The organism is Paenibacillus sp. Soil787 (assembly GCF_001429545.1).
Classification (GTDB): Bacteria; Bacillota; Bacilli; order Paenibacillales; family NBRC-103111; genus Paenibacillus_E.
Map to the genome: position 1 here is coordinate 1 of NZ_LMSP01000002.1, position 57,671 is coordinate 57,671.

53 protein-coding genes and 3 pseudogenes (1 of these 56 running past the window's edge) are annotated in these 57,671 nt (G+C 43.9%); 44 read left to right on the forward strand and 12 right to left on the reverse strand.

Annotation, left to right across the window (positions count from 1 at the left end):
• Nucleotides 1-810: 810 nt before the first annotated feature.
• Nucleotides 811-1,530: a hypothetical protein gene (locus ASG93_RS04625; protein ID WP_056829339.1), complete on the reverse strand. Its 720-nt coding sequence runs from the start codon at nucleotides 1,528-1,530 to the stop codon at nucleotides 811-813.
• 166 nt (nucleotides 1,531-1,696) lie between these two features.
• On the opposite strand from ASG93_RS04625, the gene ASG93_RS04630 reads away from it, so the two are divergent.
• Nucleotides 1,697-2,143 carry a GNAT family N-acetyltransferase gene (locus ASG93_RS04630; protein WP_056829340.1) on the forward strand — a complete coding sequence of 149 codons (447 nt, stop codon included), beginning with the start codon at nucleotides 1,697-1,699 and terminating at the stop codon, nucleotides 2,141-2,143.
• A gap of 42 nt (nucleotides 2,144-2,185) precedes the next feature.
• Here ASG93_RS04630 and ASG93_RS04635 read toward each other — a convergent pair whose 3' ends face one another.
• Nucleotides 2,186-2,554 carry a hypothetical protein gene (locus tag ASG93_RS04635; protein ID WP_056829343.1) on the reverse strand — a complete coding sequence of 123 codons (369 nt, stop codon included), beginning with the start codon at nucleotides 2,552-2,554 and terminating at the stop codon, nucleotides 2,186-2,188.
• Between the two features lie 191 nt (nucleotides 2,555-2,745).
• Between ASG93_RS04635 and zwf the strand changes: the two genes are divergently transcribed.
• From zwf to ASG93_RS04660, 5 genes are all read left to right on the forward strand, one after another.
• Nucleotides 2,746-4,281: a glucose-6-phosphate dehydrogenase gene (gene zwf, locus ASG93_RS04640; RefSeq protein ID WP_056829345.1), complete on the forward strand. Its 1,536-nt coding sequence runs from the start codon at nucleotides 2,746-2,748 to the stop codon at nucleotides 4,279-4,281.
• 174 nt (nucleotides 4,282-4,455) lie between these two features.
• Nucleotides 4,456-5,526, forward strand: a complete 1,071-nt coding sequence (locus tag ASG93_RS04645; RefSeq protein WP_056829348.1) for a metallophosphoesterase family protein — start codon at nucleotides 4,456-4,458, stop codon at nucleotides 5,524-5,526.
• Between the two features lie 194 nt (nucleotides 5,527-5,720).
• Nucleotides 5,721-7,304 carry a peptide chain release factor 3 gene (locus ASG93_RS04650; protein ID WP_056829350.1) on the forward strand — a complete coding sequence of 528 codons (1,584 nt, stop codon included), beginning with the start codon at nucleotides 5,721-5,723 and terminating at the stop codon, nucleotides 7,302-7,304.
• A 153-nt stretch (nucleotides 7,305-7,457) separates the two neighbouring features.
• A complete protein-coding gene (locus ASG93_RS04655; RefSeq protein ID WP_056829352.1) occupies nucleotides 7,458-8,624 on the forward strand; it encodes a glycosyltransferase family 4 protein in 1,167 nt (388 codons plus the stop codon).
• Nucleotides 8,587-9,375 carry a YheC/YheD family protein gene (locus tag ASG93_RS04660; RefSeq protein WP_056829360.1) on the forward strand — a complete coding sequence of 263 codons (789 nt, stop codon included), beginning with the start codon at nucleotides 8,587-8,589 and terminating at the stop codon, nucleotides 9,373-9,375. The genes ASG93_RS04655 and ASG93_RS04660 overlap by 38 nt, the downstream gene beginning before the upstream one ends.
• On the opposite strand, the gene ASG93_RS04665 is transcribed toward ASG93_RS04660, so the two are convergent.
• On the reverse strand, nucleotides 9,370-10,734 hold the full coding sequence (locus ASG93_RS04665) for a putative bifunctional diguanylate cyclase/phosphodiesterase (protein WP_056829362.1): 1,365 nt from the start codon (nucleotides 10,732-10,734) through the stop codon (nucleotides 9,370-9,372). The genes ASG93_RS04660 and ASG93_RS04665 overlap by 6 nt on opposite strands.
• 262 nt (nucleotides 10,735-10,996) lie before the next feature.
• Between ASG93_RS04665 and ASG93_RS04670 the strand changes: the two genes are divergently transcribed.
• The 5 genes from ASG93_RS04670 to ASG93_RS04690 all read left to right on the forward strand — a co-directional run bounded on the left by ASG93_RS04670 (nucleotide 10,997) and on the right by ASG93_RS04690 (nucleotide 15,830).
• The gene (locus ASG93_RS04670) at nucleotides 10,997-12,031 is read left to right on the forward strand and encodes a LacI family DNA-binding transcriptional regulator (RefSeq protein WP_056829364.1); all 1,035 of its coding nucleotides are present in this window, start codon (nucleotides 10,997-10,999) and stop codon (nucleotides 12,029-12,031) included.
• A gap of 72 nt (nucleotides 12,032-12,103) precedes the next feature.
• A complete protein-coding gene (locus ASG93_RS04675; protein ID WP_056829366.1) occupies nucleotides 12,104-13,264 on the forward strand; it encodes a Gfo/Idh/MocA family protein in 1,161 nt (386 codons plus the stop codon).
• 31 nt (nucleotides 13,265-13,295) lie between these two features.
• The gene (locus ASG93_RS04680) at nucleotides 13,296-13,925 is read left to right on the forward strand and encodes a ThuA domain-containing protein (protein ID WP_056829368.1); all 630 of its coding nucleotides are present in this window, start codon (nucleotides 13,296-13,298) and stop codon (nucleotides 13,923-13,925) included.
• 20 nt (nucleotides 13,926-13,945) lie between these two features.
• Nucleotides 13,946-15,040: a Gfo/Idh/MocA family protein gene (locus tag ASG93_RS04685; RefSeq protein WP_056829370.1), complete on the forward strand. Its 1,095-nt coding sequence runs from the start codon at nucleotides 13,946-13,948 to the stop codon at nucleotides 15,038-15,040.
• A 319-nt stretch (nucleotides 15,041-15,359) separates the two neighbouring features.
• A complete protein-coding gene (locus ASG93_RS04690) occupies nucleotides 15,360-15,830 on the forward strand; it encodes a hypothetical protein (RefSeq protein ID WP_056829372.1) in 471 nt (156 codons plus the stop codon).
• Nucleotides 15,831-15,881: 51 nt separating this feature from the next.
• On the opposite strand, the gene ASG93_RS04695 is transcribed toward ASG93_RS04690, so the two are convergent.
• From ASG93_RS04695 to ASG93_RS04705, 3 genes are all read right to left on the reverse strand, one after another.
• The gene (locus ASG93_RS04695; protein ID WP_235550740.1) at nucleotides 15,882-16,232 is read right to left on the reverse strand and encodes a carbohydrate ABC transporter permease; all 351 of its coding nucleotides are present in this window, start codon (nucleotides 16,230-16,232) and stop codon (nucleotides 15,882-15,884) included.
• Nucleotides 16,207-16,617 carry a carbohydrate ABC transporter permease gene (locus tag ASG93_RS33830; RefSeq protein ID WP_162262822.1) on the reverse strand — a complete coding sequence of 137 codons (411 nt, stop codon included), beginning with the start codon at nucleotides 16,615-16,617 and terminating at the stop codon, nucleotides 16,207-16,209. Before ASG93_RS33830 ends, ASG93_RS04695 begins: the two co-directional genes overlap by 26 nt.
• A 125-nt stretch (nucleotides 16,618-16,742) precedes the next feature.
• The gene (locus ASG93_RS04705) at nucleotides 16,743-17,657 is read right to left on the reverse strand and encodes a helix-turn-helix domain-containing protein (protein ID WP_056829376.1); all 915 of its coding nucleotides are present in this window, start codon (nucleotides 17,655-17,657) and stop codon (nucleotides 16,743-16,745) included.
• A 125-nt stretch (nucleotides 17,658-17,782) separates the two neighbouring features.
• Between ASG93_RS04705 and ASG93_RS04710 the strand changes: the two are divergent.
• From ASG93_RS04710 to ASG93_RS04730, 5 genes and pseudogenes are all read left to right on the forward strand, one after another.
• Nucleotides 17,783-19,022 (forward strand): annotated as a pseudogene (locus tag ASG93_RS04710) (glycoside hydrolase family 30 protein).
• Nucleotides 19,019-21,022 carry a beta-galactosidase gene (locus tag ASG93_RS04715; RefSeq protein ID WP_056829378.1) on the forward strand — a complete coding sequence of 668 codons (2,004 nt, stop codon included), beginning with the start codon at nucleotides 19,019-19,021 and terminating at the stop codon, nucleotides 21,020-21,022. Before ASG93_RS04710 ends, ASG93_RS04715 begins: the two are co-directional and overlap by 4 nt.
• A 410-nt stretch (nucleotides 21,023-21,432) precedes the next feature.
• A complete protein-coding gene (locus ASG93_RS04720; RefSeq protein ID WP_056829380.1) occupies nucleotides 21,433-21,882 on the forward strand; it encodes a glycoside hydrolase family 3 N-terminal domain-containing protein in 450 nt (149 codons plus the stop codon).
• A 95-nt stretch (nucleotides 21,883-21,977) separates the two neighbouring features.
• Complete coding sequence (locus ASG93_RS04725) at nucleotides 21,978-22,343, forward strand: hypothetical protein (RefSeq protein ID WP_056829382.1); 366 nt, start codon at nucleotides 21,978-21,980, stop codon at nucleotides 22,341-22,343.
• A gap of 473 nt (nucleotides 22,344-22,816) precedes the next feature.
• Nucleotides 22,817-23,536: an MtnX-like HAD-IB family phosphatase gene (locus ASG93_RS04730; protein ID WP_056829383.1), complete on the forward strand. Its 720-nt coding sequence runs from the start codon at nucleotides 22,817-22,819 to the stop codon at nucleotides 23,534-23,536.
• 62 nt (nucleotides 23,537-23,598) lie between these two features.
• Here ASG93_RS04730 and sspI read toward each other — a convergent pair whose 3' ends face one another.
• Nucleotides 23,599-23,802: a small acid-soluble spore protein SspI gene (gene sspI / locus ASG93_RS04735; RefSeq protein WP_056829385.1), complete on the reverse strand. Its 204-nt coding sequence runs from the start codon at nucleotides 23,800-23,802 to the stop codon at nucleotides 23,599-23,601.
• Between the two features lie 121 nt (nucleotides 23,803-23,923).
• Here sspI and ASG93_RS04740 point away from each other — a divergent pair, with 121 nt between their 5' ends.
• From ASG93_RS04740 to ASG93_RS04765, 6 genes and pseudogenes are all read left to right on the forward strand, one after another.
• Nucleotides 23,924-24,628 (forward strand): potassium channel family protein, encoded by a 705-nt coding sequence (locus ASG93_RS04740; protein WP_162262823.1) that lies wholly within the window; start codon nucleotides 23,924-23,926, stop codon nucleotides 24,626-24,628.
• Nucleotides 24,629-24,638: 10 nt separating this feature from the next.
• Nucleotides 24,639-25,436, forward strand: a complete 798-nt coding sequence (locus tag ASG93_RS04745; RefSeq protein WP_056829389.1) for a TrmH family RNA methyltransferase — start codon at nucleotides 24,639-24,641, stop codon at nucleotides 25,434-25,436.
• A gap of 360 nt (nucleotides 25,437-25,796) precedes the next feature.
• Nucleotides 25,797-26,352, forward strand: a pseudogene (locus ASG93_RS04750) (NAD(P)H-dependent oxidoreductase).
• 22 nt (nucleotides 26,353-26,374) lie between these two features.
• Nucleotides 26,375-27,220: an oxidoreductase gene (locus ASG93_RS04755; RefSeq protein WP_056829391.1), complete on the forward strand. Its 846-nt coding sequence runs from the start codon at nucleotides 26,375-26,377 to the stop codon at nucleotides 27,218-27,220.
• A gap of 240 nt (nucleotides 27,221-27,460) precedes the next feature.
• Nucleotides 27,461-28,465: an SDR family NAD(P)-dependent oxidoreductase gene (locus ASG93_RS04760; RefSeq protein ID WP_056829393.1), complete on the forward strand. Its 1,005-nt coding sequence runs from the start codon at nucleotides 27,461-27,463 to the stop codon at nucleotides 28,463-28,465.
• A 121-nt stretch (nucleotides 28,466-28,586) separates the two neighbouring features.
• The gene (locus ASG93_RS04765) at nucleotides 28,587-29,498 is read left to right on the forward strand and encodes a helix-turn-helix domain-containing protein (RefSeq protein ID WP_235550741.1); all 912 of its coding nucleotides are present in this window, start codon (nucleotides 28,587-28,589) and stop codon (nucleotides 29,496-29,498) included.
• Between the two features lie 86 nt (nucleotides 29,499-29,584).
• On the opposite strand, the gene ASG93_RS04770 is transcribed toward ASG93_RS04765, so the two are convergent.
• The 4 genes from ASG93_RS04770 to ASG93_RS04785 form a co-directional block, all read right to left on the reverse strand.
• Complete coding sequence (locus ASG93_RS04770) at nucleotides 29,585-29,788, reverse strand: hypothetical protein (RefSeq protein ID WP_056829395.1); 204 nt, start codon at nucleotides 29,786-29,788, stop codon at nucleotides 29,585-29,587.
• Nucleotides 29,785-30,879, reverse strand: a complete 1,095-nt coding sequence (locus tag ASG93_RS04775; RefSeq protein WP_056829397.1) for a GerAB/ArcD/ProY family transporter — start codon at nucleotides 30,877-30,879, stop codon at nucleotides 29,785-29,787. Before ASG93_RS04775 ends, ASG93_RS04770 begins: the two co-directional genes overlap by 4 nt.
• A 3-nt stretch (nucleotides 30,880-30,882) precedes the next feature.
• Nucleotides 30,883-31,959 (reverse strand): Ger(x)C family spore germination C-terminal domain-containing protein, encoded by a 1,077-nt coding sequence (locus ASG93_RS04780; RefSeq protein WP_056829399.1) that lies wholly within the window; start codon nucleotides 31,957-31,959, stop codon nucleotides 30,883-30,885.
• A gap of 72 nt (nucleotides 31,960-32,031) precedes the next feature.
• Nucleotides 32,032-33,474, reverse strand: a complete 1,443-nt coding sequence (locus ASG93_RS04785; protein ID WP_082614703.1) for a spore germination protein — start codon at nucleotides 33,472-33,474, stop codon at nucleotides 32,032-32,034.
• A gap of 251 nt (nucleotides 33,475-33,725) precedes the next feature.
• On the opposite strand from ASG93_RS04785, the gene ASG93_RS04790 reads away from it, so the two are divergent.
• The 10 genes and pseudogenes from ASG93_RS04790 (at nucleotide 33,726) to ASG93_RS04830 (ending at nucleotide 47,688) form a co-directional block, all read left to right on the forward strand.
• The gene (locus ASG93_RS04790; protein ID WP_056829401.1) at nucleotides 33,726-35,552 is read left to right on the forward strand and encodes a sensor histidine kinase; all 1,827 of its coding nucleotides are present in this window, start codon (nucleotides 33,726-33,728) and stop codon (nucleotides 35,550-35,552) included.
• A 22-nt stretch (nucleotides 35,553-35,574) separates the two neighbouring features.
• Entirely contained in the window at nucleotides 35,575-37,203 is a 1,629-nt protein-coding gene (locus ASG93_RS04795) for a response regulator (RefSeq protein WP_056829403.1), read from the forward strand.
• A 128-nt stretch (nucleotides 37,204-37,331) separates the two neighbouring features.
• On the forward strand, nucleotides 37,332-38,705 hold the full coding sequence (locus ASG93_RS04800) for an extracellular solute-binding protein (RefSeq protein WP_056829405.1): 1,374 nt from the start codon (nucleotides 37,332-37,334) through the stop codon (nucleotides 38,703-38,705).
• A 67-nt stretch (nucleotides 38,706-38,772) separates the two neighbouring features.
• Nucleotides 38,773-39,681, forward strand: coding sequence for a carbohydrate ABC transporter permease (locus tag ASG93_RS04805; protein WP_056829407.1), 909 nt, complete (start codon nucleotides 38,773-38,775; stop codon nucleotides 39,679-39,681).
• Nucleotides 39,682-39,700: 19 nt separating this feature from the next.
• Complete coding sequence (locus ASG93_RS04810; RefSeq protein WP_056829408.1) at nucleotides 39,701-41,026, forward strand: carbohydrate ABC transporter permease; 1,326 nt, start codon at nucleotides 39,701-39,703, stop codon at nucleotides 41,024-41,026.
• A gap of 78 nt (nucleotides 41,027-41,104) precedes the next feature.
• Nucleotides 41,105-42,208, forward strand: a complete 1,104-nt coding sequence (locus ASG93_RS04815; protein ID WP_056829410.1) for a peptidyl-prolyl cis-trans isomerase — start codon at nucleotides 41,105-41,107, stop codon at nucleotides 42,206-42,208.
• A 134-nt stretch (nucleotides 42,209-42,342) separates the two neighbouring features.
• On the forward strand, nucleotides 42,343-44,790 hold the full coding sequence (locus tag ASG93_RS04820; protein WP_056829411.1) for a right-handed parallel beta-helix repeat-containing protein: 2,448 nt from the start codon (nucleotides 42,343-42,345) through the stop codon (nucleotides 44,788-44,790).
• 70 nt (nucleotides 44,791-44,860) lie between these two features.
• Nucleotides 44,861-45,670, forward strand: a pseudogene (locus ASG93_RS36155) (glycoside hydrolase family 43 protein); the annotation flags it as partial.
• A gap of 42 nt (nucleotides 45,671-45,712) precedes the next feature.
• Nucleotides 45,713-46,717: a family 43 glycosylhydrolase gene (locus ASG93_RS35840; RefSeq protein ID WP_056829936.1), complete on the forward strand. Its 1,005-nt coding sequence runs from the start codon at nucleotides 45,713-45,715 to the stop codon at nucleotides 46,715-46,717.
• Between the two features lie 140 nt (nucleotides 46,718-46,857).
• Nucleotides 46,858-47,688 (forward strand): DNA ligase, encoded by an 831-nt coding sequence (locus tag ASG93_RS04830; protein WP_056829938.1) that lies wholly within the window; start codon nucleotides 46,858-46,860, stop codon nucleotides 47,686-47,688.
• A gap of 77 nt (nucleotides 47,689-47,765) precedes the next feature.
• Here the strand turns inward: ASG93_RS04830 and ASG93_RS04835 are convergent, their stop codons facing one another.
• The gene (locus tag ASG93_RS04835; RefSeq protein WP_056829412.1) at nucleotides 47,766-47,987 is read right to left on the reverse strand and encodes an alpha/beta-type small acid-soluble spore protein; all 222 of its coding nucleotides are present in this window, start codon (nucleotides 47,985-47,987) and stop codon (nucleotides 47,766-47,768) included.
• Nucleotides 47,988-48,307: 320 nt separating this feature from the next.
• On the opposite strand from ASG93_RS04835, the gene ASG93_RS04840 reads away from it, so the two are divergent.
• From ASG93_RS04840 to ASG93_RS04895, 12 genes are all read left to right on the forward strand, one after another.
• Nucleotides 48,308-49,015 (forward strand): metal ABC transporter ATP-binding protein, encoded by a 708-nt coding sequence (locus ASG93_RS04840; protein ID WP_056829414.1) that lies wholly within the window; start codon nucleotides 48,308-48,310, stop codon nucleotides 49,013-49,015.
• Nucleotides 48,961-49,848 carry a metal ABC transporter permease gene (locus tag ASG93_RS04845; RefSeq protein WP_056829416.1) on the forward strand — a complete coding sequence of 296 codons (888 nt, stop codon included), beginning with the start codon at nucleotides 48,961-48,963 and terminating at the stop codon, nucleotides 49,846-49,848. Before ASG93_RS04840 ends, ASG93_RS04845 begins: the two co-directional genes overlap by 55 nt.
• A gap of 12 nt (nucleotides 49,849-49,860) precedes the next feature.
• Nucleotides 49,861-50,805 (forward strand): metal ABC transporter substrate-binding protein, encoded by a 945-nt coding sequence (locus ASG93_RS04850; RefSeq protein ID WP_056829418.1) that lies wholly within the window; start codon nucleotides 49,861-49,863, stop codon nucleotides 50,803-50,805.
• 92 nt (nucleotides 50,806-50,897) lie between these two features.
• Complete coding sequence (locus tag ASG93_RS04855; protein WP_056829420.1) at nucleotides 50,898-52,124, forward strand: GTP-binding protein; 1,227 nt, start codon at nucleotides 50,898-50,900, stop codon at nucleotides 52,122-52,124.
• 34 nt (nucleotides 52,125-52,158) lie between these two features.
• Nucleotides 52,159-52,308 carry a 50S ribosomal protein L33 gene (gene rpmG / locus ASG93_RS04860; RefSeq protein ID WP_029195131.1) on the forward strand — a complete coding sequence of 50 codons (150 nt, stop codon included), beginning with the start codon at nucleotides 52,159-52,161 and terminating at the stop codon, nucleotides 52,306-52,308.
• Between the two features lie 61 nt (nucleotides 52,309-52,369).
• Nucleotides 52,370-52,834: a hypothetical protein gene (locus ASG93_RS04865; RefSeq protein ID WP_056829422.1), complete on the forward strand. Its 465-nt coding sequence runs from the start codon at nucleotides 52,370-52,372 to the stop codon at nucleotides 52,832-52,834.
• 137 nt (nucleotides 52,835-52,971) lie between these two features.
• On the forward strand, nucleotides 52,972-53,811 hold the full coding sequence (locus ASG93_RS04870; RefSeq protein WP_056829425.1) for a hypothetical protein: 840 nt from the start codon (nucleotides 52,972-52,974) through the stop codon (nucleotides 53,809-53,811).
• A gap of 338 nt (nucleotides 53,812-54,149) precedes the next feature.
• Nucleotides 54,150-55,040 carry a LysR family transcriptional regulator gene (locus ASG93_RS04875; RefSeq protein WP_056829427.1) on the forward strand — a complete coding sequence of 297 codons (891 nt, stop codon included), beginning with the start codon at nucleotides 54,150-54,152 and terminating at the stop codon, nucleotides 55,038-55,040.
• 148 nt (nucleotides 55,041-55,188) lie between these two features.
• Nucleotides 55,189-56,055, forward strand: coding sequence for a transporter substrate-binding domain-containing protein (locus tag ASG93_RS04880; protein WP_056829429.1), 867 nt, complete (start codon nucleotides 55,189-55,191; stop codon nucleotides 56,053-56,055).
• A 44-nt stretch (nucleotides 56,056-56,099) separates the two neighbouring features.
• Nucleotides 56,100-56,882, forward strand: a complete 783-nt coding sequence (locus tag ASG93_RS04885; protein ID WP_056829432.1) for an amino acid ABC transporter permease — start codon at nucleotides 56,100-56,102, stop codon at nucleotides 56,880-56,882.
• Complete coding sequence (locus tag ASG93_RS04890) at nucleotides 56,879-57,589, forward strand: amino acid ABC transporter permease (RefSeq protein WP_056829434.1); 711 nt, start codon at nucleotides 56,879-56,881, stop codon at nucleotides 57,587-57,589. The genes ASG93_RS04885 and ASG93_RS04890 overlap by 4 nt, the downstream gene beginning before the upstream one ends.
• Nucleotides 57,586-57,671: the 5' end (the start) of an amino acid ABC transporter ATP-binding protein gene (locus tag ASG93_RS04895; RefSeq protein ID WP_056829436.1), read on the forward strand. It continues 667 nt past the right edge of the window; 86 of the gene's 753 nt are visible here — the first part of the coding sequence; the start codon lies at nucleotides 57,586-57,588; its stop codon lies off the right edge, out of view. Before ASG93_RS04890 ends, ASG93_RS04895 begins: the two co-directional genes overlap by 4 nt.

Below are 57,671 nucleotides of genomic sequence, written 5' to 3' on the forward strand. Positions count from 1 at the left end.
AAGTAAAGATCTATCTTTAGATTCTTTTCCTCCTTGTTCCGTGGAATACGGTCTGAATTTTGCCATGCCTCGCACTTCCTTTACACGTTCATTTATCCATTACTTAAAAATTTCGTGACAGCATGGGTGAACTCCTGTTTTCGTCGGACAGACTCCTAGCGCACAAAAATTGTGCGCAAGGTCGTCGGATCGGACGCGAACGGACGCTAGCGTACAAAAATTGTGCGCAAGGTCGTCGGATCCGTCGCGACCGGACGCTAGCGCACAAAAATTGTGCGCAAGGTCGTCAGATCGGTCGCCACCGGGCGCTAGCTCACAAGGTAGTGTTTCTTTCAAAAAATCCTATTGTAATTTTGCTTAACTTTAAGTAAATTATCCATTTATCAGGTCGTGAAGTACACGCCGCATGCTCCGAAAATTCATTTCCGGAGCATGCGGCTATTTTTTTTGCGCTCTGGCGAAGCACGCGCCAGCGAAAGCCTCTGAGAAGTCGGAAACGGCCTTCTCAGCCCTCAACCCAGACCTCTCAGACACAGTCGACCACTTCGGCTCGTGGAACTCTCGTTGAAAGCGCGTTTTTCGCGCTTATATGTTTGAGGTTGCATGCTTAAGCGCGTTTTGCGCTTATTTGTTCGAGGTTGCATGATTAAGGGCGTTTTCCGCGCTTATGTAGTACGGACGCCGCCTAGTTAGATAAGCACAGAAATTGAGATTACGTACTACTCTCTACTTAGAGAAAAGACCGGTATGCTAAAAAAAATGACCTGAGCATCAGCCAGATCATTTTCAAAAGTCTATGTTATTTTCTGCTCACATCTGAATATCAAGCAGCAATCCACTCATCGGAACAGGCAGATAAGCCTGCAGTTGGGAGCGATATTGGCCGTAGGGCTTGAGCTGTGAACGAGACATTTGGAACAACGACTCCGAAGGTAATTGCTGCAATTGCCCAATCGAATTCGAAAGCGAGGAGGCGAAGTTTGTAATGCTGCCAAGACTTTTTAATGTGGTGTTAGAATGGTTCTTAATCTGATCTTGAAGTTCATCTTCTTGGAGTTGTAAGCTTCCGTCATCCAGCTTTGTTATCCCGATTTCTTTCAGAGAATAGGGCTTAGCGGCTTGCTCTAGTCCTATAAGAAGCGAGCGATTCAAATACTCGGGAGAATCTCGCAAACTGCCCTGAAATTCATTATATGTATCTACGAATTGACGTATAGGCTCAATGATGGATTCGCTATCGGCTTCTGACAAAAGAGGTGTTGCCATGTACGCAGTAGAAGGAAGTCGAGAATCTACCAAGGATTGAGCTGATTTTTTAACATTCTGTGCCGATTGAACAAATTCGGCTACGCCTTTCGCGGCAGACTGAGCGTGTTGTTTGTAGGCTAGTTCTGCAAAAGGCATGTCAAGAGGACGTCGAATGGTACTTGATTTACCGCCGGCAATACCGCTTACCGCGCTTACCCGGTAGTAGTCTTTATGCGTTTGATAGCTGTTCAAAGCTGTGATTGGGGGATACGCATAAATCATGGAGATCACCTCATTTTCGCTTAATTATAGTATAGCATTCGTAGGAACTGGGGTAAATTGGTACTTGTTTTTTTAGAACAGTAAAAAAGCTGCCAATTCAAGCGGAGTCATTTGCGGTCTTGCCAACATAAGATAGCATTATTGCTTCTTGTGGAGGCGGTGCCAAGTGATACGCAAACGATTGGCTTCCATTGACGATCGAGCTATCCATCGATTAGTCGTTGAACAGTTAGTACCCTTTTCTAGATTGTATGACACAGGTAGTTCCGTAACATTTTCGGAAATACGTAAGAGATTGGATCAGAATAAAACGTTTGTTACGGCAAGAGGAGATAAACAGCCGTTCGGATTCATCTCGATGATTCGCAAATCGAGTGTGTTATTCATTGATATGTTAGCCGTCGATTCTCGTGAGCAAGGGAGAGGTTGGGGGAATGAGCTTATGAAGGTCGCCGAAGAGTATGGGAAAAGCGAACGCTGTGTGACGGCTGAGCTTTTTGTTGATGAAAGCAACCCTAAAGCGCTTCAATTTTACCTACGCAAAGGTTACGAGATCCATTCGTTTATTCCCGAGCTAAGCTGCTATAAAATGAGTAAGAAATTGAGAAGATAAGACAAAGGGCTGCAGATGATGGTGTCATCCACAGCCCCTTCGTCATTCGCTGAACATAGCTGCAATGTTTTCCAGTTGAATATCGATCGGGCCTTGATAGCCAGGGGCCATGCCGCCGAAGAGAGGAAAGCCAAAGGGGGAATAACCCTCATCTGCTGTGCCTGAGAACGAAGTTTGATCTAGTGGCTTTGCTTGATTCGGTTTAATTGCTTTTGATTTGGAATTGGTTTTTTTGGTTTTCTTCGTAGTCGTGCTGAGCTTCGAATTGGCATCATCGTTCAGGATCAGCTTATTTTTTTCAATACGACTTAATACGCCATAGATTTCGGGGCCGTCGTTTAAAAAAATAAGAACATGCTTTCCGTATAAGCTTCGACAGGTTTTATCAGTGATCGGATAAATAGGCTGCATTGTCTCTTAGCACCTCCGTATTATTGTGTACTTTCAGCCTATTCATTGCCGGGCGGATCGGTATAGACGAATGTCTAGATTCCCATAAGAAAAAGTTATGAGAGAAAGTTCTCAGAAAAGTTGAATAGCTTGACTATTTTAGGTATGCTAAGCATATTAACTAATCCTAATAGAGAAAGAATGATGCATAGATGAGTGGAGCTGTGTTTTATATTTTCGGAGCAACGGGCGATTTGGCGAAAAGAAAGCTGTTTCCTGCTTTTTATAGCCTCTATCGTGAAGGAAAGTTAGGAGAAAATTTTGCTGTAGTTGGTTTGGCTAGAAGACCTCGCACGAATGAACAATTTCGTGATGATGTCAAGCATTCGATTGAGGATTTTGCCCGTTATAAAGTGACGGATGAGGCCGAATGGGATCGATTTGCACAGCGTTTTGAATACATGTCACTGGATATCAATAATGTCGCTGGCTTCCATGAACTTAATGTACTGACTGCCAAACTGGATGAGAAATATCAGACCGATGGGAACCGTTTGTTCTACTTGGCTCTGGCTCCAGAGCTTTTCGGTAATGTATCGTACAACTTAAGTGAAGGCGGATTGCTCAAAACCAAAGGCTGGCATCGTCTCGTAATTGAGAAGCCATTCGGTTACGATCTGCCATCGGCTGAGCGCTTGAATGGACAACTTCGTCAAGTATTTGAAGAGCAAGATATTTATCGCATTGATCACTACTTAGGTAAAGAAATGGTTCAAAATATTGAGTTCGTTCGTTTCGCGAATGCTTTCTTTGAACCACTTTGGAATAACAAATACATAGCTAACATTCAGATTACGTTAAGTGAAACTGTTGGTGTTGAAGAGCGCGGCGGTTATTATGATCACTCTGGCGCCCTTCGCGACATGGGTCAGAACCATATGCTGCAAATGCTGATGATGATGGCCATGGAACCGCCAAGCCGTCTGCATCCGGAAGATATCCGCGATGAGAAGGTGAAGGTCCTGCGTTCCCTCCGCTTATTCGAGTCCGGCGAAGATGTTCGTGCGAATGTGGTCCGTGGTCAATATTCGAACGGCTCTTCCAAAGGAAAAGCGCTGCCTGCTTATCGTGAAGAAGATTCGGTGAATCCGCAATCAACAACAGAGACTTATTTTGCAGCCAGAGTTCACGTAGATAATTTCCGCTGGGCAGGTGTACCTTTTTACATTCGTACGGGTAAAAGGCTGCCAGTCAAAACAACAGAAGTGGTTGTAGAATTTAAGAACATTCCGAATAATGTGTATTTGGCCAAAAAGCATGAGTTAGAACCGAATTTGCTTGTTTTCCGTGTGAATCCGATGGAAGGCATCTATCTGAAAATGAATGCGAAGCAGCCGGGCTCGGAAGGCGTCATCGTTCCAGTAGCGATGGATTTCTGCCAAAGCTGCCAGATCGGTATCAATACGCCGGAAGCTTACGAGCGCTTGCTGTATGATGCAACGCGTGGAGATTCCACATACTTTACCCGTTGGGATGAAGTGGCGCTTGCATGGTCCTATGTGGATCGTATTGCGGCAGCATGGAGTGAGAAGACGGAAGATTTGAAACACTATCCAGCCGGATCTTGGGGGCCAGAAGAAGCAACGAAGCTCCTAAGCGATGACGGCTTCAAGTGGTGGCCGATTAACGGTCAAAATGAAGGTGAAGTTGATTGGGAAGCCGTTCAAAAAACAACGGTTTTAACATAGTTGATTTAAGTACGCATCAACCTTGACAAACGCGCTCGTTATGGACGGCGTAAGCCGTTTATCCTTGAGGTAACAAGCTTAACATCCAACTGGCGACTCTGCCTGTTGGATTTTTTTTGTGGTATAATAAATATTACGGAGTAAATCTTACTATTCGTTACTTGAGGTGCGTATATGTCACGAAGAGCTTTTATCAGGTGGCTGCTGGCAATAGGGGCTGCACTTGTAGGATTAAGTGCCATTTTTAGTCAAATGGTTAAGAAAAAGTTTATTCCGGATACTCAGCCCTCCCTATCCTCTGTGAAACCTGAGCTTCCCCAATCCGTGGCACAATCTTCGGCAGAACCCTTGCCGGCAGGTCCCCTCATGTCCTATTTTATATTAAGCGATCTTCACATCAGTATAGGTGATGCACTTACGGGTAAGAAATTAAGGCAAGCGCTTGATGATATTACGCATTTCGACGGTCCTGTTGATGCCATCATGTTGACAGGCGATCTGACGGACACAGGAACGGAACAAGATTATAAGGAGCTGCGTACCATTGTAAGTGAATATAAACTTCCACCTGTCCATGCGAACATGGGAAATCACGATTATTACTCGATCTGGATTAATAAAGCGAATATCTGGGATCAAGCAGCCGTGCCGAACGGTAAAAGTGACGCGATGAGCCGAGAGTCGTTCAAGAAATTTTTTGGCTACAAGCAACTTTATAATGATTTTACGACCAAGGGTCACTCCATCTTGCTGCTTTCACAAGAAGCCTACGTGCAAGAGAAGCCTGAGGTCGGTGAGGGAGCTTGGTATTCCGATGAGCAATTGGAATGGTTCAAAGAACGGGTGAAAAGCCTTTACAAACCTGGGAGACCACTGTTCGTGATGACGCATCAGCCGCTGCCGCCGAGTGGCACAGATGGGGGATCACATCAATTAATGCGCGCTATCAAGTTCCGCGAGACGTTAAAGCCTTATAAGAATGTGTTCGTGTTCTGCGGGCATCGCCATCAAGATTTCCAGAATGGGACACCGCATTATGTCAAGGAGTCTTTCCATTATTTCCACAATGCTTCGGTTGGGAGAACGCTTAACCGCGCCTACCAGCAAGAAGCCAAGAATAAAGCACAGGGCATTTATGTGCAAGTATTTGCGGATAAGGTCGTCGTGCGCGGCCGAGAGTTTAGCAATCGAACTTTCCTGGATGAAGCGAATTGGAGTATTGATTTGCAGAAAGTTCAAGCCTGATTCGTAGCAAGCTATTAAATGCGTGTTTAAAAAGCTCGCTTTCAGAACCGAGAAGGTTGGACGAAGTCCGGAGAAGGAGGAACGGAGCGTAGAGATTTGCTACGTGAGTACCGGACTTCCCGGTTTCGTTCAAGATCAAAGTGAGCTTTTTAAACTACCTCTATATGTAAAAGAAGAAGGGAATAATCTAACAAATGACAACGCAACTCACTAAACAACTCGCAACAGAAGTCGCTAAGCGACGTACGTTCGCGATTATTTCTCACCCGGATGCGGGTAAAACAACATTGACCGAGAAACTGCTGTTATTCGGAGGCGCGATTCGCTTAGCCGGAACAGTCAAAGGGCGTAAGGCTAGCAAACATGCGACATCCGACTGGATGGAAATTGAGAAGCAGCGTGGAATTTCGGTAACGTCCAGCGTTATGCAGTTCGATTACGAAGGGCATCGCGTGAACATTCTGGATACTCCTGGTCACCAAGACTTTAGTGAGGATACGTACCGAACACTTACTGCCGCGGATAGCGCGGTGATGTTGATTGACGTAGCCAAAGGGGTCGAGATGCAGACGAAGAAGCTATTCCAGGTGTGCAGAATGCGCGGAATACCGATCTTCACGTTTATTAACAAAATGGACCGCGAGGGCCGCGACCCGTTTGAACTCTTAGAAGAATTAGAAGAAGTGCTCGGTATTCGTTCGTATCCAATGAACTGGCCGATTGGATCGGGTAAACAGTTCTGTGGCGTTTACGATCGCGGGAAATCGCAATTAGAGCTGTATCAAGGTGAAGATCATAAAGAAATTCAAGTGCGCAAAGTGGATGGTGTTGATGATCCATTAGTGAAGCAAATTGCTGGTGAATTCCTGCACAAACAATTAAGCCAGGACATTGAGCTGCTCGATGTAGCCGGTGATCCGTTTGATATGGAGAAAGTGTTGCAAGGCGAGCTTACACCTGTTTTCTTCGGCAGTGCCGTGAACAACTTCGGTGTGCAGACGTTTCTTGAGAACTTCCTGCAGCTTGCTCCAGCACCAGAGCCGCGCAACAGCACAGTAGGTATCATTGAGCCTACCAAAGAGAAATTCTCAGGGTATGTATTCAAAATTCAAGCGAATATGAATCCAGCTCACCGCGACCGTGTGGCTTTCCTTCGTATCGTGTCCGGAAAATTTGAGCGTGGCATGTCCGTGAAACATGTTCGACTGGGCAAAGACATTAAATTAGCTCAGCCGCAGCAATTTCTGGCGCAAGACCGTGACATCGTCGAAGAGGCATTCCCAGGTGATATCATTGGCTTGTTTGATCCCGGCATTTTCCGCATCGGCGATTCCCTTAGTGAAGGGGAAGTGGTCGTCTTCGACGAGCTTCCGACCTTCTCACCTGAGCTGTTCAGCAAAGTTTCGATCAAGAATGCATTGAAACAAAAGCAGTTCCTTAAAGGGATTGATCAATTGACCGAAGAAGGTATGATTCAAGTATTCACCACGATTGGTTTCGAGGATATGATTCTCGGCGTGGTTGGTCAACTGCAATTCGAAGTGCTTGAGCATCGGATGAAATCCGAATATGGCGTTGACATTTTATTACAGCGTCAGAACTATCAGTTTGCTCGTTGGATTATAGATGAGAAGCTGGATCCAAGCAAATTCCGCATTAACTCACAGCTGGTCAAAGATAAAAAAGGGAATTACGTAGGCTTGTTCGAGAGCGAGTATGCGCTGCGATCTTCGATCGAGAAAAACCCGACTGCTAAATTTTTAACTAGCGCTCCATAAGTGTTGTAACTGAAGAAGAGGCTGCCTCCGGATCTTAATCTGGGGAACAGCCTCTTCTTTCAATTTTGTCGCCAACGGACAGTTTGCTTCATACAATAGGTACGGGTTAATAAGTAGTCTTATAAACCAGTCCTAAGGAAGTGAAGTAGAGACGTGCACCTCTTAATCATAGCTCCTGAACAAATTCCAGTACCGCCAATTCTAGGTGGTTCCGTCGAAATATGCATTCATTCTATTGCACGCGAACTTGCCAAAATGCATAAAGTTACCATTATTTCGAGGCAGCATTCTAGGTACAGCCGTATTTCGCGTCAGGGTCGACTTACGATTATTAGGGTACCTACCGGAAGCTCTCGTACGTACTTGAAGGAAGTGCTTAAGGCAACCAAGGGAAAGAAATTCGATTGGATTCAAGTCGATAACCGACCTCAATTTGCTGCTGTCATCAAACGCCATTTTCCGAAAACACCAGTATCACTATTCTTACATTCCTTAACGTTCGTGAGGCCGCCGTATGCTTCTATTCGCAGATGCTCCAAACATTTGAATAAAGTGGATTGGATTGTAGCTAACAGCGGCTCACTTGCAAAGGAGTTAACGAGACTGTATCCGAAACAGCGAAATAAGCTTCACAAGATTTACCTCGGGACCGATGTGGCTAGATTTCGCCCTAAATCGGAGAAAGCGAGGAGACGTTTAAGAAGAAAGTACCGGGTTAGCGGTAACGATTTTCAAATCCTGTATGTCGGCCGACTTATCCAGCGTAAAGGCATTCCTCAATTGATTCGCGCTGTTCATCTAGCTAGAAAATCCATCCCTCGGATGAAGCTTTTGATTGCTGGGGGCGAACAAGGTAAAGGCTTCAAGGCACGGCTTAAAAGGAAGGCTAATAAGCTTGGAGTGCCGACAAAGTTTCTAGGCAATATTCCGCATCGAAAGATACATGAAGTATATGGACTCGCGAATTGCTTCGTTTGTCCTTCACAGAAGCATGAGGCATTTGGATTGGTGAATGTGGAAGCAATGGCTTCTGGACTTCCGGTTATCGCTTCGAATATAGGGGGAATTAAAGAGGTCATTCAGCATGAACATAACGGGGTTCTGATCCAAGAATTTCGAGATCCTAGCGCATTCGCACGGAGTATTGTGGCGGTGGCCGAACGGAAAGAATGGGCAGAGGGTTTAGCCAAACAGGCGCGGAGCGATGTCAAAAAGCAATTCAGCTGGCAGGCCACAGCACAATCTTTGGCCGATTTCTATAGACTGAAGCTGGAGGCAAAACATGAAAAAGACGTCAAAGAAACCGGTTCGTCTTCGTAGGTCTAGGTACGTCACTAGCAAAATTGGCAAAACGAAAGCGATTGAATCTAAGCAAGAACTGCGTAAATATGTGCCAATTACCAAACGGATGAATAAAGAGACGCTAAGGGAAATGCTAAACCAATATAAGATGGTGTATATTAAACCGAATGTAGGGATGTTTGGAAACGGTGTTATACGTGTGGAACAGGCGGAGGAGGGGGCAGAAAAGCCTTATTCGTATCAGTCAGGGGTTCGATTAAGACAGTTTAAAACATTTGATGAGATGTATGCATCCCTCAGTAAAAAGACGAAAAAACGGAATTATTTAGTACAAAAAGGGATTCATCTGCTTAAATATAAAGGAAACCGGTTCGATCTACGTGTCATGGTTCAACAAACGCCACTTCAGAAGTGGGAGACGACGGGGGTTATAGGCAGAGTGGCTCATCCGAAAAAAGTGGTTACTAACTTCCACAATGGTGGAACATTGAAGCCAGTGGAGACGCTGCTCCACAAATATTTACCTGCAAGTAAGCGGAAGGATTATGTCAAGAAGCTGCACATTCTGGGGACGCGGGTTGCAAAGGCGATTAACTCGCGCTATAAAGGGGTTAAGGAGATCGGTGTCGATGTGGCCTTGGACGATAAGCTGCATCCATGGATTCTCGAGGTCAATACGAGTCCTGATCCCTATATTTTTCGGAGATTGAGTGATAAACGTATATTTGCCAAAATGAGACGTTATGCCAGAGCTTACAACCGGTTATGAAATCATAACCGGTCTGTTGTTATTCCTATGAAAAGTTTGCTCAATTTCGATAGCGGATACAGGAGGACTTAATAAATAGCCTTGAATCGTCGTACAGGTTGTTTCTTTTAATATTTCAAGTTGGCTCCATTCTTCTACGCCTTCTGCAACCACTTGAACCTCAAGAGCATGGCCGAGATGGATAATGGCATTGGTAATGGCCCAATCATCTTTATTGCTATGTATATTTTTCACGAAAGAACGGTCAATTTTCAGACAATGGATAGGGAATTGTTTCAAGTAATTAAGTGATGAGTAGCCAATTCCGAAGTCATCGATCGAGATCGAAATTCCTTTCGTACATAACTTATCTAGTACCGCGACGGTTGTATCCATATTTTGCATAATAGAGCTTTCGGTAATTTCAAATTCCAGAAAAGCAGGATCAATACCGGTTTGCTCAATAATCTGAATGGCCTTATCGGAAAAGGACTCATCTTGAAATTGACAAGGGGAGATATTTACAGCAATTTGATAGTTTAAAATGCCGGCCTCCAGCCATCTCGCTTTTTGGAGACAGGCCTCACGGAGCACCCATTCACCGAGCTGCAAAATCAAACCGGACTCTTCAGCAAGCGGAATAAACTCGTTAGGAGCAATTAAGCCGAGCTTCGGGTGATTCCAGCGCACCAACGCTTCTAAACAAATAATGTTTCCGGTGGAGAGTTCAAGACGTGGTTGATAGTATAGGATCAGTTGATTCTCAAGTATAGCCTTCCGCAGCTCAGTTTCCATCTGAATTTGATTGGAGAAACGCTGCACGTGCGATGAATGATAGCTGACAAGCTTGTTCTTACCTGTACGTTTAGCGGTTAGGAGAGCTTGATCCGCTTGATGCATGGCTTGTTCAATTGTAGCTAGTGATATATCCACAACACTTATACCCATACTTGCTGTAATAAAACATTCTTGATCCATTACGATGAAAGATGTAACGAAAACGTGCTGGACGCTTTGAATGATTTGGGAAAGCTGATCTTGGGTATTTGCATGTATAAGGAGAACAAATTCATCATCTCCTGATTGAACAACAAGGTCACAGCCATGTACGTTCCGCAGACGATGGGCCACTTCTTCCAAAAGGTGATCGCCAGACGTGTATCCAAGCGAGAAATTAACTTGACGAAACCGGTCAATATCGAGGACGAGAAGGGTGCGTAATGGAGCTGTGAGCTTATCGTGATATCGACTTCCAATAGCTTGCTTCAACAATGCTTGAAGCTGCTGTCGTTGGTAAATGCGAGTGATTATTTTCTTACTCTTACGAGTACTTAATGTTGTCGATGCGGCGAAGTGAAAAAGGCGCCAGACTGCTTTCATTGCTATCACTCATTCCTACATCATAGTTGTCCACTGTACCCCTTATCATAAGTCGAAAGGCGAACAGTAGACAAGATTATAAATTAGATGTTTTTACAAATAATAGCAAAATATTTGTTTAACTTTATGTAAAATTGATGAAAATGTCGAATATTGTTGAATAAAATTTTAATTATTTTGTATTGACATGAATGGCTTTTGAATGAGAAAATGTACGCGTGTACATTGTTAGTTTAATGGATGAATTATTGGAGGCTTATGCATGGTGACGAGAAAAGAGGTTGCTGAACTAGCAGGGGTTTCAGAGGCAACCGTATCCCGTGTATTCAATGGGCTAGGCCCCATGAAGCCTGCTACGAAAGAGCGTGTACTTGAATCTGCTAAACAGCTCAACTATCATCCAAATGCGATTGCGCAAAGCTTCGCTCGGAGGCGCAGTGGTAATCTTGGCGTTGTGCTGCCCTATATGCCCAAAGTGCATCTCTTCTCTGCCTTTTATTTCGCAGAAATATTAAGCGGCATAGGGGAACAAGTAAGGGAGCAGGGGTACGATATGCTGCTATCGCTCTTAACACCGGATGAAAGTTTGGATTATACCCGACTTTATCGCTCGCAGAAGGTGGATGCTTGTGTCATCCTGGGTTCAAGGGATACTCCGCAGCAGCGGGAATCGTTAATGCAGCTGCAGGCGCAGGGACTGCCATTTTGCTTGGTCAATCAAAGCTTCGAGGGGTTATCCTTTCATGAAGTGGATGCGGATCATGTAGAGGGCAGTTATAGGGCTGTTCGGCATTTACAGGAAGAGGGCTATCGGAAGATTGCTTTTCTGAACGGTTCGCCGCAGTACTCTAACTCTGGCGATAGACTACAGGGCTATAGGAAAGCAATGAGTGAAGCTGGTTTAGAAGTTCCGCCTGAGCTGCTGCTTGAAGGGAATTACAGCCGTAAAAGCGGTTATGAAGCTGCATCAAGGGTATGGGAACATCGGGATCAAGTGGAAGCGGTATTTGCGGCCAATGATCGTATGGCGATCGGTTTGATGCAAGGGCTCCGTGAGCGAGGCTGGATCGCTGGACGTGATTTCGCCATAGTTGGCTGTGATGATTCGGATGCTGCTAAGCTCAGCGATCCACCGCTAAGCAGCATCAATGTGCCTTTCTATGAGATGGGCAAAGAAGCAGCACGCAGTGTGCTGGCAGGTTTGCTGCATGGGGAAGGCACGAAGGATATACGAATCAAATTGCCAACCCGGTTGGTTGTGCGACAATCATCGAGAGCAGTCATCATAAATGAATAGGGATGAAAGAACCCAAATGAATACTAACGAAGGTAGTTTTGCTAAGGCATCACTCTAGGGAGGCGCACTTTTATGAAATCTTTCAATATCGGTATGGTTGGCTATAAGTTTATGGGCAAAGCACATAGTCATGCTTATAAGGATTTGCATATGTTTTTCCCGCAGACAGCGGTACCGAAGATGAAGCTCATCTGCGGTCGGGATGAAAGCGGTGTCAGCAGCGCAGCCGAACAATTCGGCTGGGACGGGTATGTCACCGACTGGCGCGAGCTGGTCACGCATCCCGATATCGACGTTGTCGATATCAATGCGCCCAGCGACGCGCACAAGGAAATCGCGCTTGCTGCGGCGAAGGCCGGCAAGCATCTGTTCTGTGAGAAGCCGCTGGCGCTGACCCTTGCGGATGCAAGGGAAATGCTGGAGGCGGCTGAAACAGCCGGGGTGAAGCACATGGTGGGCTTCAACTACAGGTTTGCTCCTGCGGTGCAGCTCGCAAAGAAGCTGGTCGAGAGCGGCCGCCTCGGCCAGATTTATCACTTCCGCGCCTGGTTCCTGCAGGACTGGATCGTAGATCCAACGTTCCCGCTGGTGTGGCGTCTCCAGAAGGAGATTGCCGGCTCTGGGTCGCACGGCGACTTGGGCGCGCATCTGATCGATCTGGCGCACTTCTTAGTCGGTGACATGACGGAGGTTATCGGCATGAGTGAGACGTTCGTCAAGGAGCGTCCGCTGCCGACCTCGATGACGGGTCTTAGCGCCAAAGGCAGCAAGGATGCACCGCATGGACCGGTTACGGTCGATGATGCGACGCTGTTCATGGCACGCTTCGCGAACGGGGCGCTAGGCAGCTTCGAGGCCACTCGATTTGCGCCAGGGCACCGGTGCACGAATTCTTTTGAAATTAATGGAAGTAAAGGCAGTGTGAAGTTTGATTTTGAGCGTTTGAATGAATTGCAGGTATATTTTACAAGTGATGATGAGGATGTACAGGGCTTTAGACGTGTTCTGGCGACGGATCCGTCGCATGCTTATATGGATGCGTGGTGGCCTGCGGGACACACGATTGGTTACGAGCACACATTTGTCCACGAAGTCGTTGAGCTGATGAATGCACTTTCGGAAGACCGTCAGCCGGTCCCGAATTTCGTAGATGGCGTGAAGTGTCAAGAGGTGCTGGAAGCGGTGGATCAATCCATTGCGCAGCGTCGTTGGGTGAGTATTAGCGAGGTCTAAGGATAGATAAGTATGGAGAGGGGAATTAGCAGTGAGTAAACAAGCATTGATTGTATGGGGTGGCTGGGACGGTCATCAACCTGAAGAGGTGGCTGGCATTTTCGCAGGGTTACTGCGTGAGGAAGGCTTTGGCGTAGAAGTATCGGATACACTGGACAGCTTCAAAGATGCAGAGCGCTTGGCGGGCGTTGATCTTATCGTTCCCGTATGGACGATGGGTAAAATCGAAAGTGAGCAGCTGAACCCGTTAATCGCAGCGGTCAAAGAAGGCGGAACTGGCATCGCAGGTTGTCATGGCGGTATGGCAGATTCCTTCCGTAATGAAGTGGAATATCAATACATGGTTGGCGGTCAATGGGTAGCGCATCCTGGGAATGACGGCGTTACGTATACGGTTCGAATCAAGGATCGGGGGCATCTATTGACGGAGGGCATGGATGATTTCGTAGTTGTCTCTGAGAAATATTACATGCATGTGGATCCAGCGATTCACGTTCATGCAGTTACAGATTTTGGCGATGTGGAGATGCCGGTTGTTTGGACCAAAACCTATGGAGCGGGCAGGGTGTATTATAACTCGCTAGGTCATCAAGCTAACATCGTTCGTATGCCAGAAACACTAGAATTAATGCGCCGCGGCTTGCTGTGGGCAACACGATAACGATCAGGGGGAAGTAAGCGATGAGCAAGAAGAAAGTTGGTATTATCGGTTGCGGCAATATTAGTGCTGCTTATATGAAAAATATTCCTACCTTTGAGCATTTGGAGCTGCTCGCGTGTGCCGATATCGATTTGGTTAGAGCAAAGGCTCGGGCGGAGGAATTCAGTATTCCTCATGCGTATTCGGTTCAAGAGCTATTGAATGATCCGAATATTGACATTGTGATTAATTTGACGATTCCGGCAGCGCATGCCGAGGTCTGTATTCAAGTACTGGAAGCGGGCAAACACGTGTATGTAGAGAAGCCGCTCGCTGTAACCCGTGAGGAAGGTTTGCAGATCCTAGAAGTTGCGCGCCGCAAGGGATTGCTGGTTGGCAGTGCACCGGATACGTTCCTCGGAGGAGGCATCCAAACGTGTGTGAAGCTGATTAATGACGGCTGGATTGGCACGCCGATTGCAGCAACGGCATTCATGATGGGCAAAGGCCATGAGCATTGGCACCCGGATCCTGAATTTTATTATGCCAAAGGCGGCGGCCCTATGTTCGATATGGGTCCATACTACTTAACAGCTCTTGTGGCTTTGCTTGGGCCAATTCGCCGAGTAACCGGCTCTGCTGCCGCTAGTTTCCCGGAGCGTACAATTTCTAGCGAGAAGAAGCGTGGGCAAAAAATTACCGTAGATACCCCAACGCATATTGCTGGTGTACTGGATTTCCATAGCGGTGCGATTGCCACGCTAGTAACAAGCTTTGATATTATGGGAGGCACTCAGCTGCCGCACATTGAAATCTACGGCAGTCAAGGTTCTTTACGCGTTCCTGATCCGAATGCTTTCGGAGGTCAGGTGCTTATCCGCAAAGGCGGTTCCGATTGGGAGCCGATTCCTCTGTCGCACGGTTACAAAGAAAATCACCGAGGTTTAGGTGTTGCGGCGATGGCTGAGGCCCTGATAAGCGGCCAAAGTGATGCACACCGCGCGAATGGGGAGCTGGCGTACCACGTGCTGGAGGCGATGCATGGCTTCCATGACGCGTCCGATTCAGGCAAGCATTATGTGATGCAAAGCAGCTGCGAGAGACCAGCCCCGCTTTCACCTGATACCGTACTATAATAAATTAATACATGGATCCTCCTCTTGATTAAGAGGGGGATTTTTTGAGTTGATAAGAAAGTATAAGTTTTATACTATTGCAAGTTATCCCAATTCGAGAAGCGATGTGATTCGTAAAAAAGTAGAACATGTTGCTACACAGGGAACAACATATTCTACTTTTTTTCTGTGGATATGTGTCACGTAAAGACCATTTTTCTACAATCTATATGTACAACCAGTTCGGGTCGAGGTTCTCGACATATACTAAATTTATAATTAAATCCGTAAATGGCGCAGTTGGAGGGCATTACATTATTGAGAATGAGGGGGAGCTGTCTTGATTAAGTTGAATCCATACATGAAAAGGAAAATAAAAGGGAAGAAATTCATTGGGTCTGGTGTAACGCGAGTTGTATACGATTTAGGTAACGGCTATGTTATGAAGATAGCAAAATCAAAAAAAGGGATCAAATGCAACAAGAGGGAAGTAGACATGTATAAATCATCTTTGAAACCGCTAAGAAAATATTTTGCGCAAATTATCGATTACGACACGGATTATCGCTGGGTAATTATGAAAAAATATGATCGAAAATTCCGGAATTCCCGAATAAATAGACGATTGCTTATGAAATTAGTAAAGAAATTTTTGGACAATGGAATCATTCCATCCAAGGGTACAGGCGAATATTATAAATCGTATGCCCTTAACCTGCGTTTAAAGAGGCACTTGCGTTTAAAGCGGAATAAACAGATCGTAGTCATTGATTATGGGGGATTTAGATTTCGTAGAACAAAAAGCAGGTAGCGATACCTGCTTTTTGTTTGTTAACTAACCCCATGTTGTTGTCCTCCGACATCAACCCTTGACTGCACCCGCGGTAACGCCTTTTGTAATCTGCTCATTAAATATGGCGTAGATGATAATAGCCGGTATCGACGTTAACACCATGACGGCAAATTGTGATCCATAATCGGATGAATATTGGCCGGTAAAATTCATGACAGAGAATGGCAACGTTTTAAGTGAATCTTTACTTAAGAATGTGGATGCCATAATAAATTCATTCCAGCAAATCAGAAACGTTGTAACAGCTATAGTGACTAATGCTGGCATCGTAAGCGGCATGATAATTTGAAAGACAATTCGGTAAATACTGCAGCCGTCCATTACAGCCGATTCTTCAATAGCTCCAGGAATGCTGCGCAAAAATCCGGATAAAATGAAGGTTCCAAGCGGTACCGAAACGGCCGTGTAGGGAAGAATCTAGATGAGCGACCTCGTACAGATCTTCCGGAATTCCTTTGATACCTGCGTAATAGAACAGCAAGCCCCAGCCGAAGCCCGACCAGATTAGAATAAACAATAAGGTTCCTAATGCTGTATGCGTGTTGCCTAACCAAGCGTACTTAAAAAATCCGAGCCCGGACAAGTCCAGAATTTTATTAAACATACCGAATTCAGGATCGAAAATCGTCAACCACATTCTAGATATAACGACAACGGATATGACACATGGGATGAAAAAGATGGTACGGAATACCTTTCCGCTTTTCCTCCGATACGGTCTAACATGATCGCAAAAAATATACAAATGGGATGCTGGAGAACGATGCAGCCGGCTGCAAGGAGAAGAGCATTCAGCAGCGATTTAAAAAATATACGGGCATGACCCCTAGCCAGTACCGGAACAATCTTGAAGATTAAAGAAAAAGCTGCCTAATAAAGGGCAGCTTTTTTCGTTTGACGGTACTGCAAGGGGCTCATCCCCGTCCACCGTTTAAATTGTCTGCTGAAATGTGATAAGTGAGAATAACCCAATAAGGAGGCGATTTTTTTGAGAGGCAGATCGGGCTGCGCAATGAGGACTTTCGCTTCATGCAATTTAAGATCGGATAAATATTGCCGTGGAGACATCCCAAACACTTTGCGGAATACCTCAAGTCCATAACCAGAGCTGATCCCAAGCGAGGCAACAATGTCTTCGATACTCAATTTATTTTCAAGCGTTTCTTCCTCCATCTGAGAGTATGGATTGAAGGATGCTTTGATGGCCTCAGCAATTGCTTTGGCATACTGAACAGAAGTTGGGGGGATGCTTTCATTCTGCTCCTGATCCTGATCTAGACAAACGATTTGCGACAGGATTCCAAATAACTCAAATAAAGCAGCTTGCAAGCGAAACCGATCTGTTGTCGTATATTCGCGAGGTTGTCTGGCCAATTCAACCCAATCATCGAGAACCTTTCGCAGTTTACCATTTTCCTCGGATTCAGATGGGAAGAGAATCTTTGAGTTTTTGATCATTTCTTGACGAAATAGGGGGTCGTCTACGTTGAAATGGGCAGTGAAATACGTCATGCCTTCCTCAGATATACAGCGGTTAGCATGTTTGAATCCTGGCGGGATGAGGATGATATCTCCTGCTTGCAGCAAGTAACGATTCTTTTCCATCATCGTTTCCTGACGGCCCATTAGGATTAGGTTAACCTCAAAGCCAATATGAGAATCAATGGGCATCTCCCAATTGTTTTCCACATGCTGTAGATGAGCTCCGAAAAATTTGACATTCCAATCAAACATTGGAAGCCAATTAGCGTTTTCCCAACTTACATATCGTTTTTCCTTAGCCATATCGTTTCACCTTGGTTTTGGGTAAATTTCACGTTGTTTGGACAATCGCGTATAGAACTACTCTCAATCTATAATAAAGAGAGAAAAGGATCAAGTCGTACAAAAAAAGATGGAGGTTATCGTTCATGGAAAACGCTAACATACAGTGGATATCAAGCACCAAAGAATCCGTATGGCAAAATAAAGAAGTGTCTAATCGTGGGAACGGTGATGTAAACCTTGCGATAACCGATGAAACATTTTAAATGGTGGAAGGTTTCGGTGGATGTTTCAATGAGTTAGGTTTCGCCGCGCTTGCGCATTTGTCGGATCGGGAACGCGGGCAGGTTCTACACTCCCTTTTTCATCCAGATGGCGACCAAAAGTTTAGTATTTGCCGTCTTCCGATCGGCGCAAGCGATTACGCACTCGAGTGGTACAGTCTAAATGAGACTGACGGAGATTTGGAAATGAAGCATTTCTCCATCGAGAGGGATCTGAAATATTTGATTCCGTATATCAAAGAAGCCTTAAGCCTATGCGCTTTATTTCGTCAAATATGTAGAAGCCTATCGCAATGAAGGGATTAAGATTCATCAGATTCATGTTCAAAACGAAGTTGTTGCGGATCAAAAATTCCCATCTTGTTTGTGGACAGGAGAACAGCTGCGCGATTTCATTCGGGATTATTTGGGACCATCTTTCGAGAAGCATGGGATCGATGCTGAAATTTGGCTGGGAACGATTAATGCGCCAGAACCGTGGCAGGAATGGTTGAAAAAATCGTCGTCTGATTTCAATGCTTATGCTTTTACCGTGCTGAGCGATCCTGAAGCTTACAAGTATATTAAAGGTGTTGGCTACCAATGGGCCGGAAAATACGGCATCCAACGAACCGTTCAAAGTTATCCGGAACTTCGTTACATGCAAACGGAAAATGAATGTGGAGACGGCACGAATACGTGGGATTATGCCAAATACATCTTTAATTTGTATCAGCACTATTTTACGAACGGCGTGAACGCCTACATTTATTGGAACATGGTGCTTGAGCCGAAGGGACGCAGCACGTGGGGCTGGGAGCAAAATTCGATGATCACGGTAGATCCAGCGACCAAGGCAGCGACTTTTAACCCAGAATATTATGTGATGAAGCATTTCTCCCACTTTGTATCTCCAGAATCTACACGCATAGGTTTAAAAGGTCCATGGACCGGAAATGCACTTGCTTTTGAAAAGCCGAACGGAGATAAAGTGGTCGTGATCGCCAATCCTTTTGCAGAAGCAAAGGTTGTTCGTTTATCGGATGGTTTAAGGACTCATTCATTTGAACTTGAACCAGATTCGTTCAATACAATTATGATTAGTGGAGGAAATGGGCGATGAAAGAGCTTCTGTATGGTGTAGCGTATTATAGGGAATACATGCCCTATGAACGATTGGATCAAGATATCCAGATGATGAAGGATGCCGGTATTAATCTGGTACGAATTGCCGAATCAACGTGGAGCACGCATGAACCGCAGAACGGGGTATTCGAGTTCTCACATGTCGATCGTGTGTTGGATGCGATGTATGAAGCGGGTATCAAGGTCATAGTAGGAACTCCCACGTATGCGATTCCCACTTGGATGGTGAAGGAACATCCTGACGTACTGGCTGTAACTCCGAAGGGGCCGGGACGTTACGGTGCTCGCCAAATTATGGACATTACGAATCCAACGTATTTGTTTTATGCCGAAAGAATCATCCGTAAGCTGATCGGGCATGTCCAACATCACCCTGCGATTATCGGTTATCAGGTAGATAACGAGACTAAGCATTATCATACCGCGGGTTCCAACGTCCAGTTCATGTTCATGAAATACATGAAAGACAAGTTCGGAACCCTAGAACGTCTCAATCAGGAATTCGGGTTGGACTACTGGAGCAACCGAATTAATAGTTGGGAGGATTTCCCTTCCGTCGTCGGTACGATCAACGGCAGTCTAGGGGCGGAATTCGCTCGATTCCAAAGGAAGCTCGTCACCGATTTTCTGGCTTGGCAAGCCGCTATTGTGAATGAATATAAACGACCAGGCCAGTTTATCACGCATAACTTTGATTTCGAGTGGAAAGGTCACTCCTTCGGTGTCCAACCGGATGTAGACCATTTTGCTGCGTCGGCGTCATTGGATATCGCGGGAGTGGACATTTATCATCCTTCCCAAGATGAACTGACTGGAACTGAAATTTCGTTTGGCGGAGACGTTACCCGTTCTCTAAAAGGAACTAACTATTTCGTTTTGGAAACTCAGGCGCAAGCTTTTCCTAACTGGACTCCTTACCCGGGACAATTACGGCTTCAAGCATTCAGCCATCTGGCCTCTGGGGCCAACATGGTCTCCTATTGGCATTGGCATTCGATCCACAATTCAGCTGAAACCTACTGGAAGGGATTGCTCAGCCACGATTTGGCGTCGAATCCCGTTTATGAAGAAGCCAAGACCATCGGCAGAGATTTTCATCGGTTGTCGCCGCATCTTGTAAATCTGCAGAAATCGAATCGGGTCGCGATGCTGGTCAGTAATGAGGCGTTGACAGCGATGGAATGGTTCCCTTTGCCCGGGCGTCAAGTCAACTATAACGATATTGTTCGGCTTATGTACGATGAATTATATAAAATGAATATCGGTTGTGATATCGTTCATCCGGATAGTGATGCGTTGGAGAATTATGAGCTAATTCTTGTTCCGGCACTATATGCAGCGTCAGATGAACTGCTGGAGCGGTTGAACGCTTTCGTCAGAAATGGCGGGCATATCGTGTATACGTTTAAAAGCGGCTTCACCAATGAACATGTCAAAGTCCGCACCACACATCAACCCGGTGCTATCGATGAAGTTTGCGGTGTCCGCTACAGCATGTTTGTAGAGCCGAAATCTGTTTCATTCAAGGGTGACCCTTTTGAAGTTGGACCCGCGGACAACACAGTGAACACATGGATGGAACTGCTCACTCCTACGACGGCAGAGGTAACGGCCTCTTATGACCATCCTCATTGGGGAGCGTATGCGGCTATTACAAAGAACCGCTACGGGAAAGGCACTGCGACTTATGTTGGCTGTCTGCCGAGCGCTGCCGTGATGAGCAAAGTGCTGGAAAAGGCGGTCTATGATGCCGGAATATGGGGGAAGGATCAGGATATCCACTATCCCCTTATTGTGAAATCGGGCGTTAACGACCAAGGGAAGACGGTTCGTTACTATTTCAATTATTCCGATCGTCCGGAGACTTTGAAGTATCCGCATGCGGAGGGGAAAGAATTGCTGAGCGGTGAAGCTGTAAAACAAGGGGAGGTCAGGGAGCTGACTCGCTGGGGAATTGCGATTATCGAAGAAGCGTAATTGCTGAGTATACAAGGAAGGCTGCCTAGCGAGGTAGTCTTCTTTTATTGCGCGTGGCAGCGTATCGATTGGAGAAAATGCATAATTGACTAAACGTTCGGAAATGCCCAATAAGAGTCCATAGGAGCTTCTATTTCGTGAAAAAGTAGCAAAAGGTGGGAAATAAGTCTCTAAAGACTCTTATTTGATGCCGAACATAGCGTATATGGATCATTCCGGGGAAATAAGAGTCCCCAGAAGCTTCTATTTCGAGAAAAAGTAGCAAAAGGTGGGAAATAAGAGTCTTCGGAGACTCTTATTTGATGCCGAAGACAGCGATCAGGATCATCCCGCGGAAATAAGAGCCCCCATCGCCTAGTCATTCGGTGCATGATTTGCTCGCGAGGATAGCCCCAAGCTAATACGAAGAGTTGGGAATCACGGATGTAAGAACTAAACATACACCGGGATCCTTATCGCACGAATTGAACATGAAGCTTCTAAGGGAAGAGCTCGGGTTTAACGGACTTATCGTTTCCGATGCTACATCGATGATTGGCATGACGAGCTTTGGCCGACGTAAAGATATTATTCCGCAATGTATTGCGTCGGGCGTTGACATGTTCCTGTTTACAAATGATATGCAGGAAGATTTCCAAGCTATGCTTCAAGGCGTCCATGACGGCGCGCTCACGGAGGAGCGGCTGAATGAGGCGGTCACAAGAATACTGGCTCTGAAAGCTTCACTTGGTCTACATTTGACTCAGGCGGATGAAAGGGATCTTGGCGTGGTAGGTTCTGCCGAACATTTGCAGCTGGCAGCTGAAATTGCGAGCAAATCGGTAACGCTGGTTAAGGACACTCAGGCCTTCTACCTCTAATACCTCAAAAGCACAAGCGGATTTTACTATTAGCAGCTTCGGATGAGGCTTCCTTTTTTGCTGATAAGGCTGCAACGGGGGATGAATTCGCCCGGATGCTGAGTGAGGAAGGCTTCACGGTAGTTCGAGAATATGAGGTAAAAGATGAGGGTAACGAAATAGATGTGGTAGTCTTTCTTGTTCAGAAGTCGCCTGGATTCATGCAAAATTCCATGCGTCTCTCACCCCAGGAGACAGGCGGACTCTTCAAATGGTACCCTACACAGGTGCCGACCGTCTTTATCTCGCTGGGAAATCCGTACACGCTTTATGAACTCCCGTCTATGCCTACGATGATAAACGCATATAATGCTACTTTGGCAGTTCAGAAGGAAGTTATTAGATGTTTGATTGGTAAGCAGCCGTTCAGAGGAGAGTCTCCAATAGATGCTTTCTGCGGTCTTGAGTGGGCTAAGTTATAAGGCGAAGGTAGAATAGTTGGAGTAGGAACCTGTCCTTTTGGGCAGGTTTTTTGGGTTGTTTTATAGAATTGTATGTTTTTCGAACTCTATTAAAAAGAGTTTATCGGATGAATCTCGAACTCTCATCCGCATCCATTCGTCTAGGATGTTGTAGAAAGTGCAACAATTGTTGCCTAGATCCCGCCTCTTTCCCTTCGATGTTGCATCATGTACAACAATTGAGGGCACATACATGCCATTTCGCAACAAACGGGTTCGAAATGTTGTACAAACTGCAACTTCAACTTGCAAAATAGCCTTTTGGCGTGCGAATTGTTGTAGAAATTACAACATTGGTAATCACAATAGCCCATCTACCCTCAAGAAGCTACCGAACGAATTTTTGATTGCTTTGATTCTCTGCAGATGAAACTAAGGATGTTGATCTGACTGCAACTTTAACAAAATAATAGGTATTGGGGGACAAGCTGGCCATGCAAAAAATTGCTGTCGTGACAGACTTTGACGGAACATTGATGGAGCAGGATGTTGGCGATGTAATAATGGAAGGATTAGGTGTGATAAATGAACCGCAGGTTACTCTTGCATCACGGCTTTTTCGAGAGAAAAAGGTCGGTTCTTTGGCATGGATTGAAGCGGCATACCCCATGCTTGCAGGTCGGCAGGAGCAGGTTGATAAGCTCATCGAGGATGTGTATTTGCGGGATGGTGCGCGGGAGTTTATTGATTTTTGCGAGCAGAAAGATGTGCCCATTACGGTTTTAAGTGATGGGATGCTTTATTATATTGAACAAATTTTAGGTCGTGAGCAGGTGGAGGTAGACCGTATTATCGGAAATCCGATTACTTATTTGGCAGATGGTGAATTTCAATTTGGGCTCCAGAATACGAATCCGGCATGCAAATGGTGTGGGTGCTGCAAGGCAAGTGTTGTTAAGCAGCTAAAAAAGGAAGGTTGGCTTGTCATTTACATTGGTGATGGCAGCAGTGACTATTATGGCTCTGGCTTTGCCGATTGGATTTTTGCGCGAGCGAGACTTGCTAGGTATTTGAAAGAGGAAGGAACGGCCTATTATCCATTTGAGACGTTTCATGATATTTTAAACATAATAAGACCAGCTTGGGATTCGTTTCTGAGTAGCACAGCGACTCGCCGTCTTCAAGAGAGATTTCCTGCTGCCTGTAAGTTCTAAGATTAGAATAAAACCAGCTAAGGGAATGCCATAGCAGCCCCTAGCCAGCTAAATGTTTGGAGTCATTCGAGATGTTCTTTGAGTGTTTCTACGAGTTGGTTTTGAATATTTGCTTCACTATGCTGCCATATGATTTCGAATAGCACACCAAGCCCTGGCAATACCCGTTCTTCTCCGCCGATGGAGTCCTCAATAACTTCTTGAAGCTCATCATTTGATTTATTCTGGACTCGCTGGACGATGGCCTGTCTTAAGGTGATGTTCATTCGTGGACCTCGCTTCCATTTCATTATCGTTATTAATATGTACAAGTTTCTAACCGTTCATCCTTCCTTGGGTCGCTTGGGTCGCTACCTTTCCATGCATAGTGAGATACGGGCTATGTGTATGTTATACTATAATAATCTTAGGGATTTGGAGGACACGCCAACAATGAGAAAGCAATTTGCGATTATCGGGATGGGAAGATTCGGGTCTAGCGTCGCTAAAACATTGTCACAATTAGGGTTTGAGGTTCTTGCTATTGATCATCGTGAAGAGACGGTTCAAGAGGTTTCAACCTTCGTCACACATGCCGTCCAAGCCGATTCTACGGATGAGGAAGCGCTGCGTGCTCTAGGTATTCGTAATTTCGATGTTGTGGTTGTGGCTATTGGTGAGGATATTCAGGCGAGTATTCTAACTACATTAATCCTCAAAGAAATGGGCATAGCTAAGATTATAGTAAAAGCTGTGAATGATCTGCATGGAAAAGTGTTAAAGAAAATTGGTGCTGACAAGGTCGTTTATCCGGAGAGAGATATGGGACAGCGTGTGGCGCATCATCTGATCTCATCTAATATTATCGATTACATAGAGCTATCAGCCGATTACAGTATCGTAGAAATTAAGGTTTCCAGTCAAATGATAGGTAAAAGCCTCAAACAGTTGGATTTCCGGGCTAAATTTGGCTGTAATGTCATTGCGATCAAACAAAATGAAAAACTAATCATTCCACCAAGTGCGGAAGAATCGCTTAGAATGGATGATATTTTGGTTATTGTAGGAAAAAATTCAGATCTTCAAACTTTTGAAGTGACTTTTGCAGAGTAGGTAAAGATAAATGACAAGTGTACATACAGAAATTATGTCTGTTCAGAATGCCAGAGTCAAAGAATGGGCACAGCTTTTAGATCGCCGAGGCAGGGATAAACAGGGGAAATATATCATTGAAGGTTACCATTTGGTCGAGGAAGCATTGCGTGCAGGAGCTCCGGTGGAGATCATTATGTATAGCTTGGAAAAAGGGGTTCCTGCTGGATTAGCTGACCAGGTCACACCATCTGTGGAATGGGTTGGCGTCAGCCAGGCTGTGCTGGTGAAATGCTCAGATACGCAGACGCCGCAGGGGGTTTTGGCCGTTGTGGCTCGGCCGCAGCTTGGTATGGAAGAGCTGCTCGCCGGCGAGCATGATCTTGTAGTTGTCCTGGACGGCGTTCAGGACCCGGGCAACCTGGGCACGATCATCCGAAGCGCGGATGCCGTCGGGGCCAAGGCTGTTGTGCTCGGCCGCGGCACGGTCGATCTGTACAATCCCAAGACGATCCGCTCGACGATGGGATCGATGTATCATCTGCCGATTGTTGAGGCAGATCTGCTTGAGCTGCTGCCGCGTGCGCATGAGCGCGGCGTGCGGCTTGTGACCACGAGCCTGCAGGCGCAGCGCTCGTGTTACGACACGGACCTGCGACAGCCGACGTGGCTGATCCTCGGAAACGAAGCCAAGGGCGTGTCGCCGGAAGTCGCTGCACAGTCGGATGTGCAGGTGATTATTCCGATGCAGGGCAAAGCGGAATCGCTGAACGTCGCGATGGCCGCGACGGTGCTGCTGTTCGAGGCTTCGCGGCAGCGGTTGGTGTAACCAATTTTAATTCCTGTTTGTGTGAGTTGTAATTCAGTTTGTCACCGTTTGTAAGATAGTTTGTCAGCAATTGATTAAAAAAGGCTTAAGCTGAAATGGGAATATAATCTTCTGGTAATGCATCCTTAGAATGGACGTTGGAATAACCGCACTGGTTTATCCGATGAAATTCTAATGGGTGCATTTTTCTTTTCTAAAAACATGCATGAGCTAAATGAACAAATAAATCGGACCTTACAGAAAAGCGAAAAGCCCAAAGATACGTTAAAGTTAATTCATCAACCGGAATTCATAAAAATATGTACAAGGCAAATACTGAAGGAAGTAAAAATACGAATTCCGTGAATAGGAGGGGAAATCGTGAAGACTTTGGTACTAGTCGCTCATCCTAATATGGGCAAATCTCGAGTGAACAAGGCTTGGATTGAGGAAGCAAAGAAGTATCCGGATCAGATTACCGTGCATGATTTATATGCATCCTATCCGGATTGGCGGATTGATGTTCAAACAGAACAAGAACTTGCGGAAAAGCATGATCGGATCATTTTCCAGTTTTTGGTATAGTTCACCTCCGCTTCTCAAGAAGTGGTTAGATGATGTCCTGACTTACGGTTGGGGCTATACGTCGAAAGGAGGAAAGCTTCGAGGGAAGGAACTTGGGCTGGCAATTTCTATAGGTGGCACGGTAATTGATTATCAGCCTGGAGGCGGTGATCTTTATACGATTCATGAGCTCCTTAGCCCTTTCCATGCTATGAGTAATTTAATCGAAACCGACTTCTTGAAGCCTTTCACGATCTTTGATACCGATGATAAAAGCAAGGAAGAATTAATTTCGAGCTCTCGGCAATATGCAGAATATCTGCTTGCTGATGAGATTATAAGGTTCCAAGCAGATAACGTACTACAAAAATAAGACAAAGGAAGAAGGAAGCAATATGACAAATCAAAAAGCTTGGTTTATCACCGGGGCAGCAAGAGGCATTGGTTTTGAAATCCTAAAGGCTGTGCTGGAAACTGGGGATAATGTTGTCGCAACGGTCCGGAGTTCGGCGGAGTCTTTAACTGAAAAATTAGGAAATCCGGAGAATCTTCAAGTTGTTCTTCTGGATATTAACAATGAACAACAGGCGATAGCGGCTGCGAATCAAGCCGTACAGAAATTCGGCAAAATTGATGTCCTTGTCAATAATGCAGGATTTGGGTTATTGAGTGCGGTTGAAGAAGCCACTGCTGAAGAGGTGAGGAAAAACTTCGAAACCAACGTTTTTGGCTTGTTGAATGTGACCCAGGCGGTCCTTCCCCATATGCGTCAAAGACGTTCTGGACATATCATCAATATTTCGTCAGTTGGCGGTTTAAGCGGTTATATCGGATGGGGCGTATATGGTGCAACCAAGTTCGCTGTTGAAGGATTGACGGAGTCACTTGCATTGGAATTGGCTCCGCTTGGGATTCATGCGACCGTGGTAGCCCCGGGCTTCTTCCGTACGGAATTTCTGGATGCTGCGTCGCTAACGCGGTCAGGCAACATCATTCCGGATTATGCGGAAACGGTAGGAGAAATGAGAAAATTTGCTACCCAAGCAAATAAGAAACAACCGGGCGATCCCGTCAAGTTGGCCGAGGCAATCGTGCAGGTTGCAAACGCGAAGAAGCCGCCGGTCCACTTGCCGCTTGGCAAGGATTCGCTGCAAAGATACCGGGAAAAGACGGCTAATTTTGAAAAAGATATACAGGCATGGCATGACGTTATTACAGGTACTGATCATGAAGATGTCTAATTTCTAAGTCAAATACATTCAATTGAACCGGAGGCGTTCGCACTCCGGTTTTTCAATTCCGATTGTTATACGCCAAGCAACTTTTGGATGGCTCTTAAGTTCGGTACCTTCTTTTTTTTTTTTTTTTTTTTTTTTTTTTTTTTCGTCTAGGGTCGATTCAACAGTTTTTATTAATATGATCTCATCCTGGTCACATTTATTATGACTGTATGTATCTCTTTCAAGGGAGGAAGTAAATTTATGACAATTCAAGGAAACCAACAGACGCCGCAACAACCTTTGCACACCGAATACGGACCACGTACGACTGCGGAAGAAATTATACTAGGAGTAGATTTGGCAGGCAAAGTTGCCATCGTGACTGGCGGATATTCTGGTATTGGCTTGGAGGTATCGAGGGTATTAGCCAAGGCAGGCGCCCAAGTGATCGTTCCGGCCCGCTCACGAGACAAAGCCATCGTCGCATTGGACTCCGTTCCTGAAGCGGAACTAGGTGAGATAGAGCTTACCGATCCGGATTCGATTGATGCCTTTGCCCGCCGATTCGAGGAATCGGGCCGTCCCCTTCACATTCTCGTGAACTGTGCAGGGATCATGGCCATACCGGAACAGCGCGATCGCAGAGGATATGAACTGCAGTTCGCCGCCAATCACCTGGGTCATTTTCAACTAACATCTCGCCTTTGGCAGGCTCTGAAACGGGCAAATGGCGCTCGGGTCGTTTCCGTTTCTTCAGGCGGTCATAGATTAGGTAACATCGATTTCGAGGATCCGAATTATCTGCGCCGCCCTTACAGCAAATGGGAGGCGTACGGGCAATCCAAGACGGCTAACGCCCTATTCGGCTTAGAACTGGATAAGCGTGGCAAGCTGCACCATGTTCGAGCGTTCTCCGTACACCCCGGTACCATTGTCACCAATCTCTCCCGCTATTTGTCCGACGAAGAAATGGGTGCTTTTGGCGTGATCGACGTACAGGGGCGGCGGGTATTTGGCGAATTGACGGAGGAACGCAAAACCGTCCCGGAAGGAGCGGCGACGATTGTCTGGTGTGCTGTAAGTAACCAACTTGACGGGAAAGGTGGCGTTTATTGCCAAAATATCGATATTGCTCCTTTGGTTCCGATTGAATTATTAGGAAAGCCAGGGGTAATCGGGGTATGCCCGTGGGCAGCAGACGAGCTGGCTGCTAAGCGACTCTGGTCATTGAGTGAAGAACTCACAAGAGTTAGTTTTTCCATCTGAAAATTTTCTTAACGAATGGAATTTTATAAATGTGGAGGCGGTAGGATCATACTAATCGTAAGTATGGTCCTTGTAACCATGGAGGAGTTCCTAGCAGTTGAACAATAAGGAGGAAATACAGTTGTTTTTGCGAGCTGAAAAAGTAATGAAGGTTCCTCACGGTCTGGCCAGAGAACCGCTTAATCAAGGGATCTTGAAGATGAAAGGATTTACAGTTGTCGAGTCTTGTACCTTTACAAAAAGTTTAAAGGGAACCATGTTTTTGGAGGATCATCTGCTTTTGTTTGTATTAGAGGGAACCTATACGGTAAGATTCGGCAGTCAGGAATATATCGTACGGAAGAATGAAATGGTTCTGCTGCAGAAATCGATCATGGTTGATTATGAGAAATCGGGAGAAGAAGGTTCCGACTATGTTTTGGACTATATGATGTTCTTTCTTAAAGAAGAGCTACTCACCGAATTTATCAAAATGGCATATCTCGAAAGCAACTATCCATCAGCGTTAGTACCGGTATCTGTCAAAGCGGTCAGTGAACGATTAATTAATTATATCAATTCGTTGAAACCGTATTTCAAGGAAACCGATAACATTAGGGATGGATTAATTAAAGTAAAATTGTTGGAATTATTGTTTGATGTTGCGGATGCTGACGAACATTTTTTATACCAGTTTTTACAGCTCAAACATACAAAGAGGAAGAGCATAACGGAGGTTGTGGAGCAGAATCTAACCAACCCTGTCTCGCTAAATGATCTTGCTTACCTATCAGGGAGAAGTTTATCAGCATTTAAACGAGATTTCCAAGCGATCTATAATACAACATCACCTGTACGCTGGATCCGTAATCGCCGGTTGGATATCGCGAAAGAAATGCTGCTTCACACCTCTTTATCCGTTACGGATGTTTGTTTTTCGACAGGATTTGAGAGTGTGGCTCATTTTTCCAAGGTGTTTAAAGAGAGGTTTGGCGTGGCTCCATCCACATGCAAGCAACCCCAGCAAAAGCCTAATCATAAGGCTACCCCTTAATATCTGAATCAAATGTTTTGATGAGGACGGCGCGGATGGCAATCACAGACTATCCGTTCTCCCCATCCTGTATGTAAGGGATGTTCTTATTGCAATTGATCCATAATCAATGCGATGATTTTATTCAAATCAAGTGGATGATGTACAATGATGCTTCCCCATAGAACTCCACCCACTGTTGTCACCCCGATGAAAATAAGTAATTCCTTTCTAATCAACTTTCGTACCCGGTTAAGAACCATCAAACCTCCGATGAGAAATATTGTGTACAGGATTAGCATACTGATCATGCCGTGGTTTCACTCCTCTGTTTGTTCCGTAGCCAGGTACCAATAATTAGAATGGCCGGAACGATGACGGCGTAAAGCATATAGTAGCTAAACAAATACTTTTGAACCCACTCAACGTTCTCTATAACGTTTGCGAATAAGAGGGAGTACGCGGAGATGATCCATACTAACGGATAGGCAACTACAGAGCGTCTTTCCACTTTGAACAGCTGGCATATCGCTATTACCGCACAATAAAATAACAAACTTAATTTGATACAGACTAACAGGAAAATATTTATAGAAAGAATCGATTCTAAATGTTCTACGAAACCGGAAAACTTCATTTCACGAAAAATGGTGTAAACCGGGTATAGATGATGGGAGCCGCGCTCTAATCCTAAAATACCAATTGTCATATACATAGAAATAGAAAGGATAACCCCGGCTGAGCCGATTCCTAAAAGAAATGAAGTTTTTAAATTACGTTTTACATATGGAAAAAGCATCATGAACATAACCGTCTCCATATAGGGAAATGCAAGCGCATATTTGGTTTGAAGGATTGTGGTCCAAAGCTGAAAATGATAGGGTGTACTGAATGCCCGCCAGTCCCAGACCTTAAGCATGACCGAGAAAGGAATCCAGAAAGCGACTACAATATACGGCGTAACAAGCTCGCAAACCATTGCAATCGACTCAATCCCTTTCACAACAGCATAAGCGCACACGAGCAACACCACGATATTGAAGATGGAAATGGGAGTTCGCGGCATCAGATTGGTATGCATAAAGTCACCTAAATTACGTGTTACCCAGGATGCAACTTGGATGAAATAAAGGATGTAAAGCAAAGTGACGATTCCTCCAGCCCATTTCCCCAGAACTTGTGTCGCAATTTGTACGATACTTTTCCCAGGGTAACGTTTGGATAAATACAGCCACAACACCGCCAAAACTAACCCGTACAAGAATGACCACATACAAACGAGCCAACCCCACTGTTTTGCATCAGCGATAAGTTTTCCCGGTAACAAAAGAAACGTAGTACCGCAGACAAAGCAAAAAGTTAATGTGACCAATTGCCATCCGCTTAGCTGGGCATTTTCCATTTATCAATCACTCTTTTCTACCTTGTATGAAGATCCTGTATTCCCGATCGTTGTGACCTTGGAATTTACGAGAACCAAGACCTTAAATTGATGCCATGATGCAGGATCAACGTCTTTATCCTGAATGCCTAGCAGATCCCAGTCTTTGTTTTTACACAATTCATCGAAAGACTTTGCTTTCTGTTTTAGGGATTGATTAAATGCCGTTTCTATATCATGAAGATTTTGAACGGTCATTTCATTTTGTTTATTGCTTAATATCCGAAGATCAGCTCGGACCTGTATAGTAAGACGAGAGGAAGAGCGGTCATATTCCCTATGAACTCGAACATTCTGTGCTTCAACATCGACCTTTTCTCCATTAACTACAATGGGTTCTACAAATTTCTCGAGCTTGCCATTCAAGATGTAGAATACCGTTTTTGTTTCCACACCTAAACGGCCAACCATGCGAGCATGGATAAACACAGCTCCATCGTCAAAACTCATCGACTCTTTACTTGCATTGATGCTTTCCAATTTATCTGCCTTAGAAGCAGGTTGCTTGCTGCTGTATTCGAGAATGGGGATGATGGTCGGTTGGTGGAAATTGATACCTTTCGCTAAATCGTTTAACCGGCTAGGGAATACACTCATATGAAAATTACGCGCATGAAGTTCAAACAAAGAGCGAATATACCGGCCCGGTACTCTTTCCAGAGAGGTAAAGCTGTTCATAACAACGGATAACGGTGCGTCGGAAACGATAATATCCACATTTGTCCGATGTTCCGGATCTCGCTCCAGAAAATTAATTAAATCTAAAATACCTTGCCGGGCATACCGTTCCGAAACAATATAACACTGTATTTGAGGTGTATAATACAACCTTGGCATTACCCTGCTTGTCTTATCCGCAAATCTCCCCGAACTATATTCCTTGAAATCATACGTATATACGGCTGCGCCTCCTGAGCCGCCTTTTTTCGTTGAGACACCGGAGGGATTTATTACTTGATAATAAGAGGTGATCATACCCGTTTTCGGGTCTTTGTCGGATGCAGCGATGTTGACAATCGCTAATTGATTAATTTCCTTCATATCCCAGCATCCTGAGCAGAACAGCAGAAAAAATAAGGCAAGACATGATTTTCTCACGATTCTCACTCCATTTTATTTCTTTGAATAAAACGCACGCGGAATTCGTTTCATTAAAAACCGGGGGACCCTAACCATGGTGTCCTTCAAGTCGGAAAGCGCTACGGGAGCTAGTGGAGTCATATATTTGACACCGAACGAACGTATCGACACCAAATGAACCAGTAGAAAAAAAACGCCGGACATGATGCCAAATAACCCCAGTACCCCGGCCAATAGCATAAACGAAAACTGAATGATTCTTTGAGTAATACCGAAACTGTAGTTAGGAGAAGCGAAGTTCGAAATAGCTGTAAGGGATACAACAATAACCATCGCTGCCGAAACGAGCCCGGCTTCCACTGCGGCCTGGCCTAAAACGAGAGCGCCTACGATAGATATGGATTGGCCGGCAATACGCGGCATACGAAGTCCGGCTTCACGTAAGATCTCGAACGTTACCGTCATGATAATCGCTTCAATAAACACAGGAAACGGCACTTCTTCACGTTGAGCCGCCAAACTGATTAGGAGGGAGGTAGGTAATAATTCCTGGTGATAGCTTACCACCGCTATATAAAGAGAGGGTATGAATACGGATAACAAAAAAGCAAGCATACGCAACCAACGCGTAAGAGTGGCAATATCCGCTCGTTGGTAATAGTCTTCTGCCGATGAGAACATTTGAAAAAAAGTGACGGGCCCCAATAGAACGATCGGTGTTCCGTCTGTAATGACTGCGACTTGTCCCTCGAGTAATTTAGCGACAATGATGTCTGGTCGTTCTGAACTAACTAGTTGAGGAAACGGCGAGAATGTTTTATCTTGAATCCATTCCTCAATATATCCACTCTCCAAAATGCTATCGGTTTGAATGGCATGAAGACGACGGCGGAACTCATCAATAACTTGCACGGAGGCCACATTATTGAGATAAGTCAGGTATACTTTAGTCTTCGTTGCTGACCCGATCGTCATGGATTCAAATACGAGATGTTCGTTCTTCAGTCTTTTCCGGATTAAAGCGACATTCCGCGATATATCCTCAACGAAGCCCTCTCTTGGACCACGAACAGAAGCCTCCGATGTGGGTTCCGAAATAGTACGATATTCCCCTTTTGAGACATCATAACTTAGAATTGTATTTCCCCAGCTTGGAATGAGAAGACAATGACCTTCAAGAAGTTCGTTGATACCTTCTATGGATCCTGACAATTCCTTCCGCCCAATAAGCGGGATTCTATTTGTCAACCAGTGAACTGGATGATGTGTAGATGCTTCTATGATTGGATTTCCTTCGAAAATGGGCTTCAACAGCATTTCATCGATCTGATTCGTCGTTACGATCGATGCAAGATAAATGCAGTAAAGGTTCAATTCTTCATCGATTACCATTTTTTCACAAATGAAGTCGGGAGATTGTCCAAGACGTTCCGTGATTTGTTTTACAATGAGACTAGTTGCATCAGCCCTTAACATGGAAAATCCCCCAGCTCCCACTAATATTAGCCATATTGTTTGCTGAGGTGGGTTTTTTATACATATGCCGATTTTTTCCCTAGTTCATGAAGGTTGCAAAAAGTGATCTGATAGGATTTCGTTTGTAGTTATATGGAACTTTGTTTAACCGTGGATACTAGGGGATAGATGGCAACTATAGGACAAGGTTTAATACCTATGATAAGATTGAAAGAAATAATGTCGAGTTATGTCGAAATGGAGGCGATATTTTGAATATATTTATCAAATGGATTTCTACGCCTATTGATTATGTGAAACGATCTTTTTATAGGAAAATGCTGCTGTCTTTTTTCACGATCATCATTATTACAGTACTCAGTCTTGGGATTAATTTCTATGTTCAAACGTCTGCGGATATAAAGAAAAACGCGATATCCAATATGGAACGCCTGGTGGATCAATCCGTTCAAACGATGGAATCCCACATGGATTACACGAATAAAGAAACATGGAATCTCTTTAGGGATACGGATTTGCAGTCACTCATGAAAGATTACTCTAAGAACCCGGAGAAAATGAGCTATTTTACGTTTAGACTCATAGATCTGGCAAGTAATAATCCATTCATCGATGCCATCGTCGTCCGTGATTCGAATGGGATAAGCAGATTGGCTGCCGGTTCCTACCGTTATTTTATTAGCCCAAGCCAATTGGCCTCATCCGAAAAAGAATTAGATAGACTGAGGGAAATAGCGGTTCAAAACGATGGTAAAGGGGCGTGGGTTCTTTCCCATACTTATGACCCGAAAAATCAACCTTATCGAACAATTGCCTATACACAAGCACTCAAGGATGTATTTGGGGATCTCCAGCCAATTATCGGGATGCTGACGATACAATTTTCAAATGAAAAGCTGCAGGAGTGGATAAAATCCCTTAAATCGAATGATCAAGCCGATTTTTATCTGATCAATAAGAAGGATGGAACGATCGTACTTGGCCCTGATCGAGCATCAGAGGGAAAACCGCTGCTTAATGAACAGAACTTTTCTGAATTTGAAAAAACGCGTCCGGAACCTTATTTTTTTATTAATGAAAATAACAGTCAAACATTGATTGTTTACAAGAGCTTTATGAATTCAGACTGGATGTTGGTTGGTAAAGTGCCTGTGAACGTGCTGCTTGCCAGGGTCAATTCCGTTGCTAAAAGGACTATTCTGATAGGACTTATCGCTTTGTTCGGCACGATGCTGTTTGCAAGCTTCCTTTCCTCGCGGGTACTCAACCCGATTAAGAGTTTAAGAAAAGGGATGAAGCAGATGGAAACAGGTAATTATAATATCTCTGTACCCGTTGAAACCAAAGATGAGATCGGTTACTTTTGCCAAAGCTTTAATCAAATGACGCATAGAATCAATCATCTGGTTGTCCAAGTGTATGAAACGGAGCTGTTGAAAAAGGATGCGGAAATCAAAGCGCTGCAGTCACAAATGAATCCACACTTTTTGTATAATACGCTCGGTACAATTGAGAGCTTGGCACCTGTTCAGGGTGAGGGTCAGATGATTAGTGTCATGTGCCGATCTCTTGCCAAAATGCTTCGCTATAATATCAATGGGGCAAGCTTCTCTACATTAGGAGAAGAAATTGAGCAGCTTGAAGTCTATTTATCGATTCAGAAAATTCGTTATGAAACTCGGCTTGAGTATACCATTCTTGTCGATCCTGCACTCACGAAGATGAGAATTCCAAAGCTCTTGTTTCAGCCCATTGTGGAGAATAGCATTATTCATGGCATAGAGCGCTCGCGAAAGGGCGGGACGATTCAAATTGAAGCGGTATCGGTGGATGAGCAGGATGCCATAATCAAAGTGACGGATAATGGGGTCGGTATGGATCCGGACAAACTCAAAGCTTTACAGCTTAGTTTAAATACTTGGTCGGCATCCAGTTATTCGGCGAGCAATCAACATACATCAATAGGAATGGTTAATGTCCAAGCCCGGTTAAAACTGTTATACGGTGAACAATATGGCGTAGCCGTTGAAAGTGTTTTTGGCGAAGGCACGCAAGTCACTATCCGATTAATGAAATAATGGATTGAAGGAGCGAGTTCGTATGAACTTTAAAGTACTGGTCTTAGATGATGAGCCCAAACAACGCAAAGGGATTATTGCGAAAATTAACATATCCAGCTTACCGATTACCATTGTAGGTGAAGCCGGTGACGGCATTGAAGGGCTTGAGTTAGTCCTCCGCGAGCAGCCTGATATTGTGATTACAGATATTCGGATGCCCGGAATGGACGGATTAGATTTTATAGAAAGGGCCAAAGAGCTCAATCCTGAAATCGTATTTGTCATTATTAGCGGATATAGTGATTTTGACTTTGCAAAACGAGCGATTAAGTACGGTGTATCCGACTATTTGTTGAAACCTATTGACGAGGCGGAGCTGCGCAGCAATTTAGCAAACATCATATTAAAAATCGAAGAAACACGGAAATCACGACTTGAAATGGAAAAGTTGAGGCAAGATAAAGAAACGAATCTGGAAAATCTTCGCCAGCAGGTATTAACCAGAATGGTCCATGATCCTAAACATGCGGCATTGTCCGAAGAGAGAATAATGACGGTATCTGATATTATTGAGCAATTCCCCTATATTTTAACCATCGTACTTGTTATTGAGCCCTTCCAGCTTCCACATTATTCTTTTCGAGTAGGCGATGAACAACTCATCCGGTTCGCCATTGAAAATATGATGTCGGATCAAATGAAATTGGCTGGTAGGGACGGCGTTATTTTTCAACACGCGATTCACCAAAATGAGATGGTGTATATATTAGGTGTCGATAATCTGAATGAAAGCACTGCGGTAAAAGAATGGCTCACAGGAGTTCTTTATGGCGTGAACCATTACATGCGTCTGGAAGTCACGATCGCTATTGGCAGTATTGTGGATAGCATGGATAAGATGCAGAAATCATACGAGTTAGCCAAATTATCGCTCCGTAATAAAATCATTAAAGGCGCAAACCAAATTTATGATTATAGCTGGATTCAGAGCCATACAAGCTCAAGAGAACAAATCATGAAAGAGAAAGATGAAGAACTGCTGTTTAGTCTTCTTCATGAAGGGAATGAAACGGCCTTACATCGATGGATTGCACAACGTATTCAGAACCTTGTGGAATTCCCCACAGCAACTTACTCGCAGCTGGAATGGTTCTGCGTAGATATGTATCTTCTTTTACGGAAATACTTATTGGAGAAAACAGAAGATACCAAGTTGGTTATCGGGGAAATGGATGATCTGCAATATTGGCTGCAAAATCTGACAAGTTGGCATGAAGCTGTTCATCAAATCCAAAGTCAAGTTACGAATATCATCCATTTCTTGGCCAAAGATCATTTAGTTAAGGATGTCATGGATGAGATTAAGCAGTATCTTGTTATGAATTTACACGAAAACATATCCCTGCAGTCCATTGCAGAACGTTTCTTTATTCACCCAACTTATTTCTCTAAGCGGTTTATAGACAAGTATGGACAAGGCTATTCTGATTTTCTGACCCAGCTGCGGATGGAAAAGGCGGCTGAATGGTTGCGGGGAACGAATATGAAGGTTCAGGAAATAGCGGAGATGGTCGGCTTTGAGGGCGCTGCGTATTTTAGCAGTGTTTTTAAAAAATCGCACGGTGTATCACCGAAAGAATTCAGGCAAATTCATCGACAATCAGAATAATAAGGTGTTAAAAATTTATAACTTTCATTGAATTATTTATAGAACAACCTTGAATTATTGGATTCCAACCATCTTCCGCTCATCTTATAATGAAAACGTAATCAAGAATATCTCAGGGGGATTGAAAAATGAAGAAACAACTTAAAGTAATTGCCGTCGCTCTCTCTTCCGTTCTTTTGCTTAGTGCATGTGGCGGCAAAACAGCCACTACTAGCCCTAGCAGCAGCCCTGCCGTCAACACGCCAGCAGCTGCTTCAGCTAAACCGGTAGAAATTACAGTATGGGATAAGCCAGCTGCTGATGATCCTGTAAAGCCATATCTTGAGAAACAGTTTACAGCGTTTGATGCGAAATTTCCGAACATCAAGGTGAAGCATGAAGAGCTTGCAACAGGAGGTAAAGATCGCGAGCAATATTTGACAGCAATGGCAGGCGGGCAAGGACCAGATGCAACACCAAATAATCCTTACCCTGATATGGAAAAATATATTAAGCAAGGTTTTGCATTAGATATTACGGATCGATGGAATAGTTATGCGGATAAGGGGAACTACATTCCTTCTTCCATGGTAGCTGCAACTAGGGATGGAAAGGTCTATGGCGTTCCTAAAGATATGTATGTAACACCTTTGGTCTATAATAAAAAGCTTTTTAAAGAAGCCGGTCTTGATCCTGCCAAGCCGCCTGCGACATGGAATGAATTTGTTGATGCGGCAAAGAAATTAACAGACCCAAGCAAAGGTCAAATTGGTTATGATATTTTGGGAATGGATTGGGCAGATTGGTTTTTTGAATATTATGTTTGGCAAGCCGGCGGGGATCTCACGAAGAAAAATGATGACGGAACAGCTACGTTGACATTCACTTCAGAACCTGCAGTAACTGCGCTGCAATTCTATAAAGACTTAAAATGGACGCATAAAGTCGTGCAGAAAAACGTTGTACAATCACTGGACGACAATAACAAGGATTTCTATACAGGACATACGGGAATGACCGTTGGATGGGTGGATTGGTTTACTGCTAAAGGCATGGATATTAAAGATATAGGCGCTATGCCGTTTCCTGCTGGCCCATCCGGTAAATCGCCTTCGCAAGTCGGAGGTGCCTATTGGACAATTAATGCGAAAACGACGAAAGAGAAGCAGGATGCAGCTTGGACCTATATTACATTCATGTCTTCGAAGAGCTTCTTCGATGGTAGATTGAATTATATCAAAGAAATTGGCCAATTCCCAAATTTGCTTAATATCCGTACAGATCTGGACACTTCAAAGATTTATGAGGGTATCCCTGTTGATATTGTTGAAAACATAAAGAAGGCCGCTTCAGATACACATCTAGAATATTTCTTAAAGGACCGTCTCAGTAAGTATGTCGTTGGCGCGATTCAAAAAGTGCTGCTTGACCAAAATGCAGATCCAAAAGCCGAGCTTCAAAAGCAGCAAGACTTGGCGCAAAAAGAAGTGATAGACAAATACAATGCTGAAGTCAAAAAATAAATAGAGACAGTAGACATCGGGATTCCCTTAAGGGAATCCCGATCATTACCTAAAGAGGGTGAGTGGAATGGAAACCAGTATAGAGACAGAACTGCAAAGTGTAAAAGTGAAACGACGTATGACCATTAGCTGGATGCCAATTATCTTTTTAATTCCATCGCTTATTAGTTTTGTTTTATTTAAATATTATCCTTTGTTTAAAATGATCTATATCAGTTTTTTTGATTATGAAATTGGAAATCCTCCCGGAAGGTTTGTGGGTTTAGATAACTATTTTGAATTTTTGAACTCAGCTTCCTTCTGGCATTCGATAGAGATTACCTTTGTTTTTGCATTGCTGTATTTGCTCATGACATTCTGGGTTCCTATCGTTCAGGCATTGCTTCTTAATGAAATTCATCATGGGAATATGTTCATTCGCTTCCTTTATCAGCTCCCCTCCGCTGTTCCTGTGGTCGTTAATGTTCTGATTTGGCGATTGATGTATAATCCTGACCACGGAATGTTAAATTATTACCTTGGGAAGATAGGTTTAGGTCCTTACCTCTGGTTAAACGATTTGCATGTGACGAAGTTCGCAGTCGTCCTCCCTTCACTTATTGCCAGCCAAGGCATAGCGATTCTTTTATATTATTCTGCCATACGATCAGTCCCAACGGATATTCTCGAAGCTGCCAAAATGGATGGGGCGGGTCCATGGAAACGCATGTTAACGATGATTTTACCAAATATGAAGTTCATTATTTTCATTCAATTAATTAGTTTTATGACAGGGATCCTGTTGACCTTTGATAATATTTATGTGATGACGCAAGGAGGGCCCGCCGACAGTACAACGGTTGTATCGATGTTTGTTTTCAATACGGCCTTTCAACAACTTCGCTTTGGAGCCTCGGGGGCTATATCGGTGTTCTTATTTATCCTGATTGGCTTGATCACCTTTATACAACTCAAAGTTTCCAAGGATAATGATTGATAGAAAGGAGTGACGAACTGTGAATCCAAACACCATTAAAGAAAAAGGGCAAAGGTCGATTTCACTTTTTGCTTATAGTCTTACCTTTTTATTTGTTCTTGTTTCCCTTATACCACTTGCGTGGATGATCTCTTCTTCATTGAAGGACGAGTCTTCAATCTTGGCATTTCCGCCAAAGTGGCTGCCTGCCATACCCCATTCGGTTCAGGTTGAAATCGATTACTCAGGCCAGGAACTGAAGGATGCCCAGTTTTACGAAAAAGATGCGATGAAAGCGATTTGGTACCCATGGGCATCGAATGTTCGCGATTCAATCGGGGAAGTTGTAGTCAAAGGGATAAAGGATGGAAAAATGATTTATTCCGCGAATACAACGGGATCTTCCTTCCATTATGGAAGAAATCTTGTTGTTCCAACGACACTTTTTAACGATAATCTGATGAATGTTAAATTGCCAATTATCCATGAGAAAAAGTTATCTACATTCCAATGGCTTGGAGATAGTGGCGGTATCGTAAACGATAAGGGGAATTTACAGGATTTACAGAAACTTGTTTCAACTCATTTTCGAGATTTTTATGCAACTTCGAAGTTTGTGAGCGGCAAGGTGTTGAGTATTGAAGAGAAACCTAGATTTTGGAGCATATTCGATAGTTATTTGGTTCTTAACAAGGTTACTAAAGCAGCATCCAATGATGGATATGGAATCAGTCATTATTTCCTCAATAGTTTGATCGTTACACTTGCCACCATTGTTTCTCAACTGCTGTTTGGTGGTCTAGCTGGGTATGCACTTTCGTTTTTGATAAAAAGTAAAAAGCTTCAGCTAGGATTAGTGATGTTTTTTCTGGCCACACTTATGATTCCTGATATCGCGCTTTTGATTCCGCTTTATTTAACGATGAATCAATTGCATTTGGTAGACACATTATGGGCAATCATTTTACCACATACCGCTTGGGGTATCGTTATTTTCTTGTTCAAAGGTTTTTTTGATCAATTGCCTCGAGAGCTGATACAAGCCGCAAGAGTAGATGGCGCCTCTGAATTCAGGACTTTTTACCAAATTGTGATTCCGATGTCCGTGCCGATCTTTACCGTTGTTTCGGTATTGACATTTTTACCCGTGTGGAATGAGTTCTTGTGGCCGTTGGTCGTGGCAAGATCATCTGCAAACTGGACCTTAACGGTAGCCTTAAACAATTTGCAAAATCAAGCCAGTGTAATCTCGGAGAACATGCTCATGGCCAGCGGTGTCATTAGTATGATTCCTTTGCTAATCGTGTTCATAACCTGCCAGAAATTTATTGAAAAAGGTGCATCTTTTACCGGTGTAAAAGGTTAGAACGATCTGTTAACTTAATAGGAAGGCTCGTCGCTATAGACCAGACGAGCCTTCAAATCTTTGGGATGAGGGGTACTTATGAAGAAAAGTAAGCGGATAAATCGTATTTTTAAAAAGAAAATATTTTTTGCCGTCCTATTGCCGCTATTAGCGGCGGTACTACTTTCAGCCTCTTTGATTGTATTTCACTCAAACAAATATGCAGGTGATGCAACCGTATTTTCGGTAAATGGAGAGCCGGTATCCAAGGATGAGTTCTTGAACGTCATGTCAGGTTCAAGAGCAAATGTTTTTTCCTATTTTGTTCAAAAACATGGCGTAAAAGATAGCGCCAAATTCTGGACAACAAGCTTTCAGGGAGAAATACCAATTGAAGTACTTAAGCAAAAGACATTGGATAAGTTGAAAATAATTAAAACAGAGCAGATCGTCATGAAAAATAACGGAATAGCCAGTGATATATCCTTTTCTGGTTTCCTCGATAACCTCAAAGCTGAAAACGAAAGACGAAAGAAGGCTGTAGAAAATAAACAAGCTATATACGGCCCCCAGCAATTTGATGCAACAGGATATTATGATATTCTCCATGGGAATAGAATGGAAGAATTAAAAAACAAATTGGCGGATGAAGAGCTATCCTCCAATGAAGAAGAAATAAAAAACGCCTATGACGAAAATAAAGAAACATTGTATAAAAAGATGGATTCGATTAAGTACGAAAAAATAGTCCTATCTTATTTGGATGAAAAAGGTAATCCTTCGCCAGATAAGAAAAAAATGGCAGCTAGTTTGGCTGCGAAAATAAAAGATGATACAAATAAGGGTTTGAAATTTGAAGATATCGTTAGCGACTATAAGAAACAAGATAAATCAGATGTAGAATACAAGGAACTAACATTTGATGAAAGCACTTACAAGACGGATTCCTGGACAAATCCGCGATTGACTACAACGTTGAATGAACTAAAAAATGGGCAGATAAGTGACGTTATCGAAGAGAACGCTTCCTATTATATCGTTAAAGTGCTGGAAAAAAGCATGCCCAGCTATAAACCACTGGATGAAGTAAGAGATCAAGTTAAGAAGCAATTAGCTGACAAAAAGGTTGATGAGCTCATAGATAAACTAGTTCATGAAGCAAAATTCATTGTAAACGACAATGTGTACAACAGCATTTCTTAAAACTGTAAATTATTATTATCCAGACCTCAGTTTAAATGAAGGGGAGGTTGTTGTGAGACGGCTGAGCAAAGTTGAGGTCATGGAATAGTAGTTTAAATAATCAAACAACATAGAATTGAAAGGGGATACAAATAGTGAAAAAATTTGCTAGTGCATGGCTCCTCATCATGATGCTAATGGCAGTAACCATTCCGGTTGCGACCGTACAGGCTGCAGGTACCACTTATTATGTTGATTCTTCAGGAGGAAACGATAGTAACAGCGGTACTAGCACTTCATCTGCATGGCAAACATTAACAAAGGTTAATGGCATTACCTTCCAGCCCGGTGACCAAATTTTATTTAAAGCTGGAGGATCGTGGGCTGGCACGCTGAGCCCTCTTGGTTCAGGGGATAGCACCAATCAAATCACCATAGACATGTATGGAACCGGTAACAAACCATTGATTGCAGGAGGCGGTGTTGATGCATCGGTTTCCCTGAATGCTCAGGAATACTGGACGATTAACAACCTGGAAATAACCAACACTGCAGCTAGCAGAGCCGCAAGAAGCGGGATTAGAGTGCTTGCTAAAACAACGGGGATTACACATGGCATCCACATTGCGAACAATAATATCCACGATGTAACCGGAGAAAACAGAAGGTCAATGCCTGCATATCAAAGTATGTATGATAACTCAGGAATTCACATCAGATTTGACGGTGACGCTACACCGACTGACCGTTTTGATGATGTGTTGATCGAAGGAAACAATATACATGATGTTTTGACAAGCGGTATTAAGGTTGATTCAACAGGCGGTACGACTGCTGACCAATTGTTTACCAATGTCGTTGTTAGAAACAATATTGTTAGTAAAACGGGTTCCGACGGTGTGATTATAGGCAGTACTGTGAACGCGCTTATTGAACATAATTCGGTTTATGATGCCGGGTACAACGGTAATGCCGCCGATACACATCTTATTGCAGGTATGTGGGAAGTTATCTCTAAAGACACTGTTTTTCAATACAATGAAGTAGCTAGAACTAAATTGTTTGATGCTGACGGAACAGGGTTTGATACGGACTTTGGAACAGGTGGAACGATTTACTTCCAGTACAATTATTCCCATGGGAACGAAGGCGGATTCTGGCTTGATTGTGCGCATATCACCCCGAATGGCTATATTAAAACTGTACTAAGATATAACGTAAGCGTCGATGATATGTTGTATGTAGCAAGATCTGACGATAGGCCAGCCGACTTCTACAATAATACATTTTATAAGTCCAGCGGTTCACTTGATGCAAGTCAAGGCGCGGACGGCAGCTCATATAGGTTCTGGAACAACATTTTCAATTACCAAACAAGTCCTAATTGGCAATCTTCGCAATATGACAATAATTTGTACTATCCTGAAGCCGCAAACGCTGCTGATGGTAATGCAGTGACTGGAAATCCTCAATTTGTGAATCCAGGCGTAGTTGGCGACGGTATGAGCTTTGCCGATAATTACAAACTTCAATCGACATCAGCAGCTATTGATAAAGGTAAACCTACTGCCGGTAATGGCGGGGTAGATTTCTGGGGCAACACGTTGTATAATTTGATGCCAGATATTGGAGCTCAAGAATACGGTACGGATGGCACTTATGATTCGAATACGACGAATAAGTTTTCACTCGATTTTTCAACGACACAAGGTCAGAAAAACTGGAACTATATGCAATATAACGGCAGCACTTATTCGAATATGAGCTGGAATTCAAGCTTGGGCGCATGGAAGGGTGCAGGTACGTGGAATCGGATCTGGTCCCCGGCAATTCTTCATCCTGATACCAATGATACTGTATTGGCATGGAAGGCACCGAAAGCAGGACAGGTTAGAATCACTGGCAAACCAAGGAAAGATGGTGCCGGCGGCGACGGCGTGAATGTGAAGATGATGCAAAACAGTACGCAGCTCTGGCCAGCAAGCGGATGGCAGTTTATCGGTGCTTCAGACATATCCGGAGTAGCACACGATGTAACAATCACTGTTGCAGCAAATGATATGATTTATTTTGTAGTGAATAAAAACGTAAACAACAGCAGCGACGGAACGTACTGGGATCCTATGATCCGATACGCGTCTACGCTTGCCAATGATTTTTCATCTACCCAAAACTCGGGGTATTGGAATTATATGCAGTTAAGCGGAAGTACCTATTCGAATATGACCTGGGATGCAACCTTAAACCATTGGAAAGGAACTTATACGTATAACCTCATCTGGTCTCCATCCCAGATCCATCCTGATACTAATGATTCCGTAGTAGCATGGAAAGCTCCTGTTATAGGGTCGGTAAGAATTACCGGTAATCCTAAGAAAGGAAATAGCGGCGGCGATGGCGTGAATGTAAAGATCATGAAGAACGGAACGCAGATCTGGCCTGCAAGCGGCTGGCAATTTATTGGAGGAACCGACACTGTTGGGGTTACACACGATATAACGACAACCGTTGCAGCTAATGATATGATTTATTTTATCGTAGATAAGAACGGAACCAATTCCAATGACGAAACAACCTGGAATCCGACGGTAGCTTACCAATAAAGCAAACTTCCTGGAGGGGATGGTCTCGTGCCATCTTCTTCAGGCACTTAGTATGGTTAAGGAGAAGCTTATGCTAAAAAAAGAAGAAATCCAAATACGCGATCCATTTATTTTGGTTGATACAAATGAAATGAAATATTACCTTTATGGAACGACGGATAAAAATGCTTGGGAAGGAAAAGCGACGGGCTTTGACGTGTATATGAGCGCGGATCTGGAAAATTGGGAAGGGCCGTTCCCTGCTTTTCGGCCGGAAGCCGATTTCTGGGCGGACCAAAATTACTGGGCTCCTGAAGTTTATCTTTATCAGGGCAAGTATTACATGTTTGCCAGCTTTAAGGCAGACAACAAATGCAGGGGAACGCAAATCCTGGTTTCTGAGCATCCAATCGGGCCGTTCATCCCGCATTCGGATGGTCCTGTTACCCCGGCGAAATGGGAGTGTCTGGACGGAACTCTGTACGTCGATGAATCAAGGACTCCATGGATGGTATTTTGTCACGAATGGCTGCAGGTTCAAGACGGCGAAATGTGTGCCATCCAATTATCCAAGGATCTCAAATCAGTAATTGGCGAACCTTTGCTTCTGTTTCATGCTTCTGATGCACCGTGGGTTTGTGGATTTGCCAGGAGTGCTGCTTCAAAAGAAAAAAATAACTTTGTGACCGACGGTCCGTTCATGTATCGAGCGGAAAATGGGGAATTGTTAATGCTCTGGTCAAGTCATGGGGCGGATGGTTACGCCATTGGGACAGCGCGTTCTGTAACAGGAGAAATGACGGGCCCATGGACCCATGATCACGATCCGTTATTTGCAAAAGACGGCGGACATGGCATGCTATTTACAACTTTTGACGGAAAATTCATGCTTACTATCCATAGACCTAATCATACGCCGGATGAAAGGCCTGTATTTCTGCCCGTGTACGAGCTAAATGGCCGATTAAGCTTAAAAAAAGCCTATAAAAATCCAATCGTCCTGCAGCGTGCAGACCCTTGGATTTATAAACATACTGACGGTTACTATATTTTTACGGCTTCAGTTCCTGCGTATGACTGCATTGAATTGAGAAGAGCCAAAACCATCCAGGGATTGGAATCCGCCGTTCCAACTATCATATGGACACAACATGCCAAGGGCAGGATGAGCTCTCATATATGGGCTCCTGAACTCCATTTTATAGATGGCAAATGGTATATCCATTTTGCTGCCGGAGGCTCAGACGAAGACAAGGACGAGAAGTGGCAGCACCGGATGTACGTGCTTGAAAATGAAGCCGTGAATCCGATCGAAGGGGCATGGGTGGAAAAAGGCCAGCTTCATACGAACTGGGACTCCGTTGCTCTGGACGCTACCACCTTTGAACACCAAGGAGTACGGTACCTTGTTTGGGCGCAAAATGACCCTGAAATCGAAGGGAATTCGAATCTTTACATGGCTGAAATGAGCAATCCTTGGACGATAAGCGGTAAGCAGGTTTTGCTTTCGAAGCCAGAGTATGACTGGGAAATTGTAGGCTATGGGGTTAATGAGGGGCCTGCTGTACTTAAGAAAAACGGTAGAATATTTATCAGTTATTCGGCAAGCGCCACGGATAGCAATTATTGTATGGGATTACTAACAGCTTGGGAGACAAGCGATCTATTAGATCCTGAATCATGGACCAAATCGCTAGAGCCCGTTTTCAAATCCAATGAAGAATCCGGACAATATGGTCCAGGGCATAACTGCTTTACGGTATCAGAGGATGGATCAGAGGATATTATGATTTATCATTCCCGGAGCTATAAGGAAATCATCGGTGATCCGCTGTTTGATCCCAATCGTCACGCACGCGCTCAAAAATTAGACTGGAATGTAGACGGAACTCCAAACTTTGGAGTACCTGTTGCAGATCAAGAAGTCTTGAAAGTTGCCCGACTATAAGAGGATAAGTGAGGCTAAAAGCATTACTTGAAACTTTTACGTCCTTACCTCAAATGATTTTTCCTCCAAGTTCCATTAGGCAGATGAATAACAGTGAAGTATCATTTAGCGTAGGGTGATAAAAAATGTTCATTTCTCCTATGCTAGCGTACAATGCAAAAAATAATAAACCATTTTACAGTAAACATCATTTAGCGGAACCGAAATTAGATGGTCTAAGATGTATTGTTTCCAACATGGATAGACTCTATGTTTATACGAGACATAATAACTTGATTACAAATAAATTCCCCGAGTTGTATAGTTGCCCCCTGCCTGAAGGAACCATACTTGATGGCGTATTAATCATGATGGACGATCAAGGGAAACCAGATTTTGAAGCCATGTCAGCCAGGTTTTTATCAAGTAAAAACAAAACACCTGTGATATTCTGCGCATTTGACATTTTGAGATACAAAGGAATTGACGTCACGGGTTTAACCTTACTGGGGCGTAAAGAACTGTTGGACAAGGCTTTCACTGAAAATGAGAACTATAAGAAGATTAAAGTATTTGAGGGAAATGCAGTTGATTATTATGAGCAGGTTCGTGGGCGGGGACTAGATGGCATCATCATGAAATCTAAAAAAGAGAATTCCAAATACGAAATAGACAAACGCTCCAAACAATGGCAAAAGGTGATTAACTGGACTTATGCGGATGTGTTCATTTCCGGTTACAGAAAAAATAATTTTGCTTTATTGGCCTCTATTGATGCAGCTGATGGCTCCAAGTTCCCAGTCGGGGTTATAGAGTCAGGTGTAACATCCGTTCATCAGCAAGCTTTTGATAGCTTGAAAAATCGCTTAGTATTCAAGGAAGACCAGAACTTTGCTTATATGGAACCACGAATCATGGCAAAGATTAAGACAAGAAATTGGACCAAAAGCGGAAAACTGAGGTCGCCAGTATTCATGGAATTCGTGATTTAAAATAAAAAGACTGAAATCACCAAAGGAGGAAGTGGTGGTTACAGTCTTTTTGTTTTACTTTTACTTCAACCAAGGAATTAGCGTCTAATTCCGCCGGTTAGTTGTTGTTCAGCCAGTTGAACTAATCTTCTCGTAATGTTACCACCGAGTGCGCCGGTATCACGAGTAGCCATGTAGCCGTAATAACCATCTTGAGGAATCTGAATACCTAATTCTTGAGCGACTTCATATTTCATTTGGTCAAGAGCTGCTCTTGCTTGTTGCACGACTAATGTATTGCTGTTTCTTCTTCTAGACATTTGATTCACTCCTTTTTTGTGGTGTAGGAGTATTTTGTGGATTAAATGGTTTTTTATTCATCTTACCAAAATTAATTTCCGAGAAGTCGATTTTCGCCTTCTCGGTCTCTGTGGGCGAGCTTCAGCTCGTGCTATAAGTTTTCTTATTGACACAACCGCTGGAAAAAGATATATTTTTCAGTGTAATAAGTAATTATTACGATTTATAAGCCGTGATGCCTTATAACTTACATGTAGTTTGGGCTTCGACATATGAATCGAGGATAGTCGCGATGTTAATTCGTAATTTTTACATATAAAACCGGAAAGGATTTGTTCTTATGCTGGTAGCCTCCATGAATGAGGTGGAATTCGGTTACAATGACGTCCCTTGTATTCAAGATGCGAGTGTAGAGATTCAGTCGGGTGAATTTGTAGCAATAACGGGACCCAATGGTGCAGCCAAGTCGACCTTGTTGAAATTGCTTCTTGGCTTGCTTGATCCTTGGAAAGGGACAATTTTCCTATCTTCTACCAATAAAGAGGGCAGGAAGCTGAGAGTGGGTTACGTATCTCAGCAAATTTCTGCCTTCAACAGTGGATTCCCTAGCACGATATTGGAATTTGTCCAATCAGGCAGATATGCAAGCCGATCGTGGTTTCGTAAACTCGACAAAGAGGATGAGGCGCAGACGGAGAAAGCACTCCGTCAGGTTGGGATGTGGGATTTGCGCAAGCGCAAGATCGGTGAGCTCTCAGGCGGCCAAAAGCAGCGTATTTGCATCGCCAGAGCGCTAGCGCAGGAGCCCGATATGCTTGTTCTCGATGAACCGACGACAGGGATGGATCAGGATAGCCGCTTTGGTTTCTACGAGTTGATGCATCATCAAGTGAAAGCTCACGGGCGAACCGTTGTTATGGTGACGCATGGCCTTAGCGAGGTCGCTCCCTATCTGGATCGTATCATTGAGCTGGAAAGAAAGGAGGATGGCGGATGGAAATGCTGCACTACGACTTCATGCAGCGGGCATTTTGTGCCGGTGGGTTAATTGCTATCCTGGCTTCGATTCTGGGGGTTTATCTGATGCTTCGCAGGCAAGCACTGATGGCTGACATGCTCTCTCATGTTTCCTTAGCAGGGGTTGCAGGAGGTGCGTATTTAAACATCAATCCAACTTTGACTGGATTTGTTGTAGCTACGCTGGGAGCCATAGCTGTTGAATATGTGAGGAGGTCCTATAAAACGTATAGTGAAATTTCGGTTGCCATCATTATGGTGGGTGGATTATCAACAGCAGTGATCATCATGAGTCTCAAGCAAAGCATTAATAAAGGCTTCTCCGCTTACTTATTCGGCTCTGTTGTTGCTGTGAATGAAACCGAGCTTCTTCTCATGTTTGTGGTAGCGATAATCGGGGGCATCTTTTTCTATATTTTTCGTCGTCCGCTCTATCAGATTACATTCGATGAAGATACGGCTAAGACCAATGGGCTTCCTGTAAAATGGATCTCACTTGGCTTTAGCGTCTTAACCGGTATGATTGTATCTGCGGCTATGCCGATTGTGGGAGTTCTTCTCGTTTCGGCATTAATTGTATTGCCCGCGGCACTTGCCATTCGAATTGCACCTAGTTTTACATCCGCACTTTTTATAGCAATGAGCATTGGTTTACTTGGTGTCATTTCTGGACTTACTGCTTCCTATCAGCTTAGTACACCTCCAGGTGGAACAATAGCGCTGCTTCTCTTGTTTATTCTTATTGCTGGCCTTGGTTTGAAAAAGGTCGTGCTAACTTTTAGCAAAAGCAAAGCCAAAAATGCAATCGACACCATCCCTCGTATGTCCAAAGAAATACCAATTTCATCACTCAACAAATTTTAGGAGGAAAAAGTAATGAAAAAAATCTGGGTAACGAAATCACTTGCTTTTACCGTACTATCTGCTGCACTCTTATCGGGATGTGCATCTAAAACCGCTTCAAGCGATGGCAAATTAAATGTCGTTACAACCTTCTACCCGATGTATGAATTCACTAAGCAAGTTGCAGGTGATCACGCCAATGTGATTGCTCTAATCCCGCCGGGGGCCGAACCCCATGACTGGGAGCCTAGTGCCAAAGATATGAAACAACTGAAGAACGCCAATGTGTTTGTATACAACGGTATCGTAGAAGGATGGGCAGAGCAATCCCTTAAGAGTGCTGAGAATAAGGATCGTGTTGTGGTTGAAGCCAGTAAAGGAATTGAATTAATGGAAGGCTTACCGGAGGAAGAGAACCAAGCGGATCCCAAGAAAGAAGCGCATGGAGACAAAATCCTGGATCCGCATGTTTGGTTAACGCCGGTTCTTGCTCAAAAAGAGGTTGAGGCCATAGTGGTTGGGTTAACGCAAGCTGACCCTGCTCACAAGGATGATTATCGAAAAAATGCGGATGCCTATATCGGAAAGCTGAAAGCCTTGGATGAGTCATTTAAAACAGGTCTTAAAAATGTGAAGCATAAAGAGTTCGTCACACAGCATGCTGCTTTTGGTTATTTGGCCAAAGAATACGGGCTGACACAGGTTCCTATTGCCGGACTTTCCCCTGAAGAAGAGCCAGCTCCTGATAAAATGGCAGAAATTATCAAGTTCTCGAAAGATAATAAGGTACAAACGATTTTCTTTGAAACCCTTGTAGATCCTAAGGTTGCGAGTACAATTGCGAAAGAAGTCGGTGCGAAAACGGCTGTGCTGAACCCCATAGAGGGATTAACGGACGATGATAAAAAGAAAAACCTTGATTACATCGGTGTTATGACGAATAACCTGGAAGCATTGAAAAAAGCGCTGAATGAATAAATAGTGTGCGAATAGCATCTCTTCGTAGCAACTCTTCGAGTTTGCTCTTTTTCTTCAGACCAATACGTAAAATTTACGAATAGAAAGAGGCAATGACATTGTCAGATCGTAAAATACCTGTCACCGTCTTAAGCGGTTATTTGGGAGCAGGCAAAACAACGTTATTAAACCACGTCCTACATAATCGTGATGGCTTAAAGGTTGCGGTTATTGTGAACGATTTAAGTGAGGTCAACATCGACGCGGAGCTGATTAGAGATGGCAACGGGCTTTCCCGCACGAATGAGAGCTTGGTTGAAATGTCCAATGGCTGTATCTGCTGTACATTACGTGAAGACCTTTTGAAGGAAGTAGAGCGGCTTGCTAAAGAGGATAAATTTGACTATATTCTTATTGAATCTACGGGTGTAGGTGAACCTTTACCAGTTGCGCAAACGTTCACTTATCTGGATGAAGAGCAGGGGATTGATCTTACGCAATTTTGCCGTCTCGACACGATGGTAACCGTCGTAGATGCTTATCGTTTCTGGACGGACTACTCCTCTGGAGAGACGCTTCTAGAACGCAGTCAAGCTGTGGGTGAAGATGATACACGCGAAGTTGTTGATCTTCTGATTGACCAAATTGAGTTTTGTGATATCCTGATTTTGAACAAGTGTGACATGCTGGAAGAAGATGAGCTGATTGAGCTAGAGGGCGTGCTGCGCACATTACAACCTAGAGCCAAATTCCTTCGCTCGGTTCACGGAAAGGTTGCTCCAACGGATATTTTGAACACTCATTTGTTTAATTTCGATGAAGCAAGTACGTCTGCAGGCTGGATGCGGGAAATGGAAAAGAAAACACATACATCAGAAACCGAAGAATATGGCATTTCCTCATTCGTCTATGAAAGAACTCGTCCATTCGAGCCTTCACGGCTGATGAGTTGGATGGAAGATTGGCCGGCGGAGATCATCCGCGCTAAAGGGATTATGTGGCTTGCAACGCGCAACAATCATGCCCAGAACTTAAGCCAAGCAGGTCCTTCTATTCGCTTCGGTCCAGCAGGGTATTGGGTGGCGGCGCTCCCAGATGGTGAAAGAGAAGCTGTTCTGCAAGAAGATGCAGATCAAATCAAGCACTGGGATGATACCTATGGAGATCGGATGAACAAGGTTGTATTTATCGGCATGGAGATGGACCGAGTTAGTATCGTGACTTCTTTGGATGCTTGCTTGTTAACGGATGATGAATTGCAAGGAGATTGGAATCGTTTCAAGGATGAGCTGCCGAATGCCATAATGGAGTTGAAAGAAGCTTGCCCTTTGCCACAATAAATTCAGCAATGATGTATGATAGGAGGTGAACAGCATGAGAGTCATTATTACATTGGCGTGTACGGAAACGGGTGACAGAAACTATACAACGACGAAGAATAAAAGAACCCAAACCTCTCGTTTGGAGCTGAAAAAGTATTGCCCACGTCTGAAGCGTCATACGCTTCATCGTGAAACACGTTAATAAATCAAGAAAGTCCGGGCTTACTTGTCCGGGTTTTCTGCTTTGGAGGCTGATGGGCTTGATGAGGTTGAATACCAATGAGGAAAACGAAGTCATTTTAAATCATCATACGGATGCTCAGTGGCGCCGCCGCGAGCAGGAATTAGTGCAATGGGCTGAACGTGAGAAAAAGCGCAAGCATGCTAAGAAGACCACACTTCTTGGACATATCCACGTGGATGAAGAATTGTTTCCGGCCTTGATGCTGCTTCGGCAGAAGCAAATAGCGACAGAATTCTCATGTGCTGGTGTAAGCCCGCTTGACGAACCAGAAGACCATTCCCTGTATGCTTATCTCACGATCATAGCCTCTGAGCGAGCCGAGCAATTCATCCAATTGACCATGAAGCGCATGAGACATCGTGTATTGATTTCTTTTGAACCTAAAAGGAACCGATACGATCTTTCATCCTTTTACATAGGCCACAACCGTTCTTTTTGTCAGCTGATCCAGCAATGCGCGGAATTCTTTGAAAATGAGGGTTAGGCACCGAATAAGTACAGTAAGGCTTTCTCCTAAATATCGGAGCAAGCCTTTTTTATTTTTCCTGAATGGTCTGAACTTGATAAAATTGTGTTGGAGGGGGAACCATCTAGTAATAAATAGAACGTGGAGGACTAAGAATGGAGCATCCCTTACTCTCAGAGTTGAAGCAGCTTATTACCGATCTCGAACAAAAAGCGGCTGAGACCATTTACACGATTCCCATCGAAATTATGGGGGCAACGAAAAAGGCAAAAAACTTGGAAAGGTTTTTATACGATATATTTGCTGTAGTTAACGGCAGCGGCGGGATTAACCTATTGAGCATTATCCGTAGGGAGTTTGGCATGAGCGTGGAACTGACAGATCATATCGATCAGTGGGCACCTTACAGCAAAGATCAATTTGAAGATGCACTTCATGATGCGATTGATGGGGCTGAAATTCGTGCGGGAAAGCAGGGATTGTTTTTTGAAGGTTCGCCCGATAAAAAGGAAGCAGCAGAAGCATTCCACCTGCTGAAAAGCATTGCCCATGCCGCGGTTAAGTGTCAGTTTAACCCGAAACTGGCTGGACCACAAGCCTATATTGAAATTTTGGACCATGTAATTCAATTCTATGAACTTCCCAATTCGTTCCTTGATGATAGTATGATCAAATACAGAAACCTGCTGTCCTCTGATCGGCTTTACGCCATGTCGGGGAAAGATGAAACCATTACAGCTGCATTGAAGAGTCATGTAAAAGAATGGTACCAACGTTCATCCTTTACGTTCTTGGAAAACAGCGAATGGTATCATACGTACGAATCAGTCCGAGATTATTTGTACGTTTTAACGGAGGAGCAGCTAGAACGCTTACGGAGTGATTTCATCGAGCATATCAGGAATGAACTTAAACTAGTAAAAGCAAAACCTGAGCTGCACCGCGTTAAGCATTTGACATCCATGCTGGAAAATGTATTGAGCTGGAAGGTTTAGTTACCACGTCTGCAATTCCCCTGGGAGTGTCTCGTTCCCTACTGACGGAGTGACGGCACATGAAGTGATTGAGCACGCGGATCAAGCGCTCTATTTTGCCAGAGGAAAAGGGCGGAATTATACCGTTGTTTACGATCCTAATTTTATATAGTCTTAAGACCTTAGATTACCCGCGAGCATTTGCGGCAGAGCTAAGGTCTTTTTCTAATAAATAAACAGTATTTCTGATATTGACAGCAATTGGTAGATAGCTTATAGTTATAAAAATATTTAATTCCGAGTTAATCAATTGGAATAATAAACATAAAATTTTTTAGATCATCTGGAGGGACACTGCGATGAATATTGAGAATATCGAAGCTTTCGTATATGTCATCCATTATGGCAGCTTTAACAAGGCATCGGAAGTATTATTCCTTTCCCAGCCTTCGGTAACGGCTAGAATTCAATCGTTAGAACGGGAATTGGATTGTCAGCTCTTTGATCGAATTGGCAAGCAAGTTCATTTAACGGATGATGGCAGGAAGTTTCTCCCTTACGCGCAGCAATTACTTCAAACATTCCAGAAGAGTAAAATCCATCTTAAGCAGAAAAAGGCGCTGCCTAACGAGCTGCGAATCGGATGTACGGTATCTGTATCTAATTACATGATGCCAACCATTATCCCCAAGATGAAGCATAAATACCCGGAAATCAATTTTAAACTAACAACTGGCATCACAGACGATCTTGTTAACAAGGTTTTGAACCGAGATGTGGATATCAGCTTTGTGCGTGGAATCACCCATCCAAGTCTATTATCAGCGAAATTGTATGAAGATCCTATTCGACTCTATGTCTATGAAGGGCATCCCTTTATTGGAAAAGAAAACTTAACGATCCAGGATATTGGACGTCAAGCTCTTATTTTCTTTGAGTGCGGCTCTCTAGACTGGATGCGCATCCACCGTGTATTTGAGTGTTTGAAGGAGTCGCCAAACATTCAGATCCAGACGGATAACTCCGAAACAGCCAAGAAGCTGGTTCTACAGCGGGCAGGTATTGCTTTCTTGCCTGGGCTTAGCGTCAGTCAGGAAGTTAAGGATAATAAGCTGGTTCCAATTGACTTTCCAGACACAGCAGGCATTGCCTTGCAGATGAGCTTGATTACGCTAAATGGGGAGAATACGTTATTTTTCAACAGTATTTTGGATATTTGCAAAGGATTATGGGACCGAACGAAAGGATAATATCAGATTCTTATATATGCATATAGAAAAACTCTATTATCCAGTTGTGAAGCTTGATGATAAATTAATTATAAAGTTAATTCTGATAAAACAAATAGGAATTATAAGTTTTAATACTTGTAATCGAAAAAACGGAGGGTGTACCCAGATGAGAAAATTAACAATCCTTGGAACAACACTAACTTTGGCTTTGGCAGCAGCAGGCTGCGGGGCGAAAAATACAGAAACGATCGCATCACCAAAGGCCGCCGCTGAAGGTACGAAGGCTGTTACAGCTACAACTGCTGCAACTGAGCCTGTCAAGGTGAAGAAGATCATTGTTGGAACAGGTACTAAATTTCCGAACGTGGCTTTCCTTGATAAAGACGGTAAACTAACCGGTTATGATATCGAGCTTGTCAGAGAATTGGATAAACGGCTTCCTGATTACGAGTTTGAATTCAAAACGATGGATTTCGCTAACCTGCTCCTCAGCTTGGAAACGAACAAAATTGACTTTGTTGCCCACGAAATTGAGAAGAACAAGGAAAGAGAGCAAAAATACCTGTTCAACAACGAGCCTTATGCTTACTGGAAAACAAAAGTTATCGTGGCTAAAGACAATACCAATATTAAATCGATTGATGATTTGAAAGGTAAAAAAGCGTTAACGACAGCGACTAGTGCCGAAGCTACGCTATTAGAAAATTATAATAAAGCAAACGATAACGCGATCAAAATTGTTTACCAAAGCGGTGCTGCCAACGATTTAGTTAGTCAGCTTACAACGGGTCGTGCGGACGGATCACTCGGAGCGGATTTCTTGTTGCCGCTAGTCGACCCGCAAAGCAAATTAAAAGCCGTAGGACCGGTTATTGAAGAAGCTGAGGTTCGCTTCCTTTTCCGCAAAAATGATAAAGAAGGGCAAGATCTTGCGGATAAAATCGACGTAGCGTTGAAGGCTGTGAAGGCAGATGGAACGCTTTCCAAACTTAGCACGCAATGGCTCGGTGGGGATTATACGAAGAAAGATTAATGCTGTTTTAAATAAGTACGGTACAGAAAGGTGAGATCGTCCGAATGGAACAACAATTTGATATCACCTATGTCTTTGATTTTTTGCCCAAATTAGTCTCTTATCTGCATATCACATTGTTTATTGTAGCTTGCTCTATGCTGCTGGGTTTGCTAATCGGATTCCTTATAGCCTTGCCTCGGCTGTATGAGGTTCCAGTGCTAAGAAGGATATCCCAAATCTATGTGTCATTTTTCCGGGGGACACCGATCCTCATACAGTTGTTCCTCATCTATTATGGTCTTCCCGAGATATTGAAGCTCATTAACGTCGACGTCTCTAAAGCCCCCGTCCTGACTTTCGTCATTTTGACTTTTGGCCTGCATGGCGGTGCTTATATCTCTGAAGTCATTCGGGCAGCCGTGAAAGCCGTGGATCGAGGGCAAATGGAGGCTGCCTATGCGATAGGTATGACAGGTTACCAAGCCTTTACACGTATCATTATGCCTCAAGCGCTTGCCATATCGATACCGAACTTTGCGAATCTGCTTATCGCCAATTTGAAGGATACTTCGTTAGCCTTTTCGTTAGGCGCGATGGAATTAATGGGGAAAGCGCAGACGCTTGGTGCGGCAACACAGCATTTTATTGAAACTTACATTTGTTTATCACTCATCTATTTTGTCATTTGTTACGGGCTCGAGAAGCTGTTCTTGGATATCGAAAAAAGACTGCTGCGGCATGATCAACCTATTGTTCAACGTGAATCGAAGTTTACATTTAAGTGGTTATTTAAGACACCTTGGGCTGCATCCGCTCAAACGGATAAAGGAGGGTATCAGCCATGAAACTCGATCTAGGGTTTATCGGCTCCGCCTTTATTCAATTGCTCTCTGCTTTGCCTATTACGCTGCTAATAACGTTTGTATCGGTTTTCTTCGGATTTCTGATTGGATCGGCCGTGGCGATCATCCGAATTTACCGCGTTCCTGTTATCCATTACATCGCAAGCGGCTATGTGACCTTCATCCGTGGAACACCGATGCTGATGCACTTGCTGCTCATTTATTTCGGATTGCCAGTGATTATTGATTCTTTGGCAACAGCCATCGGTTGGAGCTTCCGGTCGACTTCTATTCCAATGATCGGTTTCGCCTTTCTTTCCTTCTCGATTACAGCAGGAGCCTATTTGGCTGAAGTAGTAAGATCAGGCATTCTAGCCGTGAATAAGGGGCAAATCGAAGCTGCCTACGCCATCGGCATGACAACTCCGCAAGCATTAAGGCGCATCGTGCTTCCTCAGGCATTGGCGGTCAGCTTGCCTAACTTATCCAATTCGCTCATTGGTATGCTTCACGGTTCTACACTGGCTTTCACGGTATCCGTTGTTGAAATTAATGCCAAAGCACAAATCGTTGCTACGACAAATTGGAAGTTTTTTGAATCTTATATTGCCGCGGCTTTCCTGTTCTGGGGAGTGACGATTCTGATCGAGAAGCTAACGGGGCTGCTGGAGAAACGAATAAATATTTACAACCGAGGTGGTGTACGATGATCAAACTAGCGAATATCACCAAAGTGTTCGGCAAGCATGAGGTGTTGAAAGGTATCCATTTGACGGTGAAAAAAGGAGAAGT

Excerpts from the sequence above, each read along its gene's own strand:
- ASG93_RS04625 (WP_056829339.1), bottom strand. The coding sequence starts at position 1,530 with ATGATTTATGCGTATCCCCCAATCACAGCTTTGAACAGCTATCAAACG.
- ASG93_RS04635 (WP_056829343.1), bottom strand. The coding sequence starts at position 2,554 with ATGCAGCCTATTTATCCGATCACTGATAAAACCTGTCGAAGCTTATAC.
- zwf (WP_056829345.1), top strand. The coding sequence starts at position 2,746 with ATGAGTGGAGCTGTGTTTTATATTTTCGGAGCAACGGGCGATTTGGCG.
- ASG93_RS04645 (WP_056829348.1), top strand. The coding sequence starts at position 4,456 with ATGTCACGAAGAGCTTTTATCAGGTGGCTGCTGGCAATAGGGGCTGCA.
- ASG93_RS04650 (WP_056829350.1), top strand. The coding sequence starts at position 5,721 with ATGACAACGCAACTCACTAAACAACTCGCAACAGAAGTCGCTAAGCGA.
- ASG93_RS04660 (WP_056829360.1), top strand. The coding sequence starts at position 8,587 with ATGAAAAAGACGTCAAAGAAACCGGTTCGTCTTCGTAGGTCTAGGTAC.
- ASG93_RS04665 (WP_056829362.1), bottom strand. The coding sequence starts at position 10,734 with ATGAAAGCAGTCTGGCGCCTTTTTCACTTCGCCGCATCGACAACATTA.
- ASG93_RS04670 (WP_056829364.1), top strand. The coding sequence starts at position 10,997 with ATGGTGACGAGAAAAGAGGTTGCTGAACTAGCAGGGGTTTCAGAGGCA.
- ASG93_RS04675 (WP_056829366.1), top strand. The coding sequence starts at position 12,104 with ATGAAATCTTTCAATATCGGTATGGTTGGCTATAAGTTTATGGGCAAA.
- ASG93_RS04685 (WP_056829370.1), top strand. The coding sequence starts at position 13,946 with ATGAGCAAGAAGAAAGTTGGTATTATCGGTTGCGGCAATATTAGTGCT.
- ASG93_RS04705 (WP_056829376.1), bottom strand. The coding sequence starts at position 17,657 with ATGGCTAAGGAAAAACGATATGTAAGTTGGGAAAACGCTAATTGGCTT.
- ASG93_RS04715 (WP_056829378.1), top strand. The coding sequence starts at position 19,019 with ATGAAAGAGCTTCTGTATGGTGTAGCGTATTATAGGGAATACATGCCC.
- ASG93_RS04725 (WP_056829382.1), top strand. The coding sequence starts at position 21,978 with ATGCTGAGTGAGGAAGGCTTCACGGTAGTTCGAGAATATGAGGTAAAA.
- ASG93_RS04730 (WP_056829383.1), top strand. The coding sequence starts at position 22,817 with ATGCAAAAAATTGCTGTCGTGACAGACTTTGACGGAACATTGATGGAG.
- sspI (WP_056829385.1), bottom strand. The coding sequence starts at position 23,802 with ATGAACATCACCTTAAGACAGGCCATCGTCCAGCGAGTCCAGAATAAA.
- ASG93_RS04740 (WP_162262823.1), top strand. The coding sequence starts at position 23,924 with ATGTTATACTATAATAATCTTAGGGATTTGGAGGACACGCCAACAATG.
- ASG93_RS04745 (WP_056829389.1), top strand. The coding sequence starts at position 24,639 with ATGACAAGTGTACATACAGAAATTATGTCTGTTCAGAATGCCAGAGTC.
- ASG93_RS04755 (WP_056829391.1), top strand. The coding sequence starts at position 26,375 with ATGACAAATCAAAAAGCTTGGTTTATCACCGGGGCAGCAAGAGGCATT.
- ASG93_RS04760 (WP_056829393.1), top strand. The coding sequence starts at position 27,461 with ATGACAATTCAAGGAAACCAACAGACGCCGCAACAACCTTTGCACACC.
- ASG93_RS04770 (WP_056829395.1), bottom strand. The coding sequence starts at position 29,788 with ATGATCAGTATGCTAATCCTGTACACAATATTTCTCATCGGAGGTTTG.
- ASG93_RS04775 (WP_056829397.1), bottom strand. The coding sequence starts at position 30,879 with ATGGAAAATGCCCAGCTAAGCGGATGGCAATTGGTCACATTAACTTTT.
- ASG93_RS04780 (WP_056829399.1), bottom strand. The coding sequence starts at position 31,959 with ATGAAGGAAATTAATCAATTAGCGATTGTCAACATCGCTGCATCCGAC.
- ASG93_RS04785 (WP_082614703.1), bottom strand. The coding sequence starts at position 33,474 with ATGTTAAGGGCTGATGCAACTAGTCTCATTGTAAAACAAATCACGGAA.
- ASG93_RS04795 (WP_056829403.1), top strand. The coding sequence starts at position 35,575 with ATGAACTTTAAAGTACTGGTCTTAGATGATGAGCCCAAACAACGCAAA.
- ASG93_RS04800 (WP_056829405.1), top strand. The coding sequence starts at position 37,332 with ATGAAGAAACAACTTAAAGTAATTGCCGTCGCTCTCTCTTCCGTTCTT.
- ASG93_RS04805 (WP_056829407.1), top strand. The coding sequence starts at position 38,773 with ATGGAAACCAGTATAGAGACAGAACTGCAAAGTGTAAAAGTGAAACGA.
- ASG93_RS04815 (WP_056829410.1), top strand. The coding sequence starts at position 41,105 with ATGAAGAAAAGTAAGCGGATAAATCGTATTTTTAAAAAGAAAATATTT.
- ASG93_RS04830 (WP_056829938.1), top strand. The coding sequence starts at position 46,858 with ATGCTAGCGTACAATGCAAAAAATAATAAACCATTTTACAGTAAACAT.
- ASG93_RS04835 (WP_056829412.1), bottom strand. The coding sequence starts at position 47,987 with ATGTCTAGAAGAAGAAACAGCAATACATTAGTCGTGCAACAAGCAAGA.
- ASG93_RS04840 (WP_056829414.1), top strand. The coding sequence starts at position 48,308 with ATGCTGGTAGCCTCCATGAATGAGGTGGAATTCGGTTACAATGACGTC.
- ASG93_RS04845 (WP_056829416.1), top strand. The coding sequence starts at position 48,961 with ATGGAAATGCTGCACTACGACTTCATGCAGCGGGCATTTTGTGCCGGT.
- ASG93_RS04850 (WP_056829418.1), top strand. The coding sequence starts at position 49,861 with ATGAAAAAAATCTGGGTAACGAAATCACTTGCTTTTACCGTACTATCT.
- ASG93_RS04855 (WP_056829420.1), top strand. The coding sequence starts at position 50,898 with ATGACATTGTCAGATCGTAAAATACCTGTCACCGTCTTAAGCGGTTAT.
- rpmG (WP_029195131.1), top strand. The coding sequence starts at position 52,159 with ATGAGAGTCATTATTACATTGGCGTGTACGGAAACGGGTGACAGAAAC.
- ASG93_RS04865 (WP_056829422.1), top strand. The coding sequence starts at position 52,370 with ATGAGGTTGAATACCAATGAGGAAAACGAAGTCATTTTAAATCATCAT.
- ASG93_RS04870 (WP_056829425.1), top strand. The coding sequence starts at position 52,972 with ATGGAGCATCCCTTACTCTCAGAGTTGAAGCAGCTTATTACCGATCTC.
- ASG93_RS04875 (WP_056829427.1), top strand. The coding sequence starts at position 54,150 with ATGAATATTGAGAATATCGAAGCTTTCGTATATGTCATCCATTATGGC.
- ASG93_RS04880 (WP_056829429.1), top strand. The coding sequence starts at position 55,189 with ATGAGAAAATTAACAATCCTTGGAACAACACTAACTTTGGCTTTGGCA.
- ASG93_RS04885 (WP_056829432.1), top strand. The coding sequence starts at position 56,100 with ATGGAACAACAATTTGATATCACCTATGTCTTTGATTTTTTGCCCAAA.
- ASG93_RS04890 (WP_056829434.1), top strand. The coding sequence starts at position 56,879 with ATGAAACTCGATCTAGGGTTTATCGGCTCCGCCTTTATTCAATTGCTC.